This is a genomic window from Streptomyces sp. NPDC006385, assembly GCF_040612485.1.
In the GTDB taxonomy this organism is placed as follows: Bacteria; Actinomycetota; Actinomycetes; order Streptomycetales; family Streptomycetaceae; genus Streptomyces.
In genome coordinates this window covers 1-57033 of the sequence record NZ_JBEXQG010000004.1, presented here as the reverse complement: position 1 = coordinate 57033, position 57033 = coordinate 1, and the positions used below count along the sequence as shown (strand labels likewise).

Annotated in this window: 54 protein-coding genes and 2 tRNA genes (1 of these 56 only partly in view); 26 read left to right on the top strand and 30 right to left on the bottom strand. The window is 68.4% G+C overall.

All coding sequences use genetic code 11. The features are described 5' to 3' along the window. On the bottom strand, nt 1-207 hold the 5' end (the start) of the coding sequence (locus ABZ078_RS04135; RefSeq protein WP_356571400.1) for a penicillin acylase family protein. It extends 2568 nt beyond the left edge of the window; only the first 207 of its 2775 coding nucleotides appear in the window; the start codon lies at nt 205-207; its stop codon lies beyond the left edge, outside the window. Nucleotides 208-447: 240 nt separating this feature from the next. On the opposite strand from ABZ078_RS04135, the gene ABZ078_RS04130 reads away from it, so the two are divergent. The 6 genes from ABZ078_RS04130 to mscL all read left to right on the top strand — a co-directional run bounded on the left by ABZ078_RS04130 (nt 448) and on the right by mscL (nt 6183). After that, nucleotides 448-1974, top strand: a complete 1527-nt coding sequence (locus ABZ078_RS04130) for a potassium/proton antiporter (protein WP_356571695.1) — start codon at nt 448-450, stop codon at nt 1972-1974. 333 nt (nt 1975-2307) lie between these two features. Continuing rightward, nucleotides 2308-3600: an MFS transporter gene (locus ABZ078_RS04125; protein ID WP_356571398.1), complete on the top strand. Its 1293-nt coding sequence runs from the start codon at nt 2308-2310 to the stop codon at nt 3598-3600. 67 nt (nt 3601-3667) lie between these two features. Further along, a complete protein-coding gene (locus ABZ078_RS04120; RefSeq protein WP_356571396.1) occupies nt 3668-3985 on the top strand; it encodes an FmdB family zinc ribbon protein in 318 nt (105 codons plus the stop codon). A 98-nt stretch (nt 3986-4083) separates the two neighbouring features. Continuing rightward, the gene (locus ABZ078_RS04115; RefSeq protein ID WP_356571394.1) at nt 4084-4926 is read left to right on the top strand and encodes an S-methyl-5'-thioadenosine phosphorylase; all 843 of its coding nucleotides are present in this window, start codon (nt 4084-4086) and stop codon (nt 4924-4926) included. Between the two features lie 156 nt (nt 4927-5082). Then, nucleotides 5083-5637, top strand: a complete 555-nt coding sequence (locus tag ABZ078_RS04110; protein WP_356571392.1) for a hypothetical protein — start codon at nt 5083-5085, stop codon at nt 5635-5637. Nucleotides 5638-5724: 87 nt separating this feature from the next. Beyond that, entirely contained in the window at nt 5725-6183 is a 459-nt protein-coding gene (gene mscL, locus ABZ078_RS04105; RefSeq protein ID WP_356571390.1) for a large conductance mechanosensitive channel protein MscL, read from the top strand. A 4-nt stretch (nt 6184-6187) separates the two neighbouring features. On the opposite strand, the gene ABZ078_RS04100 is transcribed toward mscL, so the two are convergent. Further along, nucleotides 6188-6370 carry a hypothetical protein gene (locus ABZ078_RS04100; protein WP_356571388.1) on the bottom strand — a complete coding sequence of 61 codons (183 nt, stop codon included), beginning with the start codon at nt 6368-6370 and terminating at the stop codon, nt 6188-6190. 115 nt (nt 6371-6485) lie between these two features. Here ABZ078_RS04100 and ABZ078_RS04095 point away from each other — a divergent pair, with 115 nt between their 5' ends. From ABZ078_RS04095 to ABZ078_RS04080, 4 genes are all read left to right on the top strand, one after another. After that, nucleotides 6486-7724: a low temperature requirement protein A gene (locus tag ABZ078_RS04095; protein ID WP_356571386.1), complete on the top strand. Its 1239-nt coding sequence runs from the start codon at nt 6486-6488 to the stop codon at nt 7722-7724. Nucleotides 7725-7838: 114 nt separating this feature from the next. Then, nucleotides 7839-8879, top strand: coding sequence for a P1 family peptidase (locus ABZ078_RS04090; protein WP_356571384.1), 1041 nt, complete (start codon nt 7839-7841; stop codon nt 8877-8879). A 204-nt stretch (nt 8880-9083) separates the two neighbouring features. Further along, nucleotides 9084-10304 carry an Ig-like domain-containing protein gene (locus ABZ078_RS04085; RefSeq protein WP_356571382.1) on the top strand — a complete coding sequence of 407 codons (1221 nt, stop codon included), beginning with the start codon at nt 9084-9086 and terminating at the stop codon, nt 10302-10304. Between the two features lie 178 nt (nt 10305-10482). Continuing rightward, on the top strand, nt 10483-11229 hold the full coding sequence (locus ABZ078_RS04080; protein WP_356571380.1) for a DUF6227 family protein: 747 nt from the start codon (nt 10483-10485) through the stop codon (nt 11227-11229). 122 nt (nt 11230-11351) lie between these two features. Here ABZ078_RS04080 and ABZ078_RS04075 read toward each other — a convergent pair whose 3' ends face one another. The 5 genes from ABZ078_RS04075 to ABZ078_RS04055 form a co-directional block, all read right to left on the bottom strand. Then, a complete protein-coding gene (locus ABZ078_RS04075; RefSeq protein WP_356571378.1) occupies nt 11352-11606 on the bottom strand; it encodes a hypothetical protein in 255 nt (84 codons plus the stop codon). A gap of 113 nt (nt 11607-11719) precedes the next feature. Continuing rightward, nucleotides 11720-13858: a fructose-specific PTS transporter subunit EIIC gene (locus ABZ078_RS04070; protein WP_356571377.1), complete on the bottom strand. Its 2139-nt coding sequence runs from the start codon at nt 13856-13858 to the stop codon at nt 11720-11722. A gap of 292 nt (nt 13859-14150) precedes the next feature. After that, nucleotides 14151-15098, bottom strand: a complete 948-nt coding sequence (gene pfkB / locus ABZ078_RS04065) for a 1-phosphofructokinase (protein WP_356571375.1) — start codon at nt 15096-15098, stop codon at nt 14151-14153. Then, complete coding sequence (locus tag ABZ078_RS04060) at nt 15095-15856, bottom strand: DeoR/GlpR family DNA-binding transcription regulator (protein WP_356571373.1); 762 nt, start codon at nt 15854-15856, stop codon at nt 15095-15097. Before ABZ078_RS04060 ends, pfkB begins: the two co-directional genes overlap by 4 nt. A gap of 235 nt (nt 15857-16091) precedes the next feature. Then, nucleotides 16092-17549 (bottom strand): MFS transporter, encoded by a 1458-nt coding sequence (locus ABZ078_RS04055; protein ID WP_356571694.1) that lies wholly within the window; start codon nt 17547-17549, stop codon nt 16092-16094. A gap of 245 nt (nt 17550-17794) precedes the next feature. On the opposite strand from ABZ078_RS04055, the gene ABZ078_RS04050 reads away from it, so the two are divergent. Continuing rightward, nucleotides 17795-18760: a YafY family protein gene (locus ABZ078_RS04050; RefSeq protein ID WP_356571371.1), complete on the top strand. Its 966-nt coding sequence runs from the start codon at nt 17795-17797 to the stop codon at nt 18758-18760. 142 nt (nt 18761-18902) lie between these two features. Here the strand turns inward: ABZ078_RS04050 and ABZ078_RS04045 are convergent, their stop codons facing one another. The 3 genes from ABZ078_RS04045 to ABZ078_RS04035 all read right to left on the bottom strand — a co-directional run bounded on the left by ABZ078_RS04045 (nt 18903) and on the right by ABZ078_RS04035 (nt 22165). Beyond that, nucleotides 18903-19616 carry a TetR family transcriptional regulator gene (locus ABZ078_RS04045; protein ID WP_356571369.1) on the bottom strand — a complete coding sequence of 238 codons (714 nt, stop codon included), beginning with the start codon at nt 19614-19616 and terminating at the stop codon, nt 18903-18905. Nucleotides 19617-19983: 367 nt separating this feature from the next. After that, complete coding sequence (locus tag ABZ078_RS04040; protein WP_356571367.1) at nt 19984-20982, bottom strand: sigma-70 family RNA polymerase sigma factor; 999 nt, start codon at nt 20980-20982, stop codon at nt 19984-19986. Nucleotides 20983-21379: 397 nt separating this feature from the next. Further along, nucleotides 21380-22165 (bottom strand): class III extradiol ring-cleavage dioxygenase, encoded by a 786-nt coding sequence (locus tag ABZ078_RS04035; RefSeq protein ID WP_356571366.1) that lies wholly within the window; start codon nt 22163-22165, stop codon nt 21380-21382. Between the two features lie 121 nt (nt 22166-22286). Here ABZ078_RS04035 and ABZ078_RS04030 point away from each other — a divergent pair, with 121 nt between their 5' ends. Then, nucleotides 22287-22829: a MarR family transcriptional regulator gene (locus tag ABZ078_RS04030; RefSeq protein ID WP_356571365.1), complete on the top strand. Its 543-nt coding sequence runs from the start codon at nt 22287-22289 to the stop codon at nt 22827-22829. 234 nt (nt 22830-23063) lie between these two features. Here the strand turns inward: ABZ078_RS04030 and ABZ078_RS04025 are convergent, their stop codons facing one another. Beyond that, entirely contained in the window at nt 23064-24605 is a 1542-nt protein-coding gene (locus tag ABZ078_RS04025) for an MFS transporter (RefSeq protein WP_356571364.1), read from the bottom strand. 263 nt (nt 24606-24868) lie between these two features. After that, nucleotides 24869-25513, bottom strand: coding sequence for a helix-turn-helix domain-containing protein (locus tag ABZ078_RS04020; RefSeq protein WP_356571363.1), 645 nt, complete (start codon nt 25511-25513; stop codon nt 24869-24871). 296 nt (nt 25514-25809) lie between these two features. On the opposite strand from ABZ078_RS04020, the gene ABZ078_RS04015 reads away from it, so the two are divergent. Both ABZ078_RS04015 and ABZ078_RS04010 read left to right on the top strand, forming a co-directional pair. Beyond that, nucleotides 25810-27090, top strand: a complete 1281-nt coding sequence (locus ABZ078_RS04015) for a M6 family metalloprotease domain-containing protein (RefSeq protein WP_356571361.1) — start codon at nt 25810-25812, stop codon at nt 27088-27090. A 165-nt stretch (nt 27091-27255) separates the two neighbouring features. After that, entirely contained in the window at nt 27256-29001 is a 1746-nt protein-coding gene (locus ABZ078_RS04010; RefSeq protein WP_356571359.1) for an IclR family transcriptional regulator C-terminal domain-containing protein, read from the top strand. A gap of 48 nt (nt 29002-29049) precedes the next feature. Here the strand turns inward: ABZ078_RS04010 and ABZ078_RS04005 are convergent, their stop codons facing one another. After that, nucleotides 29050-29616 carry an NAD(P)H-dependent oxidoreductase gene (locus tag ABZ078_RS04005; protein ID WP_356571692.1) on the bottom strand — a complete coding sequence of 189 codons (567 nt, stop codon included), beginning with the start codon at nt 29614-29616 and terminating at the stop codon, nt 29050-29052. A 375-nt stretch (nt 29617-29991) separates the two neighbouring features. On the opposite strand from ABZ078_RS04005, the gene ABZ078_RS04000 reads away from it, so the two are divergent. Continuing rightward, nucleotides 29992-30064 (top strand) — tRNA-Arg (locus ABZ078_RS04000). A gap of 101 nt (nt 30065-30165) precedes the next feature. Here the strand turns inward: ABZ078_RS04000 and ABZ078_RS03995 are convergent. From ABZ078_RS03995 to ABZ078_RS03945, 11 genes are all read right to left on the bottom strand, one after another. Next, entirely contained in the window at nt 30166-31302 is a 1137-nt protein-coding gene (locus ABZ078_RS03995; protein WP_356571357.1) for a tyrosine-type recombinase/integrase, read from the bottom strand. Beyond that, the gene (locus ABZ078_RS03990) at nt 31302-31514 is read right to left on the bottom strand and encodes a helix-turn-helix domain-containing protein (RefSeq protein ID WP_356571355.1); all 213 of its coding nucleotides are present in this window, start codon (nt 31512-31514) and stop codon (nt 31302-31304) included. The genes ABZ078_RS03995 and ABZ078_RS03990 overlap by 1 nt, the downstream gene beginning before the upstream one ends. Beyond that, nucleotides 31507-32793 (bottom strand): replication initiator, encoded by a 1287-nt coding sequence (locus tag ABZ078_RS03985; RefSeq protein ID WP_356571690.1) that lies wholly within the window; start codon nt 32791-32793, stop codon nt 31507-31509. The genes ABZ078_RS03990 and ABZ078_RS03985 overlap by 8 nt, the downstream gene beginning before the upstream one ends. Before the next feature lie 158 nt (nt 32794-32951). Beyond that, a complete protein-coding gene (locus tag ABZ078_RS03980; protein WP_356571688.1) occupies nt 32952-33197 on the bottom strand; it encodes a SpdD protein in 246 nt (81 codons plus the stop codon). 25 nt (nt 33198-33222) lie between these two features. Next, nucleotides 33223-33417, bottom strand: coding sequence for a hypothetical protein (locus ABZ078_RS03975; RefSeq protein WP_099963512.1), 195 nt, complete (start codon nt 33415-33417; stop codon nt 33223-33225). A gap of 24 nt (nt 33418-33441) precedes the next feature. Further along, the gene (locus ABZ078_RS03970) at nt 33442-33627 is read right to left on the bottom strand and encodes a mobile element transfer protein (RefSeq protein WP_356571353.1); all 186 of its coding nucleotides are present in this window, start codon (nt 33625-33627) and stop codon (nt 33442-33444) included. Then, a complete protein-coding gene (locus ABZ078_RS03965) occupies nt 33627-33809 on the bottom strand; it encodes a hypothetical protein (RefSeq protein WP_356571351.1) in 183 nt (60 codons plus the stop codon). Before ABZ078_RS03965 ends, ABZ078_RS03970 begins: the two co-directional genes overlap by 1 nt. Nucleotides 33810-33829: 20 nt before the next feature. After that, on the bottom strand, nt 33830-34495 hold the full coding sequence (locus tag ABZ078_RS03960; RefSeq protein ID WP_356571350.1) for a DUF2637 domain-containing protein: 666 nt from the start codon (nt 34493-34495) through the stop codon (nt 33830-33832). Between the two features lie 83 nt (nt 34496-34578). Further along, nucleotides 34579-35955, bottom strand: a complete 1377-nt coding sequence (locus ABZ078_RS03955; protein ID WP_356571348.1) for an FtsK/SpoIIIE domain-containing protein — start codon at nt 35953-35955, stop codon at nt 34579-34581. Further along, nucleotides 35955-36311, bottom strand: a complete 357-nt coding sequence (locus ABZ078_RS03950; RefSeq protein WP_055711324.1) for a hypothetical protein — start codon at nt 36309-36311, stop codon at nt 35955-35957. Before ABZ078_RS03950 ends, ABZ078_RS03955 begins: the two co-directional genes overlap by 1 nt. A gap of 169 nt (nt 36312-36480) precedes the next feature. Continuing rightward, complete coding sequence (locus ABZ078_RS03945) at nt 36481-37269, bottom strand: GntR family transcriptional regulator (protein ID WP_349349231.1); 789 nt, start codon at nt 37267-37269, stop codon at nt 36481-36483. 107 nt (nt 37270-37376) lie between these two features. On the opposite strand from ABZ078_RS03945, the gene ABZ078_RS03940 reads away from it, so the two are divergent. The 5 genes from ABZ078_RS03940 (at nt 37377) to ABZ078_RS03920 (ending at nt 41041) form a co-directional block, all read left to right on the top strand. After that, entirely contained in the window at nt 37377-37784 is a 408-nt protein-coding gene (locus ABZ078_RS03940) for an NUDIX hydrolase (RefSeq protein ID WP_356571686.1), read from the top strand. Between the two features lie 46 nt (nt 37785-37830). Next, entirely contained in the window at nt 37831-38259 is a 429-nt protein-coding gene (locus tag ABZ078_RS03935; RefSeq protein WP_356571346.1) for an ATP-binding protein, read from the top strand. Then, nucleotides 38253-38645, top strand: a complete 393-nt coding sequence (locus ABZ078_RS03930; RefSeq protein WP_356571344.1) for a hypothetical protein — start codon at nt 38253-38255, stop codon at nt 38643-38645. The genes ABZ078_RS03935 and ABZ078_RS03930 overlap by 7 nt, the downstream gene beginning before the upstream one ends. 384 nt (nt 38646-39029) lie before the next feature. Next, nucleotides 39030-40097 carry a DUF262 domain-containing protein gene (locus ABZ078_RS03925; protein WP_356571342.1) on the top strand — a complete coding sequence of 356 codons (1068 nt, stop codon included), beginning with the start codon at nt 39030-39032 and terminating at the stop codon, nt 40095-40097. An 11-nt stretch (nt 40098-40108) separates the two neighbouring features. Continuing rightward, nucleotides 40109-41041: a HEPN domain-containing protein gene (locus ABZ078_RS03920; protein WP_356571341.1), complete on the top strand. Its 933-nt coding sequence runs from the start codon at nt 40109-40111 to the stop codon at nt 41039-41041. Nucleotides 41042-41126: 85 nt separating this feature from the next. Here the strand turns inward: ABZ078_RS03920 and ABZ078_RS03915 are convergent, their stop codons facing one another. Then, complete coding sequence (locus tag ABZ078_RS03915; RefSeq protein WP_356571339.1) at nt 41127-41672, bottom strand: hypothetical protein; 546 nt, start codon at nt 41670-41672, stop codon at nt 41127-41129. Between the two features lie 388 nt (nt 41673-42060). Between ABZ078_RS03915 and ABZ078_RS03910 the strand changes: the two genes are divergently transcribed. The 3 genes from ABZ078_RS03910 to ABZ078_RS03900 all read left to right on the top strand — a co-directional run bounded on the left by ABZ078_RS03910 (nt 42061) and on the right by ABZ078_RS03900 (nt 45514). Beyond that, nucleotides 42061-42127: transfer RNA gene (locus tag ABZ078_RS03910), tRNA-Arg, on the top strand. Nucleotides 42128-43161: 1034 nt separating this feature from the next. Further along, nucleotides 43162-43563: a hypothetical protein gene (locus tag ABZ078_RS03905; protein WP_356571337.1), complete on the top strand. Its 402-nt coding sequence runs from the start codon at nt 43162-43164 to the stop codon at nt 43561-43563. Further along, entirely contained in the window at nt 43553-45514 is a 1962-nt protein-coding gene (locus ABZ078_RS03900) for a hypothetical protein (RefSeq protein WP_356571335.1), read from the top strand. Before ABZ078_RS03905 ends, ABZ078_RS03900 begins: the two co-directional genes overlap by 11 nt. A 111-nt stretch (nt 45515-45625) precedes the next feature. Here the strand turns inward: ABZ078_RS03900 and ABZ078_RS03895 are convergent, their stop codons facing one another. Continuing rightward, entirely contained in the window at nt 45626-46264 is a 639-nt protein-coding gene (locus ABZ078_RS03895) for a tyrosine-type recombinase/integrase (RefSeq protein ID WP_356571684.1), read from the bottom strand. Nucleotides 46265-46401: 137 nt separating this feature from the next. On the opposite strand from ABZ078_RS03895, the gene ABZ078_RS03890 reads away from it, so the two are divergent. The 3 genes from ABZ078_RS03890 (at nt 46402) to ABZ078_RS03880 (ending at nt 52020) form a co-directional block, all read left to right on the top strand. Continuing rightward, nucleotides 46402-46941 (top strand): GNAT family N-acetyltransferase, encoded by a 540-nt coding sequence (locus tag ABZ078_RS03890; RefSeq protein ID WP_356571333.1) that lies wholly within the window; start codon nt 46402-46404, stop codon nt 46939-46941. Between the two features lie 272 nt (nt 46942-47213). Continuing rightward, nucleotides 47214-51002, top strand: a complete 3789-nt coding sequence (locus ABZ078_RS03885) for a hypothetical protein (RefSeq protein ID WP_356571331.1) — start codon at nt 47214-47216, stop codon at nt 51000-51002. A 169-nt stretch (nt 51003-51171) separates the two neighbouring features. Next, complete coding sequence (locus tag ABZ078_RS03880) at nt 51172-52020, top strand: DUF4365 domain-containing protein (protein ID WP_356571329.1); 849 nt, start codon at nt 51172-51174, stop codon at nt 52018-52020. Between the two features lie 354 nt (nt 52021-52374). Here ABZ078_RS03880 and ABZ078_RS03875 read toward each other — a convergent pair whose 3' ends face one another. The 4 genes from ABZ078_RS03875 to ABZ078_RS03860 all read right to left on the bottom strand — a co-directional run. Further along, a complete protein-coding gene (locus ABZ078_RS03875; RefSeq protein WP_356571327.1) occupies nt 52375-54114 on the bottom strand; it encodes an ADP-ribosylglycohydrolase family protein in 1740 nt (579 codons plus the stop codon). A gap of 4 nt (nt 54115-54118) precedes the next feature. Next, nucleotides 54119-54817: a DarT ssDNA thymidine ADP-ribosyltransferase family protein gene (locus ABZ078_RS03870; RefSeq protein ID WP_356571325.1), complete on the bottom strand. Its 699-nt coding sequence runs from the start codon at nt 54815-54817 to the stop codon at nt 54119-54121. Next, on the bottom strand, nt 54814-56214 hold the full coding sequence (locus ABZ078_RS03865; protein WP_356571323.1) for a UvrD-helicase domain-containing protein: 1401 nt from the start codon (nt 56212-56214) through the stop codon (nt 54814-54816). The genes ABZ078_RS03870 and ABZ078_RS03865 overlap by 4 nt, the downstream gene beginning before the upstream one ends. Nucleotides 56215-56626: 412 nt before the next feature. Further along, nucleotides 56627-57033, bottom strand: a 407-nt coding sequence (locus tag ABZ078_RS03860) for a transposase (RefSeq protein WP_356571321.1), incomplete at its 5' end; no start/stop codon positions are given.

Below are 57033 nucleotides of genomic sequence, written 5' to 3'. Positions count from 1 at the left end.
GGGCCCGGACAGGCCGTCGAGCGTGATGGAGCCCTTGGTCTGCGGGAAGGAGGCGCGGACGGTGCTGATGGACCAGTACGCCCCGCCGGTGACACCTGCCACGACGGCCAGAACCAGCACGAGCACCATCAGACGGGCTCTGCGCCCCTTCTTCCTGCCGGACTTGCCGGGCTGCTGACCCGTGGAGGCGGTGGTGTTGGGGGGCATCGCTGTCCTTGCTGTCCTAACGCGAGCGGCGGCAAAGCGGGCTGTCCTTTTGAATGAGCGCTGGAGCAACCATAGGCGCAGGGCCCGGTCGGCCTTGACGCGGACTGGGGAACCAGCGCGGACGGGCGTTCGATCATGCACCGACAAGCGTCAAGAAATCGTCAAGAGTTAGGTAAGGTAACGAAGTAGTTGGGTACGAAGGACCGCCACTTCGTGTCCTATGTACGTGAGCCCACGCGCGTGTGCGCGGGCCAGGGAAGGGAACGGCCGCTGACTGTCCACGACCTCAACCAGCTCCTGCTCGTCTGCTCGCTCGTCCTGCTCGTCGCCGTCGCAGCGGTCCGGATCTCCTCGCGCAGCGGGCTCCCCAGCCTGCTCGTGTACCTGGGCATCGGCATGCTCATGGGCCAGGACGGAATCGGCGGCATCCGTTTCGACGACGCCGAGCTGACGCAGGTCATCGGCTATGCGGCACTGGTCGTGATCCTGGCCGAAGGTGGTCTCGGCACGAAGTGGAAAGAGGTCAGGCCGGCCCTTCCGGCCGCCTCGGCGCTGGCGCTGGCCGGGGTCACGGTGAGCGTCTCGGTCACGGCGGCGGCCGCGCACTACCTGGTCGGACTCGAGTGGCGACAGGCGCTCATCATCGGGGCGGTCGTCTCCTCCACCGACGCCGCCGCGGTCTTCTCCGTGCTGCGGAAGATCCCCCTGCCGGCGCGCGTGACGGGCACCTTGGAGGCCGAGTCCGGCTTCAACGACGCCCCCGTGGTCATCCTGGTGGTCGCCTTCTCCGCGCACGGGCCGATCGAGCACTGGTACGTGCTGCTGGGCGACATAACCCTGGAGCTGGCCATCGGCGCCGCCATCGGCATCGCGGTGGGCTGGCTGGGCGCCTGGGGCCTGCGGCACGTGGCGCTGCCCGCCTCCGGCCTCTACCCGATCGCCGTCATGGCCATCGCCGTCACCGCGTACGCGGCGGGCGCGATGGCGCACGGCAGCGGATTCCTGGCCGTGTACCTCGCCTCGATGGTGATGGGCAACGCGAAGCTGCCGCACTGGCCCGCCACGCGCGGGTTCGCCGACGGGGTCGGCTGGATCGCCCAGATCGGCATGTTCGTCCTGCTCGGCCTCCTGGTCACCCCGCACGAGCTGGGCGACGACATCCTGCCCGCACTCGTCATCGGGCTGGTGCTGACCATGGTGGCGCGCCCGCTGAGCGTCGTCGTGTGCCTGACGCCGTTCCGCGTCGCCTGGCGCGAGCAGGCACTGATGTCGTGGGCCGGGCTGCGCGGCGCCGTGCCCATCATCCTGGCGACGATCCCCATGGTGGGCGGCGTCGAGGACAGCCGCCGCATCTTCAACATCGTCTTCGTCCTGGTCGTCGTCTACACCCTGATCCAGGGGCCGACCCTGCCGTGGCTCGCCCGCAAGCTGCACCTCGGCCAGGACGCCGAGGCCACCGACCTCGGCATCGAGTCGGCGCCCCTGGAGCGGCTGCAGGGGCACCTGCTGTCCTTCGCCATCCCGGAGGGCTCGAAGATGCACGGCGTCGAGATCAACGAGCTGCGGCTGCCCCCGGGAGCCGCCGTCACCCTCGTCGTACGCGACGACAAGTCCTTCGTCCCGCTGCCCACGACGGTGCTGCGGCGCGGGGACGAGCTGCTCGTGGTCGCCACGGACCCGGTGCGGGACGCCGCGGAGCGCCGACTGCGCGCCGTGGGCGCCGGCGGCAAGCTCGCCGGGTGGCTGGGGACGAACGGGGCGACCTGACGGGGCGACCTGACGGGGCGACGTGACGGGGCAGCCTGACGGGGCCACCTGATGGGCTGCCGAAGGGCTGCTGGGGGCCGGCTCAATCGCAGGTGGAGCGCCGGGCAGTGCTCCTTTTCACAGGATCAACCGGCGCCGCTCCCTGTACTATGCAGGCGTTACCCAGATCAAACCAACTCTGCCTGACGCAGAGCTGGCGCGACCGTATGGCGGCCGCGACGCCCTTCCTCCATGGGCGCCGGCATCTACCGCAGTTTTGCGCAAGAGGACAGCTCTCGGCGCCGCCCCCCACCCGTAGGGGCCGCGCTACCAGGCGGCAGAAAGGCACGGGCCGTGGCATCCACGGTCACCAACGAGCCGTCGAAGGACTCGTCGGCCTCCTCTCGTCCGGGATACGGGCAACTGCTGCGCACCCGCGGCGCCTGGACGTTCCTGATCCCCGGTTTCGCCGCGCGCCAGCCGTTCGCGATGCTGACCATCTCCATCGTGCTGCTGGTGCAGCACACCACCGGCTCGTACGGCGCGGCGGGCGCCGCCGCGGCCGTCACCGGCGTCTCCATGGCGCTGTTCGCGCCCTACAGCGGCCGCCTCGCCGACCGCTACGGACAGCGCGCCGTCCTGATCCCCGGCGTGCTGATCCACACGCTGTCGGGTCTGACGCTGACGGCGCTCGCCCTGTCCCACGCGCCGCTGTGGGCGCTGTTCGCGGCCGCCGTGCCGACCGGTGCCTCGGTGCCGCAGGTCGGGCCCATGGTGCGGGCCCGCTGGGGCGTGAAGCTCCAGGGCTCGCCCCTGATGACGACCGCCGCGGCCTTCGAGTCGGTCACGGACGAGCTGACCTTCGTCGTCGGCCCGCTGCTGGCCACCGCCCTGTGCACGGCCGTCGACCCGGCCGCGGGCCTGGTCACGGAGGCCGGCCTCACCCTTCTGGGCGGTCTGCTGTTCGCCGCGCAGAAGGGCACGCAGCCCACGGTCACCGTCGGCGCCCACGCGCGCGTGGAGCACGCTTCCGCGCTGCGCGTCCCCGGCGTGCGCGTGCTGATCGTGACCTTCCTGGGCATCGGCTCCGTCTTCGGCGGCATGCAGGTCTCCCTCGCCGCCTTCACCGAGTCGATCGGCGAGCCCGGCCTGAACGGCGTCCTGTACGGCACCTTCGCGGCGGGCAACATGCTCTCCGGCCTCGTCTGCGGCGCCCTCGCCTGGAAGGTCGCCCCGCAGCGCCGCCTCGTCATCGGGTACGCCGCCCTGGCCCTGGCCGCGTCCGGACTGTGGGCCGCGCAGTCGGTGCTCGTGCTGGCGGGCCTCGGCCTGGTCGTCGGCATGTGCATCGCGCCCGCGCTGATCACCGGGTACACGCTGGTCGAGGGCCTGGTTCCGGCCGGCGCCCGCACCGAGGCGTTCACCTGGCTGACCGGCGCGGTGGCACTCGGCCAGGCAGCCGCCGTCACGGTCGCCGGACAGCTGGAGGACCGCTTCTGGGGCGGCGCCGGGTTCCTGGTGCCGATGGGCGGGACGCTGCTCGCCCTGGCGACCCTGGTGGCACTGCGCTCGCGGCTGGCGGTGCGGCCCCAGGGCCGTACGGTCGCACGTGGCGTGGGTCACCGGGTGCCGGTAGCAGTGGACTGAACGGCTGGAATACGTCACTATGGACCGTCGTTAGCACTCATCGAGTGAGAGTGCCAGGAGGAAGACAGTGCCCACCTATCAGTACCAGTGCACCGAGTGCGGCGAGGGCCTCGAGGCGGTGCAGAAGTTCACCGACGACGCCCTGACGGAGTGCCCCAGCTGCCAGGGCCGCCTCAAGAAGGTGTTCTCCGCGGTCGGCATCGTCTTCAAGGGCTCCGGCTTCTACCGCAACGACAGCCGCGGCTCCTCGTCGAGCAGCTCACCGGCGTCGTCGAAGCCGTCGACGTCCGACTCGTCCTCTTCCTCCTCCTCTTCGTCTTCGTCGTCCTCGGACTCGAAGTCGTCGAGCACCGGCACCTCCTCCAGCAGCAGCTCCGCCGCGTAAGCGCCGCTTACGCGCGCGTAGGACGCGTTTCTTACGGGACCCTGTCGTCACCCGGCGACGGGGTCCTCGGTGTTTCCCGGTGCGGTTAGGGTGCGGACATGGCGAACAAGGCGAACGTCGAACTCGGCGTGATCGGCGGCTCCGGCTTCTACTCCTTCCTCGACGACGTGACCGAGGTACAGGTGGACACCCCCTACGGGCCGCCCAGCGACTCCCTCTTCCTCGGTGAGATAGCCGGCCGGCGGGTCGCCTTCCTGCCCCGGCACGGCCGCGGGCACCATCTGCCGCCGCACCGGATCAACTACCGGGCCAACCTGTGGGCGCTGCGCTCGCTCGGCGCGCGCCAGGTCCTCGGCCCGTGCGCGGTGGGCGGACTGCGGCCCGAGTACGGGCCGGGCACGCTGCTCGTACCGGACCAGCTGGTCGACCGCACGAAGTCCAGGGTGGGGACGTACTTCGACGGACTGCCGCTGCCCGACGGCACGGTGCCGAACGTGGTGCACGTCTCCCTGGCCGACCCCTACTGCCCCACCGGACGCGCGGCCGCGCTGAAGGCGGCGCACGGGCGGGAGTGGGAGCCGGTGGACGGCGGCACGCTGGTGGTCGTGGAGGGGCCGCGCTTCTCGACCCGAGCCGAATCGTTGTGGCACCAGGCTCAGGGCTGGTCGGTGGTGGGCATGACCGGCCACCCCGAGGCGGCGCTCGCCCGCGAACTGGAGCTCTGTTACACCTCGTTGACGCTGGTCACCGACCTCGACGCGGGCGCCGAGACCGGCGAGGGCGTCTCGCACGACGAGGTGCTGCGGGTGTTCGCGGCGAATGTGGACCGGCTGCGGGGCGTGCTGTTCGACGCGGTGGCCGCGCTGCCGGCGAACGAGGAGCGGGACTGCCTGTGCGCCAAGGCGTTGGGCGGGATGGATCCGGGGTTCGAGCTGCCGTAGTGGTGGCGGGGGGCTGGGCGGCGTGGATGTGGAACGCCTCGTTCGGGTGAGGGAGTTGTCCACAACCGGCGGGTAGTCCACCGGCTTCGGCGGGCGGCGGCGCGATGGCGGATCGTGGGCTCGCAAGCCGTTCCGTCGTCGTAGGTGGTGGTCCCCATGTCCCTTGCTCCGTCGTCCTCTTCCTCTCCTGTTGCCCCGCTCCCCCTGGGCACCGACGCTCCGGCCACGTGCGAGGTGCCGCACTTCGCCCCCGTGCGGGTGCGGGGCGGGCGGTATCGGCTGCGCCGGCTCGTACGGCATCGGAGGCGGGCCGTGGCGGCCGGGCTCGCCGTCACCGCGGCGGCGCTCGTGGCGGCGGGTCCGCGGGAGGCGGGTCGGGAGGCCGACGGGGCGCGCGGGCATCCGGTGGCGGAGCCGGTACGCCAGCACCGGGCAGTCGAGAGGGTGTCCGCGCCGGTGCGGATCGCCGACGGGGCCACCGTGCGGCTGCTGCGGCCAGGTGACCGGGTCGACGTGATCGCCGCGGAGGAGACCTCGGCGGGCGGTGGCGCCCAGGTGGTCGCGCGCGGGGCGCGGGTGTCGAAGGTGCCGGAGCCGCTGGAGGCCGCGCCCGAGAGCGGGGCGCTGGTCGTGCTCTCGGTGCCGCGTGCCACCGCGGCGCGGCTGGCGGGGGCGAGCGCTACGGCTCGGTTGGCGGTGACGCTGTGCTGAGCCGCGATTGGACAGGATGGCGTAGCCCTGACGTAGGTTGCGGAGCGGTCTGTTCCACAACGTGTGCGTCCAAGGGGTGGCTCCGGAGTGAGCGAGAAGAAGGAACCGAGCGTCTGGCAGGGCTTCAAGGCCTTCCTGATGCGGGGGAATGTCGTCGATCTGGCCGTGGCGGTGGTCATCGGTGCCGCCTTCACCAACATCGTGAACGCGGTGGTGAAGGGGGTCATCAACCCGCTGGTCGGAGCGATCGGGACCAAGAACCTCGATCACTACAGCTCATGTCTGAGCGCGACGTGCGAGGGCGAGCAGGGGATCCGGATCCTGTGGGGCTCGGTCCTCGGCGCCACCCTCAGCTTCGTGATCACCGCGGCCGTCGTCTACTTCCTGATGGTCCTGCCCATGGCCAAGTACCTGGCCCGCGTGGAGGCCCGCCGCAAGGAGAAGGAGGGCGCCCAGGAGGTCATCGAGGTGACCGAGTTGGAGGTGCTCAAGGAGATCCGCGACGCGCTGGTCGCCCAGCGCGGCTCGGGGCACGACGAGCGCTGACGGCTCAGAGGTGGTGGGGCGGCTTCTCGTCGAGGAAGCGCTTCAGGTCGGCCGCGCTGTCGCCGCCCGGCCGCTCGCCCCATCCACGGTCCGTGTCGTCCGAGGACTGCTGGTCCAGCGGGTCGTCGAAGATCAGTGCGGGCTTCGGCTCGCGCGGCTCGGAGGCGGGGTCGGGGGCGGTGCTCATGCGTCCAGAGTACGGCCCCCGGGGCGCCAGTCCTCCGGACGGCAGCCCGGGGTCCTTGCGCACTTGTGAATCCCTGCGCAAGAAATTCCCCGCCCCTTCTGCTGTGCTTGATCCCATGATGCCCAGTTCCACCCCCGCGCCGGACTCCTCCCGCGCACACGAAAGCCACCGCCCGCTGCGCAGGCTCACGGCCCGTGGTCGTGGTGAGGCGCACCGGACCGCCACCCCGCTGGAGCTCCTGTTCGACCTGTGTTTCGTCGTGGCCGTAGCCCAGGCGGGCATCCAGCTGGTGCACGCCGTCGCCGAGGGACACGCGGGCGAGGGGATCCTCGACTACGCGATGGTCTTCTTCGCCATCTGGTGGGCCTGGATGAACTTCACCTGGTTCGCCTCGGCGTACGACAACGACGACGTCCTCTACCGGGCCGCCACCCTGATCCAGATCGCCGGCGTGCTGGTCCTGGCCGCCGGGATCTCCCGGGCGTTCGAGGACCACGAGTTCCTGGCCGTCTGGCTGGGCTATGCGATCATGCGGGTCGCCCTCGCGGCCCAGTGGCTGCGCGCGGCGCTGTCGAGTGAGGGCGCGGAGAGAACGACGGCGCTGCGGTACGCCGGCGGAGTGCTGTTGTGCCAGATCGGCTGGCTGGGCCTGGTGGTCCTGCCCGAGGGCGCCAGGCCCTGGGTGTTCCTGGTGATGGTCGTCGTCGAGATGTGCGTGCCGCCGTACGCGGAGAAGGACCGTCCCACGTCCTGGCATCCGCGTCATATCGCCGAGCGGTACGGACTGTTCACCATCATCGTGCTCGGCGAGACCATCGCCGCGGCCACGATCGCCGTGAAGACCGGCATCGACGAGAGCGACGAACTGGGCGAGCTGCTGCCGATCGCCACGGGCGGGCTGCTGATCATCTTCGCGGCGTGGTGGATCTACTTCGCGGTGCCGATCCACGGCCATCTGCGCTCCAACAGACAGGCGTTCCTGTGGGGTTACGGCCACTACCTGGTCTTCGCCTCGGCGGCCGCGATCGGCGCGGGCCTGGAGGTCGCGGTCGAGCAGGCCATCGGCAAGGCGCACATATCGACGCTGGCCGCGTCGGCCGCGGTGACCCTGCCGACGGCGCTCTATCTGCTCACCGTCTGGGCGCTGCACTCCCGTCACTACAAGATCGGCATCGCCCAGCAGCTGGTGCTGCCGACGGCGGCCCTGCTGGTGATCTGCTGCACGTTCCTGGGCGGCTGGGCGGTGCTCGCGGCCGGCCTCGTCTCGACGTTGACGGTGGCGGTCGGGGTGACGCTGACAGCGCGTACGACGGGCCATGAGGACAGGCAGCCGGTGCGGGCGCCGGTCGCCTAGGGTCGGCCGGTCGCCCGGGGTCAGCCGGTCGCCCAGGGGCATCCGGTCGCCCGAGGTCGGCCGATCACCCGGAGAGGGCATGGACGGCGCCGGTCGCTGGACGAGACTGGGCACATGACAGTTGACGCTCTGACAGACGTCGCGGGGCTGCGGGTGGGCCACGCGACCCGCACCGGCGACGGTTGGCTCACCGGCACCACGGTCGTCCTCGCGCCCGAGGGCGGGGCCGTGGCCGCCGTGGACGTACGCGGCGGGGGCCCCGGCACCAAGGAGACCGACGCGCTCGATCCGCGCAACGTCGTGCAGAAGGTCGAGGCGATCGTGCTGACCGGAGGCAGCGCGTACGGGCTCGACGCGGCGTCCGGGGTGATGGCCTGGCTGGAGGAGCGGGGCCGGGGGGTGCCGGTGGGGGTGGACCCGGCGCATGTCGTGCCGGTGGTTCCCGCGGCGTGCGTCTTCGACCTCGGGCGGGGCGGCGACTTCCGGGCGCGGCCGGACGCGGCCACGGGGCGGGCGGCGGTCGAGGCGGCCGCGGCGAGCGAACCCGGCTCACCGGTGCCGGAGGGCTGCGTGGGCGCCGGTACGGGAGCCACGGTCGGGCCGGTCAAGGGCGGCATCGGCACGGCGAGCACCGTCCTGGACTCGGGGATCACGGTGGCCGCGCTGGTGGTGGCCAACGCGGCGGGGTCGGCCGTGGATCCCGAAACCGGGGTCCTGTACGGGGAGTTGTTCCAGGGGCGCGTGGACTACCCGGAGACGACCGTCCACGAGGCCGCGCGCCGGCATCTCGCCGAGACGGCGGCGAAGAACGCACCGCCGCCGCTGAACACCACACTCGCGGTGGTCGCGACCGACGCGCAGTTGTCCAAGGCGCAGGCGCAGAAGCTGGCCGGGACGGCGCACGACGGCATCGCGCGCGCCGTGCGGCCGGTGCATCTGCTGAACGACGGGGACACGGTGTTCGCGCTGGCCACCGGGGAACGCCCGCTGGACGCCCGGCATCCCCTCGCCCTGAACGAGCTCCTCGCGGCGGGCGCGGACGCGGTGACGCGCGCGATCGTGCGTGCCGTGCGCGCGGCCGAGTCGGTGGACGGGCCGGGTGGAGTGTGGCCTTCGTACCGGGAGTTGTACGGGGATGCCCACGGCGGGCGCTGACGAGGCGCGCTGACGGAGCGCGCTGACGGAGGGCGCGGACGGAGGGCGCGGACGCGACGGTGTCCGGTGCCGCGCGGGCGATTGTCGCGGTTCTGTCACGTGATGGCGTTCACGGCGCACGCGGGGAACCCGCTCCGGTGACGGTGAGCTCTACCACCGTAGAACGGAACGGATCCCGCAGACCGCACGAAGATGGAGCAGCTCGTGACAACGCCGGACATAACAGCGCGGCGCGCGCTGGGTGCCTGTGCCGCCCTGATGATCGGCGCCCTGACCCTCACCGCGTGCAGCGGGAGCGCCGGCGCCGGCACGGAGGACGGCAAGGGCGGCAAGGACTCGCCCAGGACGTCCGCCGCGAAGATAGTGATCTCGGCGAAGAACGGCTCGACAGGAGCGTCGATCAACACGACCGGCGTGAAGGTCAGCGACGGCGAACTGACCGACGTGAAGATGACGGTGGCGGGGACCGGGCAGGACGTGCCGGGGTCCCTGTCCACCGACGGGGGCAGCTGGAAGCCGAAGGAGCAGCTGGAACGAGGGACGAAGTACCGGATATCGGCCACCGCGAAGGACGGGGACGGACGCAGGGCCGCCGCCGACTCGACCTTCACCACGGTCACTCCGGCCAACAGCTTCGTCGGCACGTACACGCCCGACGGCGGCACGAAGGTCGGCGTCGGCATGCCGGTGTCCTTCACCTTCGACAAGGCGATCAGCGACAAGAAGGCCGTGCAGTCGCACATCGAGGTCAGCTCCAGCAGCGGGCAGAAGGTGGTCGGGCACTGGTTCGGGACGCAGCGGCTCGACTTCAGGCCCGAGCAGTACTGGAAGGCCGGTTCCAAGGTCACGATGAAGATCGACCTGGACGGCGTCGAGGGCGCCGACGGCGTCTACGGCGTACAGAAGAAGACCGTCACCTTCACCGTCGGGCGCTCGCAGGTGTCGACGGTCGACGTCGACACGCAGACCATGACGGTGGTGCGGGACGGCCGGACGATCAAGTCGGTGCCGATCTCGGCGGGCAGTTCGGAGTTCTCCACCTACAACGGGCAGATGGTGATCTCCGAGAAGTTCAAGAAGGTGCACATGGACAGCCGCACCGTGAACCTCGCGGACGCGTACGACATCAAGGACGTGCCGAACGCGATGCGGCTGACGACGTCCGGGACCTTCATCCACGGCAACTACTGGTACAACAAGGGCAACCCGCCCTTCGGCCGTCAGGGCACCAGCCACGGCTGCGTCGGCCTGCGGGACGCGCAGGGCGGACAGGGGGACACACCCGCCAGGTGGTTCTACGACAACTCGCTCCTCGGGGACGTGGTGATCGTCAAGAACTCCCCCGACAAGACGGTGGCGCCCGACAACGGGCTCAACGGCTGGAACATGGCGTGGAGCCAGTGGGTGGCGGGCAGTGCCGTCTGATCCACCGAAGTGCCCTCCGGACAGGGTTTCTTGACACTTCGTCGGGCCGCGCGGGAACTTCTCGCGTGGCCCGCGCGTTTTACCGGACGTACGTTTTCTCGGTTCCCGGACATGATGTCCGACCGAGGGGCTACGGTATGCACCCACAAGGTGACATGCAGCAACGCCGGGAGAAACCTTGAGTGTTCCGTACGAGACGGCAGCGTACGAACCACCCGAGTCTCCGGAGTCTCCGGAGGAGCACCTCGCGCGACTCCTCGGACGCGCCCTGAACTCCTTCGAGTTGCCCGACGAGGCGATACGACGGCTCGACTGTGCGCTGGCGCACGACAGCTCACTGCACTCCGCGCACCACAGCGCGGGGCTGCACCGTGAGACGTACCGGCACACCTGGCTGCTCGCCGACGGCTCGGCGCTCACCCTGTGGGAGCTCGTGCACAACACGGCACGGGATCGGGCGCCGCAGCACGAGGTGTACGTCGACGAGGAGGAGCTGCGCGCCGCGACCGCGCGGCTGCCGCTGCCGCCGGACGCGCCGGACTTCGAACTGCCGGTGACGGTGCAGCTGTCGCCGATCCCCTCGCCGCGGCACGCGTACGCGCCGGACGACTCGGCGGACCACGCGCGCCGGCTCCTGCGCCGGGCGGAGAACGCCGACCGGCCGGACGCGGAGACGGCCGCGCTGCTGGCCACGGCGTGCGCGCACCAGATCACGCAGGCGTTCGGGCGCCCGTGCCGCGTGGGACGCGCCGGACTGTGCTTCTCGCTCTACGAGCACGCCTTCCTGCTGCGCGACGGCACGGAGGTCTCCCTCTGGGAGGTCGAGCACACGGCGACACCGGACGGGCGGCACATGTGCGAGGTGTACGTCGACGAGGACGCGGCACGGGACGCGATGGAGCGGCGGGCAGCGCAGGTGTCGTGAGCCCGGCGTCGCCGTTCGGCACGGGCGCCGCAAAGCCGGACTCGCCGGTCGGCGCGGGCGCCGTGGTGCCGTGCAGCCGGCTGGGCCGCTCCGTGCGGGTGGCGTGGCGTCGGCTGCTGCCGTCAGCGGCCGTCGCTGAGCTGTCGTACCAGTCCGGCGAAGGCGTCCCGTTCCGCCGGGGTGAGTTCCACTGCCTCCCGCTCGGGCGGGGTCTGTCGCTGGTGCGGGAGTGCGGAGAGCGCCGAGTTCGCGCGCCCCGGCGACGCGTTCGGGCGGCTGCCGCGAAGGAGGCGGACCAGCCCGATCACCCACAGCACGGCCGCCAGGGCGAGGACGACCGGGCCCAGCATCTGGAGGAACGAGACGTGCTCAGGCATGCGTTCCAGTAGACACCACGGTCCGGACCCAAAGGCCCGGACCGTGACGTATCTCGCAGGTGCCGCGAACAACTCACAGCACCCCAAAGGGACAAGTGGCGCCGGTGGGAAGGTTACGCGGCCACCGGCTGCTTCGCCTGCCCGGCCTCAGCCGCCGGGGACCCGGTGGCCGCGGCGGGCTCCGGGGCCGTCCTGCGCATCCCCTTCAGCAGGATGACCAGGCCGGCCGTGACCGCCGTACCGGCCGCGATGGCCAGCAGGTAGAGGAACGGCTTGCCGATGAGGAAGGTGACCCAGATGCCGCCGTGCGGGGCGCGCAGGGTCGAGCCGAAGGCCATGGTCAGCGCCCCGGTGACCGCGCCGCCCGCCATGGAGGCGGGGATCACGCGCAGCGGGTCGGCCGCGGCGAACGGGATCGCGCCCTCGGAGATGAAGGAGGCGCCCAGCACCCAGGCCGCCTTGCCGTTCTCGCGCTCGGCCGTGGTGAACAGCTTCTTGCGGATCGTGGTGGCCAGGGCCATGCCCAGCGGCGGGACCATGCCCGCGGCCATCACGGCGGCCATCACCTTCATCGCGGAGTCGCTCGGGTCCTGCACCGTGATGCCGGCCGTGGCGAAGGCGTACGCGACCTTGTTGACCGGGCCGCCCAGGTCGAAGCACATCATCAGGCCGAGCAGGATGCCGAGCAGGACGGCGTTGGTGCCGGAGAGGCCGCCCAGCCAGTCCGTCATGGCCTTCTGGGCCTCGGCGATGGGCTTGCCGATCACGACCAGCATCAGGAAGCCGACGACCATCGAGGAGAACAGCGGGATCACGACCACCGGCATGATGCCGCGCAGCACGGGCGGGATCTTGATCCGCTGGATGCCGAGGACGACGGCGCCGGCGATCAGACCGGCGGCCAGACCGCCGAGGAAGCCCGCGTTGATGTTGGCGGCGATCATGCCGCCCACGAAGCCGGGGACGAGACCGGGCCGGTCCGCCATGCCGTAGGCGATGTAGCCGGCGAGGACGGGGATCAGGAAGCCGAAGGCGACACCGCCGATCTGGAACAGCAGCGCCGCCCAGCTGTCGACCTGGAGCCAGTCGAAGTGCTCGGTGACCGGCACGGCCTTGTTGATCTCCCAGCCGCCGATCGCGAAGCCGAGGGCGATCAGCAGGCCGCCCGCCGCGACGAACGGGACCATGTAGCTCACGCCGGACATCAGCCACTTGCGCAGCTTGGTGCCATAGCCCTCGCCGGGCTCGCCCGCGCGTTCGACGGGGGTGCCGGGCCGGGCCGCCGCCGTGACCTCACCGCGGGCCGCCTTCTCACGCACCTCGGCGATGAGCTCGGCGGGACGGTTGATGCCCGCCTTCACGCCGGTGTCCACGGTCGGCTTGCCGGCGAACCGGTCCTTCTCCCGTACGGCCACGTCGTGGGCGAAGATCACGCCGTCCGCCGCCGCGATGACGGCCGGGTCGAGGCGGGTGAATCCGGCCGAGCCCTGCGTCTCGACGACGAGTTCGACGCCGGCCTCACGGCCCGCGTTCTCCAGCGACTCGGCCGCCATGTACGTGTGGGCGATGCCGGTCGGGCAGGAGGTGACGGCGACGATACGGAAGGGGCGCTCGGCCTCGGCGGCGGGGGCGCCCGGCGCCGAGGCCGTGGTGCCCGTGGTGCCCGTGGCGGCGTCGGCGGAGGCCGCCGCCGACGACGCCACGGAGTCTGTGGAGGCGCTCTGCGCGGCGCTCGCGCTGCCCTGCGCGCCCTCGGTTGCGGCACTCGCGCCTTCGGAAGCACCCTGCGCCGGGTCGGTGGCCGCGGGAGCCTCGTCCCCACGGATCAGCGCCGCCGCCGACGCCGCGTCGCCCGCCGACCGCAGCGCGTCCGTGAACTCGGCGTTCATCAGCTGCCGGGCCAGCGACGACAGGATCGTCAGATGGGCGTCGTCCGCGCCGGCCGGAGCGGCGATCAGGAAGATCAGGTCCGCGGGGCCGTCCGCCGCGCCGAAGTCGATGCCGGCGGCGCTGCGCCCGAAGGCGAGCGTCGGCTCGGTGACGTGCTCGCTGCGGCAGTGCGGGATGCCGATGCCACCGTCGAGGCCGGTCGGCATCTGTGCCTCGCGGGCGGCCACGTCGGCGAGGAAGCCCTCCAGGTCGGTCACCCGGCCCAGGGCCACCATGCGCTCGGCGAGGGCGCGCGCCGCCGCTTCCTTGGTGTCGGCGGACAGGTCGAGATCGACCAGGTCCGCGGTGATCATGTTGCTCATCGCGGGCTCCTTAGCACGCGTATCGCCCGGGGAGTCTGGTGGGCGGGGAGGGGGACGGGGGTGTGGAGGAGGGTGGCGGGAAGGCCGTGGGGGGCGCCAGGGGTGGAGGAGGAGACGGGAGAGGAGGAGACGGAGGAGGAGGGGGTGGGGAAGGCGGGGCCGGGGAAACCCCGCCTCCCCCGGGCGGCAGAGCGGCTCAGGAGGCCCTGCCGTCCGTCGGCGGCCGTGAGTAAGGGTGAGCTTCGCCGCTCACGACGCAGATCCGCAAGAACTGTGACAATCACGACATTCGTCATGGCGCCGGCTCCTTCAGTACGCGGTCCACCGGCACCTCGGCCGTGACCGTCACCGCCGCCAGGTCCAGGTCGCCCGGGGACGGCATAACGCTGCCGGGCAGCTGTACGGCCGCCGCGCCATGGGCGACCGCCGAGGCGAGGGCCTCCGGGCCGCTGCCGCCGGCGATCAGGAAGCCGGCGAGAGAGGAGTCGCCGGCGCCGACATTGCTGCGTACGACGTCGACGCGCGCGCTGCCGAACCAGGCGCCCGAGCCGTCGACCAGGAGCTGTCCGTCGGCGCCCAGGCTCGCGAGCACGGCGTGCGCACCCATCTCGCGCAACTCCTCGGCCGCCTTCATGGCGTCGCCCACGGTGGTCAGGGGGCGCCCGACGGCCTCCGCGAGCTCCTCGGCGTTCGGCTTCACCACGTCCGGACGGGCCCGCAGCGCTTCGAGGAGGGCGCGTCCGGAGGTGTCCAGCGCGATCCGCGCACCCCCCGAGTGCGCCCGCGCGACCACATCGGCGTACCAGGACGGCGCGAGCCCTCGGGGCAGGCTGCCGCAGCACGCGATCCAGCCCGCGTCGTGCGACTGCTCGCGCACCGTCTCCAGGAGCCGCTCCTGCTCGGCCGCGGACAGTTCGGGACCGGGCGCGTTGATCTTCGTCAGTACCCCGTCCGACTCCGCGAGCGCGATGTTCGAGCGGGTGGCTCCGGCGACCGGCACCGGCGCGACCTCGATGCCCTGCGCGTCGAGCAGGTCGGCGACCAGCGCGCCGGGGGCACCGCCCAAGGGCAGGACCGCGATCGTGCGCCGGCCCGCGGCCGCGACCGCCCGCGAGACGTTCACGCCCTTGCCGCCCGGGTCCATGCGCTCGCCGGTGGCGCGGATGACCTCGCCACGGTCGAGGGACGGAACCTCGTAGGTGCGGTCCAGAGACGGGTTCGGGGTGACCGTGAGGATCATGCGCGTACTACTTCCGTGCCGCCGCGCTCGATGGCGGTGGCGTCTTCGGGGCTCAGCCCGCTGTCGGTGATCAGCAGGTCCACGTCGCTCAGGTCGCCGAAGCGGGCGAAGTGCTCCTGGCCGTGCTTGGAGGAGTCGGCGAGCAGCACCACGCGGCGGGCCGCGGCCACGGCCGCGCGCTTGACCGCCGCCTCCGCGAGGTCCGGGGTGGTCAGACCGTGCTCGGCCGAGAAGCCGTTGGCCGCGACGAAGAGGACATCGGCCCGGATCTCGCCGTACGCGCGCAGCGCCCAGGCGTCCACGGCGGCGCGGGTACGGTGCCGTACGCGCCCCCCGATGAGGTGGAGCTGGATGCCGGGGTGGTCCGCGAGCCGGGCCGCGATGGGCAGGCTGTGCGTGACCACGGTGAGGGACGCCTCCAGCGGCAGGGCGGCGGCGAGGCGGGCCACCGTCGTACCGGCGTCGAGGATCATCGTGCCCTCGGTGGGCAGCTCGGCGAGGGCCGCCTTGGCGATCCGGTCCTTCTCGTCGGCCGCCGTCGACTCGCGCTCGGCGAGGTCCGGCTCGAAGTCCAGGCGCCCGGCCGGGATCGCGCCACCGTGCACACGGCGCACGAGCCCGGCCCGGTCGAGGGCCTTCAGGTCGCGGCGGATCGTCTCCGCCGTCACCTGGAACTCCTCGGCCAGCGACAGGACGTCGACGCGGCCGCCGTCACGAGCCAGTCGGAGGATCTCCTGCTGCCGCTCCGGTGCGTACATGTCCGCTCACCTCCGAACTGTGCCCGAACTTGTGGTTTCGCTGGGAGGCTACGCCCGGATTTCCGGAAAGTAAACAGGTTCGGGCTCAATCGGGCATGATCGGGCTTCCCGCCAGGTCAGAGCAGGCAGGATCAGGCAGGAACGGCGGGAGCGGAGACGACGAGGGCCCGGCACCGAAGTGCCGGGCCACTCCCCCGCCGTAGGACGCCGACGCCCTACAGGAATCCGACGTCCCTCAGGACACCAACGCGGGCTCCTTCTCCGTCATCGGCGACGGGTCCTCGGTCGCTCCGGCTCCCTCGACATGCTGTGCCGGACGCCTGGGCAGCGCGAACATCAGCAGGAAGATGACGCCCATCACCGCGGCCACCCAGCCCAGCGCGTGCTGGAAGCCGTCCACGAAGGCCGCGCCCGCCGCCGGGCCCCGGGCGCCCTCGGTCAGCCGGTCGTCGACGACGCCGAAGAAGACCACCGAGACCAGGCCCAGACCCAGCGCGTTGCCCATCTGCTGGACGGTGTTGATGAGGCCGGACGCCGAGCCCGAGTGCTCGCGCGGCACCTCCGAGAGGATCGCGTCCGTCAGCGGGGCCACGATCAGGCCCATGCCGACGCCCATGACGACCAGCGGCAGTGCCATCTGCCAGGGGGCGATGGCCAGGCCGTGGCGAGCGGACTCCCAGATGTAGAGCAGGACGCCGATCGCCAGCACCAGCGCGCCCGCCTGGAGCACCTTGCGGCCGAAGCGCGGGACCAGCTTCTGGACGGACAGGCCGGCCGCCGTCGAGACGGCGATCGAGAACGGAATCCCGGTCAGACCGGCCTTCAGCGGGCGCCAGCCCAGGCCGAACTGCATGTACAGCGTCCACACCAGGAAGAAGATGCCGAGCGCCACGCCGAAGACGGTCTGGACCGCGATGCCGGCCGCGAAACTCTTCACCTTGAACAGCGACAGTTCGACGAGCGGGGAGCCGTCACGTGCGGCCTTGCGCCTCTCGTACGCCACCAGCGCCGCGAGGACGACGAGTGCGCCCGCCATCGACACGTACCCCCACAGCGGCCAGCCCAGCTCGCGGCCGCGGATCAGCGGGTACAGCAGCATCAGCAGGCCGAGCGTGACCAGGGCGACGCCGACGAGGTCCAGCTTCAGGGCCTTCGGCGCCTTGGACTCGGTGATGAAACGGCTGCCGAGGATCAGTCCCGCGATGCCGACCGGGAGGTTGATGAGGAAGATCGGGCGCCACTCGAGGCCGAAGAGGTTCCACTGCGTCAGCAGTGCGCCGAGGAGCGGACCGGTGACCGCGCCGAGGCCGACGACCGCGCCGAACAGGCCGAAGACCTTGCCGCGTTCGTGCGCCGGGAAGGTGGCGTGCACGATCGACAGGACCTGAGGGACCATCAGCGCGGCCATGGCGCCCTGGAGGATGCGGGAGGCGACCAGCATCTCCGGGTTCACGGCGAAGCCGCACAGGGCCGAGGCGAGGGTGAAGCCGCCGATGCCGATGAGGAACAGCCGCTTGCGGCCGTGTATGTCGCCGAGCCGGCCGCCGGTGATCAGGCCGGCGGCGAAGGCGAGGGCGTAGCCGGCGGTGATCCACTGGATCTGGCCGAAGGTGGCGCCCGCGTCCCGCTGGATCGACGGGATCGCGATGTTGACGATCGTGACGTCGACGAGGTCCATGAAGGCCGCGGTCATCACGATCGCGAGGGCGAACCAGCGCCGGCGGTCGCCTGCGACGGGCGGTGCGGCGGAGGTCGCGACGCGGGTCGTGTCGGGGGTCGTGTCGGAGGTCGTGTCGGAGGTCGCGTCGGGAGTCGCCTGTTCTGTCACGCGGTCTTTCGGGGGAGCCGTCTCGGGCGCTGTCTCGCTTGAGGTCATGGAGGAAAGCTATGAGGCCAGTAGGTCAGATCCCGTCCTAGATGTGCGGCATCCTCGGATCCATGACGACGGATACTCCGGCACGGCTGCTGACCCTTCTCTCCCTTCTTCAGACGCCCCGCGAGTGGCCCGGCGGTGAGCTCGCCGACCGGCTCGGGGTGTCGCGGCGCACGGTGCGGCGGGACATCGACCGGCTGCGGGAGTTGGGGTATCCCGTGCAGGCGACCAAAGGGGCCGACGGTGGCTACCGGCTCGTCGCGGGCAAGGCGATGCCGCCGCTCGTCCTCGACGACGAGGAGGCCGTGGCGATCGCGGTCGGGCTGCGGGCCGGGGCCGGGCACGCGGTCGAGGGGGTGGAGGAGGCGTCGGTGCGGGCGCTGGCGAAGCTGGAGCAGGTGCTGCCGGCGCGGCTGCGGCATCGGGTGTCCACGCTTCAGGCGGCGACGATGCCGCTGACCAGTGGGGACGGGGCGAGTATCGCGCCGGAGACGCTGACGGTGATGGCGTCGAGTGTGGCGGGGCGGGAGCGGTTGCGGTTCGCGTACCGGGCGGGTGACGGGACGGAGTCGCGTCGCTCGACGGAGCCGTATCGGTTGGTGTCGACGGGGCGGCGCTGGTACCTCGTCGCGTATGACCTCGACCGGGACGACTGGCGGACGTTTCGGGTCGACCGGGTGAGTGAGCCGTTCGCCACGGGAGCGCGGTTCGCTCCGCGGGAGTTGCCGACGGGGAGTGCGGCGGAGTATCTGCGGCAGTCGATGTGGCGGCGGCAGGAGACGTACGACTTCTCGGTGACGTTCGGTGCGCCCGCGGAGTTCGTCGCTGCCCGGTTGCCGGGGTGGTTGGGGGCGCCGGAGCCGATCGACGGGGGGCGGCGGTGTCGGCTGCGGGGGGCGGCGGGGGACTCGGTGGAGTGGATGGCGGTGCGGTTGGCGATGGTGGACTGCGAGTTCGTGGTGGAGTCGCCGGAGGAACTCGTGCGGTGTGTGCGGGAGTTGGGTGGGCGGTTGAGTCGGGCGGCCGGGTGAGGTGGGGCGTGCGTCGATGCCTGCGGCGCCTGTGCGGGTTCGTTCGGTGGGGGTGTGCGTAGCGCCTGCGGGTGGGGGCGCGGGGCGGGGCCGTGGGCGACTGCGGGCCCGCGGGGGTACGCGCGGCCTCTCGGTGGCTTCTTTACGCCGGAGGGTCCGTCAAGTTCTGCCACGGGAAGTCCCTCAGGGCCTCCAGGTTGCGCATCGCCAGTGCGGCGGGGCCCTGGGGGCCCTGTGCGGGGGCGGTTCCGTCGGCCCAGGTTTCCACCGCCACGCGTACCGTCGCCGCGGCCACCGCGGCTGCGAAGCGGAGGGCCGGGGACGGGGCCGGGGACGGGGCCGGGGACGAGGGCCGCGCCGGCTCGGCAACGTTGTCGTCCCCGGTTCCGGTGACTCTCTCCGCCAGCACCACCGCCAGAGTCGCCTCCGCCTCGCGGCAGACCTCGGCCCATACCTTTCGCAGGGCCGGGCTGGAGTTGGCCAGGTTGACCAGGGTGCGGACCCACTCCCAGGAGGCCGCGGAGACCGCGGCGCCGGGTGTCAGGGTGTGATGGATCGCGTGTTCCAGGGCCTGGGGGACGGTGAGGTGGGACGGGGCGGTGCGGACGGCCTCGGACCAGCGGTCGGCGCCGGCCGCGTACAGCGGGGCCACCGCCTCCTCCTTCGTGGCGAAGTAGCGGTAGAAGGTACGCGGCGCGACTCCGGCGGCCTGGGCGATGTCCTCGGCTCGGGTGGCCCGCAGGCCCTGCTTCACGAAGAGGCCGGCCGCGGCGCGGGCGATCTCCATACGGGTGGCTGCCTTGCGTCGCTCCGTCAGGGAGAGGGCGGCGGCGGAGGGGCGTGCGGGACTGCTCACGTTCGGCACGGTATGCCTATGTGGCACAATCTGCCATCCGGGTGGGCCACCCCGTGGTTCAGGTACGGGGTGGCCCACCCTTTGGGAAGAAGCTGGAGCCGGGCCCCGGCACCCAGGGGGGATGGGCGCCGAAGCCCGGCTCGGGGGAAGTCCCGGCGCCGGGGGGAGTGCGTCGGGACCTGGTCTGTGGGTTGGTGGTCTCGGGACTCGAACTCGCTTGCCCTGAGGTCTTGTTCCCGGGGTCCTGCCGCTTGAAGCGGCGTTACATCGCCATGTTTGCGCGGTCTTTCGCCACCCGGCGTACGCGGACGGAGCCGATCGCACGCCCCCGGGCGGGCAGCCCTCGCGGGCCGCCCGGGGCCCAAGGTCACGCCGCCGCGTCGAAACCGGTGCTGCGGGCCAGCTTCTTCAGTTCCAGCAGGGCGTGCTTCTCGATCTGGCGGATGCGCTCGCGCGTCAGACCGTGCTCCTTGCCCACCTCGGTCAGGGTGCGCTCGCGGCCGTCCTCGATGCCGTACCGCATCTTGATGATGGACGCCGTGCGCTGGTCGAGGCGGCCGATCAGGTCGTCCAGTTCCTCGCTGCGCAGGAGGGTGAGGACCGACTGCTCCGGGGAGACCGCCGACGTGTCCTCCAGGAGGTCGCCGAACTGGGTCTCGCCCTCGTCGTCCACCGACATGTTGAGGGAGACCGGGTCGCGGGCCCAGTCCAGGACGTCCGAGACGCGCTCCGGGGTCGAGCCGAGCTCGGCGGCGATCTCGGCGGGCTCCGGGTCCCGGCCGTTCTCGCGGTTGAACTCGCGCTGCACGCGGCGGATGCGGCCCAGCTCCTCCACCAGGTGGACGGGGAGCCGGATGGTGCGGGACTGGTCGGCTATCGAGCGGGTGATGGCCTGGCGGATCCACCAGGTCGCGTACGTCGAGAACTTGAAGCCCTTGCGGTAGTCGAACTTCTCCACCGCGCGCACCAGGCCGGCGTTGCCCTCCTGGATGAGGTCGAGGAGGGGCAGGCCGCTGCGCGGGTAGCGGCGGGCCACCGCGACGACCAGGCGGAGGTTGGAGCGGATGAAGACGTCCTTGGCCCGCTCGCCCTCGGCGACCAGGGCTTCCAGTTCCTCGCGGGTGGCGTCCGCCTTGGCCTCCTCGTAACCGTCGAGGACCTGCCTTGCGAACACACCCGCCTCGATGATCTGCGACAGCTCGACCTCTTTGGCGGCGTCGAGAAGCGGCGTACGCGCGATCTCGTCGAGGTACATGCCGACCAGGTCGCGGTCGGCGATCTCGCCGCCATGGGCGCGAACACTGCTTGCCGCGTCGACGGCCTCGCCGGTGGCGGACTGACGACGGGCGACGGCACGGGTTGCCATGCGTGCTCCCTTGCGGTGGGGGTCCCCCACGCCTTCAAGGCAGTGGGGGAGGGCTGGCGGGTGGTTCTTGAACGCTTGGGACTCTTGTCGAGTGCCCGGCATCCGATGGAAACAACGACTGGAATCAGGACAGAATTCCCAACCCGCACCCCTATTTTTCTGATCTTGCAGTACCCTGTCGGACCACACGACGGGCCACGCGTCGTCCGTCACCCAGAGGTGCAGGTCAGACCGGGAGTCGACAGTGACCTCAAGGTCCTCAACGACCTCTGCATCCACGTACGTGAGACACCCGTCACATGCGATGCCGTGGCCTTCGCGCCGGAAAGCGCCGTCCTTGGCCGCCCTCCTACCCGGAAGACGGCCCGCGCCGGCCGATGGTTGCCCGCGAGACCCCTCAGCCGAACTGCACCGACCGCTTCGCCAGTCCCATCCAGAACCCGTCGATCACGGACTTCTGGGCGTCCAGCTCGCCGGCCGCGTCCGCCGCGCCCATGGCCACGAACAGCGGGGCGAAGTGCTCGGTGCGCGGATGGGCGTAGCGGCCGGCCGGGGCCTTGTGGAGGAAGTCCAGCAGTCCGTCCCAGTCGCGGTTCTCCAGCGCCCGGCGGCCCCAGTCGTCGAACTCCACCGACCAGGCGGGGATGCCGCCCTGCCGCAGGGCGGCGAGGTTGTGGGTGAAGAAGCCGGAGCCGACGATCAGCACGCCCTCGTCGCGCAGCGGCGCGAGCTTGCGGCCGATGCCCATGAGCCGCACCGGGTCGAGGGTCGGCATGGAGATCTGCAGGACGGGGATGTCGGCCCCGGGGTACATCTCGACGAGCGGGACGTAGGCGCCGTGGTCGAGGCCGCGGTCCGGGATGTCCTGGACGGGCGTACCGGGGGCGCGCAGCAGCTTGCGTACGGACTCGGCGAGCTCGGGGGCGCCGGGCGCCTCGTACGCCACCTGGTAGTAGTGCTCGGGGAATCCCCAGAAGTCGTAGACGAGAGGGACGGTCTCGGTGGCGCCGATGGCGAGCGGGGCCTCCTCCCAGTGGGCGGAGACCATGAGGATCGCCTTCGGGCGCGGCAGACCGGCGGACCATGCGGCGAGCTCACCGGGCCAGACCGGATCGTCCGCGAGCGGCGGGGCGCCGTGGCTGAGATACAGAGCGGGCATGCGCTCCTGCGTGACGGCGGACATGGCGGTGACTCCCTCCGGAGGGGCGAAGCTCCACTTGCTTCAAATCTAAAGCTTCTTCTGAGTCACGACGGTACGACCAAGTAGTTAAAACTTCAAGGAGAGCTCTCGTACAGTGGAGTACATGAATATGCCATCGACCTCCGGGCCACGCGCGTCCGCGCCCTCGTCCGCAGCGGCCGAGGAACCGCGCTGGCTCACCGCCGAGGAGCAGGGCGTCTGGCGCTCCTACATCGACGCGACCACCCTGCTGGAGGACTATCTGGACCGTCAGCTCCAGCGGGACGCGGGCATGCCGCATGTCTACTACGGCCTCCTGGCCAGGCTGGCCGACGCCCCGCGCCGCCGGCTGCGGATGACCGAGCTGGCGATGTTCGCGAAGATCACCCGCTCCCGCCTCTCGCACGCCGTCGCCCGGCTGGAGAAGAACGGCTGGGTGCGGCGCGAGGACTGCCCCGACGACAAGCGGGGCCAGTTCGCGGTGCTGACCGACGCTGGCATCGAGGTGCTGAAACAGACCGCGCCGGGCCATGTGGAGGCGGTCCGCCAGGCGATCTTCGACCGGCTCACCCCCGAACAGCAGGAGGCCCTCGGCGAGATCATGCGGATCGTCGCCGAGGGCCTGCAGCCGAGCGAAGCGGGTGCGGACCTGCCCTGGCTCCGCTGAACCACTCGTTCAGGGAGCCGGGGCAGGTCCTGAGGCCGTACGTACGGAGCGTCCCCATCCCCGTACGTACGCCTGGTCCCAGGGGGTCCCAGGTCCGAAGGAGGCCCGAGGAGCCCGAGGAGGCCGAGGAGGCCCATGGAGGCCCATGGAGGCCCATGGAGTCTCAAGGGGTCGTCCCAAGGGGCCCCAAGAGGTCGTCCCAAGAGGTACGGCCGGAAGGCCGTCGTCGCCGTCTCAGTGCGCGACGACCGGCACCGGCAGCTCGTCCTCGGCACCCTCCTCGGAAGACGCCACCGTCGCACCGCCCGGGCGTCCGGCGTTGACGAAGGTCAGGGCGATGGCCGCGGCGACCACGAGGATGCCGACGGCGAACCAGATGGCGCTGGTGTAGCCCTGCACCATGCCCTCCAGCTGGACCAGCTGCTGCTGGGACCGGCTGCCGGCACCGGCGATGTGGTCGGCGATGTACGACGTGGTGGCCGAGGCGGCGATCGTGTTCAGCAGGGCCGTACCGATCGCGCCGCCCACCTGCTGCGAGGTGTTGACCATCGCGGAGGCGACACCGGCGTCCTGCGGCTTGACGCCCTGCGTGGACAGGGACATCGCCGGCATGAACGCGGTACCCATGCCCAGGCCGAGCAGCAGCATCGCCGGCAGCAGCAGGGCGGCGTACGAGGAGCCGATCTCCAGCTGGGTCAGCATCAGCATGCCGACGGCGGCCACCAGGAAGCCCGGGCCCATCAGCAGCCGGGGCGCGACCCGGGTCATCAGACGGGTGCCGATCTGGGTGGAACCGGTGATCATGCCCGCGATCATCGGGAGGAAGGCGAAGCCCGTCCTCACCGGCGAGTAGCCCTTCACGATCTGCAGGTAGTAGGTCAGGAACAGGAACAGGCCGAACATCGCGATGATCGCCAGGCCGAGCGAGAGGTACACACCGCCGCGGTTGCGTTCGGTGACCACGCGCAGCGGCAGCAGCGGCGCCTTGACCTTCGACTCGACGAACACGAAGGCCGCGAGCAGGACGGCCGAGGCGACGAACATGGCGACGGTCACGGTGTCGCTCCAGCCGTCGGACTCGGCGCGGGTGAAGCCGTAGACCAGCGCGACCAGGCCGAGGGTGGACAGGATGACACCCGGGATGTCGAGCGAGGAGCGGTTGCGGCCGCCCTCCGGCTCACGGATGACGAGCCAGGCACCGGCCGCGGCGAGCACGGCGAACGGGATGTTGACGAAGAACGTCCAGCGCCAGTCCAGGTACTCGGTGAGGAAGCCACCGAGGATCAGGCCGACGGCGCCGCCACCACCGGCGATCGCGCCGTAGATGCCGAACGCCTTGGCGCGCTCCTTGGCGTCCGTGAACATCACGGCGAGCAGGGAGAGCGCGGCCGGGGCGAGCAGCGCGCCGAAGGCGCCCTGGAGGGCGCGGGCGCCGAACATCATGGCCTCGTTGGTGGCCGCGCCGCCCAGCGCGGAGGCGGCGGCGAAGCCGCCCAGGCCGATGACGAAGGCCCGCTTGCGGCCCCACAGGTCGGCTATCCGGCCGCCGAACAGCAGCAGACCACCGAAGGCGAGGGCGTAGGCCGTGACGACCCATTGGCGGTTGCCGTCCGAGATGCCCAGGTCCTGCTGGGCGGAGGGCAGGGCGATGTTCACGATGGTCGCGTCGAGGACGACCATGAGCTGGGCCAGCGCGATGAAGACGAGCGCTTTCCAGCGGTTGGGGTCGACAGCACCGAGGGTGCTTCTTGCAGCCTTTGCGGCCGTTTCGGACATGGGGGTACCCACTTCGGGACTTCGTGACGGAAAAAGTGAAAGGAAAAGGGACGGCTCGACCGGTGGTGACGGTCGGTGAGTCGAAGAGTCGGTGAGTCTGTGAGTCGGTGAGTCGGTGAGTCGGTGAGTCGGTGAGTCGGTGAGTCGGTGAGTCTGTGAGTCGGTGACTGTTGGGTTACTGACTGCCGTGGTGCTCTGAACTGATCGGTCAGGCGGTCAGGCAGTTGGGGGTCAGGCAGTTGGGCGGTCAGGCAGTTGGGCGGTCAGGCCTGGCGCAGGTCCTCCATGGTCATCGCCGTGCCCGGCAGGGCGGAACGGGCCGGGGCCCGCAGTCCGTCCAGGAACAGCTGGAGATGGCGGTGGACGTAGCGGTCGGCGATGTGGCACCCGGTCCCGGCCGGCGGCCGGCTGAGCTGGGCCGCGGCGAGCAAGACGTCACCGACGTCCACGTCGGGGCGGAGCTGGCCGGCCGCCTTGGCACGGCCCATGATCTCCCCGACGAGTTGCTCGACCCGCTCGCGCGCCGCTTCCAGATCCGGGTGGTGCTTGTCGAACGTGCTCTGGACCATCGGGCACAGCGCGCTGATCCGCTCGTCGGCGGCGGTGTGCACGAAGCGCTCCAGGGCTCCGAAGGCATCCCCGGTCTCCGCGAGCGCGAGTTCGGCCGCCGCCACCGTACGGTCCATGACGGAGCAGACGACCTCGCGGACCAACGCGTCGCGGTCGGGGAAGTTGCGGTACACCGTGGCGTTGCCGACGCCGGCCCGGCGGGCGATGTCGTCCAGCGGCACGTCGGGGCCGAACTCGACGAACAACTCCCGGGCGGCGGTGACGATCCGCTCCCGGTTGCGCAGGGCGTCGGCGCGCGGCCGGGTCGCCTTGCGCGGTATGGGGGTCGCGGTCTGCACGGCGTACTCCTGAGTTCTGGTGAGAGCGATTGAGCTCTGATGAGAGCCATTGAGTTCTGGTGAGGGCGATCCGGGGAAAGTCTCCCCGTTTCGCTCGGACACAGGGCTAAACGGGGAAGGCATCCCCGGTTATTTCCCGCCGCGGCAAAGACCCCATGTGACCCCGGTCACCATCCCCCGCCGAACAACCCACGTTCGGTCTCCTCCAGCGCGCGCCCGCGCATCCCTCGACACAGGGTGATCGAAAGGGTGCAGCGCGCAGTCCGGCGGGCTGCCATGGACTGAGGGGCCCATGCATGCAGCCGAGCCGTCGGATACGCACCCGCCGTGTGGCCGCCCTCGCCTCCGTGACCGCCCTGACCCTGGCGGCCAGCACCTCGGCAGGCACCGGCAGCCACACGGCGGGCATCCCGACGGCGACGGGAGCGGGATCGGCCGCGCTGGCCCGCTCCTCCCCTCTCGGCCCCTGCATGATCAGCGGCCGGCCGGCGGTCCAGATGTCGGAGGGCATACCGACGGTGCGCGGCTACTCCCGGTCCACCGGCACCGTCCGCGCCCTCACCCTGATGGTCGACTTCCCCGACGCGCCGGGCGCCGGCCCCGCGCTCGACCGTTTCGCGGAGTTCTTCCCGCAGACCCAGGAGTGGTTCCGCACCAGCTCCTACGGCCGCCTCGACTACCGCCCCCTGACTCCGATCCGCGACTGGCTGCGCATGCCGAAATCCTTCCGGGCGTACGGCATAGAGCGCGGCGCCCCTTTCGACCCCGGGTACCGGCAGCTGGTCCAGGACATCGTGGCCGCGGCCGATCCCCGGGTGGACTTCCGGTCGTACGACTTCCTGAACGTGCTGGTGACGCCGAACGCCGGCCCGTCGGCCCTGGACACGGTCCTGTCGGTGTCCTTCGCGGGCAACACCGAGGCCCCCGTCGCCGACGGCGTCTCCGTCGCCAACGCGTCCTTCGTCTACTCCCGCCAGGACGACGGCTCCGGCTCCTACCACCGCACCGGCTACCGGGTCCTCCCCCACGAGAACGGCCACGTCTTCGGTCTGCCCGACCTGTACACCGCGGAGGGCGGAGGCGCGGTCGGCCACTGGGACATCATGAGCGAGGACTGGGGGGCCAACAACGACCTGCTCGGCTGGCACAAGTGGAAACTGGGCTGGCTGGACACGGCACAGGTACGGTGCGCGGCCGCGCCCGGGACGTCCGAGTACGCCCTGACACCGCTGGCCCGCGAGGGCGGCCCGAAGCTGGTGTTCATACCGCTGGACCGCCGCAGCGGCTACGCCGTCGAACTGCGCACCCGCGAGGGCAACGACGAGGCCGTGTGCCGTCCCGGCGTCCTGATCTACAAGGTCGACGCCGGGGTGGACACCGGGATGGGCCCGATACGGGTCCACGACGCCCGCCAGGACAGCGGCGGCTGCACCCGCAGCGCGAACGTCCACGCCGAACTCTCGGACGCGACCTTCGCACCGGGCGAGGAGTTCCGGGATGCCAAGCGGGGCGTACGGGTGGCGGTGGTGGGGGTGGATCTGACGGGGGCTTATCGGGTGCGGGTTACTCGGGGGTAGCGGGTGGGGTGGGCGTGGGTGTGGGTGTGGGTGTGGGTCAGTGAGCAGGTGGGCGTGGACACCTGGGGCGTCGGGGGTCGTACGCGCGCGTGGGGCGGCGTCGGCGTGCGCGCACCGTGGGGCGGATTACCGTTAGGGCTGCTGCGACGCCGTACCGGAGAGCCGATGCCCGCGAAGACGACCCTGGACGACCGTGCCGTGCCGGCGGAGGCGGTGACTCCGTTGATCCGGGGCGTCGCGGTGCTGTGGCGGCTGACGGAGGCCGGCGGGACGCTGAGCGCGAGCGGGCTGGAGCGGGCCACCGGACTCGCGCGCTCCACGGTGGACCGGATCGCGTCGACGCTCGCCCGCATGGGATACGTCCGTCTCGACGGCCGCGACGTGGTGCTCGCACCCCGGGTGATGCGACTGGGCAACGCCTACCTGGCCGCCCTGGGCCTGCCCGACCTGCTCTCCTCCCACGCGGACGCGCTCGCCGACGAGTTGGACGAGTCGGTGTCGCTGGCGGTCGGCGACCTCGACGGCATCCGCTTCATCCACCAGGCGACCCGCCGCCGCGCGATGTCCCTCAGCTTCCGCATCGGTGACCTGCTCCCGGCCGAACGCACCGCGCCGGGACCGCTGTTCGCGACGGAGTGGACGCAGGCGCAGTGGCACGCCTGGCGCGAGCGCCGGGCGGCGGACCCGCAGGACCGTGGCTTTCCCGCCGTACCGCCCCGCGAGCACACGTCCCCCGACACGGACGCGGACGGGTGCACGGACGCCGATGCCGATTTCGAGCACCGGGTGGCGCGGGCGCGGACGGACGGCTGGGCGCTGGACGACCAGTTGATCGAGCCGGGCCTGGTCGCCGTGTCCGCGCCCGTCCGGGACCCTCGTGCGGGCGGCCGTATCGCCTGTGTGGCGAGCGTGGTGAGCCACACCAGCCGCCACACCGCCGCGCACCTGCGCGACACGCTCCTCCCCCGCCTGCGCTCGGCGGTGGCCGAGATGGAACGCGAGCTGCGCCAGGCGCCGCAGCCGCGGCCCGGGCCGGCACCGGAGGGCCTGGCGATCTGGACGGGCGCCTCCAAGCAGGAACTGGGCCGGGAGTTCGTCGAGTCGCTGGCGCGCGGACTGACCGTACTGACCGCCTTCGGCGCGGGACGGACCGAGCTGACGCTCACGGATGTGGCACGGGCGACAGGGCTGTCACGCGCCACGGCACGCAGGGCGCTCATCACGTACGAGCATCTGGGCCTGGTACGGCAGTCGGGCAGCCGGGGCTTCGTGCTGACCCCGCGCGTCCTGTCACTGGGCTTCCCACCCCTGTCCCGTACGTCCCTGGCCCAGATCGCCGCCCCGCACCTGGCCGAACTGGCCGACCGCGTCCACGAGTCGGCGGCCCTGGCGGTGCTGACCCCGTCGCGCGAGGAGATCCAGTACACGGCCCGGGCCGCCACCAGCCGCGTGATGAGCGTCAACGTCACGGTGGGCACGCGACTGCCGGCGTACGCGACGTCGATGGGGCGGGTGCTGCTGGCGGATCTCCTGACCGGGGAGGGGCGGTCGGGGACGGAGGGGCGGTCGAGAACGGAAGGCCAGTCGGGTGCGCCGACGGGCCACCTGCGCCCGCTGACCCCTCGTACGACCACGGACCCCACGACTCTGAGGGACGTGCTGGAGGACGTCCGCGTGCGCGGGTACGCCCTGGTGGACGAGGAGTTGGAGGAAGGACTGCGCTCGGTGGCGGTGCCGGTGCGGGACCGGACGGGCCGGGTGGTCGCTGCGGTGAACGTGGCGATGCACGCGGCTCGGCGGTCCGTGGAGGAGTGCGTACGGGACGTGCTGCCGGAGCTGATGGAGACGGCGGGGCGGGTGGAGGGGGATCTGCGGGTGGCGGGGCGGTTCGCGCGGGTCGCGATGTCCTGAGGCTGCCGGGGAGACCGCCGGCGTTCACGGGTCCACGGGCGGGCCGGTTCACCCGTCGTACGGCCGGACGGCACGTCCCTCGCGCAGGGTCAGCCCCCACCAGGCGAGCTGGTCCAGCAGCACGGCGGCGGCCTTGGCGGTGCCGTCCTGGTCGTTCGGGCGGCCCTCGTCGTCGAACTGCTCCCAGGCCATGTGGAAACTGACCGTGTCCCGCAGGGTGACGGCGTGCAGCTCGGCGAAGACCTGCCGGAGCTGCTCCACTGCCCGCTGCCCTCCGGCCATGCCGCCGTAGGAGACGAACCCCACCGGCTTGGCCCGCCACTCCCGGTAGACGTAGTCGATGGCCAGCTTCAGGGCGGCGGGGTAGCCGTGGTTGTACTCGGGCGTGACGACGACGAACCCGTCGAGCCCACCGATGCGCTCGGCCAGGGCCGGCGCGTCGCCCGGGGCGTCGGACGGCTCGAGGGTGAGCTTGAGCTCGTCGACGAGGGCGGGTTCGGACAGGTCGATGACATGCGTCTGCATGTCGTCCCGCCGCCCGATCTCCGCCAAGAACCACCGAGCCACCTTGTCGGCAAACCGCCCCGGCCGCACACTGCCGACGAGGAGGCCGATCTTGAGCGGGGGGTGGGGGTCCTGAGAGTTGTGGGGGTCCTGAGAGTCATGGGGGTTCTGGGGGTCCTGAGAGTCCTGGGGTGTCTGGGGGGCGGGGGTTACGAGGGTGCGCGGGGTCTGGGGCATGGGTGAGCCTCGATTCGGGGTTGAGTGGTGCGCGCTTGGCTTCGCGGTTCGCGTTTCGCCGCTCGCGGTCCGCCCGTGGGCGGGGTCCGCGCAAGCAACGTAAAATCTCAAGTCAACTTGAGGTCAAGGCGCCATCCGAGGACACAGGAACCCGGGGCCGACCGGGCAGGGCCACCAAGGCACGTCCCGATCACCGACAACCGGGGCGAACGACGAGAGACGAATCCGCTACGCTGTCAGGGCACCTTTGCCTTCGTAGCTCAGGGGATAGAGCACCGCTCTCCTAAAGCGGGTGTCGCAGGTTCGAATCCTGCCGGGGGCACAGCAAAAGGGCCAGCTCAGGAGGGTTTCCTCCCAGGCTGGCCCTTCGTCGTATTCGAGGGCGTGCCACACGCGTGCCACTAATGCCACGCGGATGCCACATCACTCCTGACCGGTGGCCTCTCCCCCGCTCTCGCGAATCATGGTCCCGAGCCGATCGGCGATGGCCCGGTCACGGTCACTGGTCATGTGCTGGTAGATCAGCGCGGCCCGTGAGCTGCTGTGGCCCATGCGGGTCATCAGCTCACGGGTGCTGGCCCCGGCCGTCGAGGCCAGCGTGTTGCCCGTGTGCCGCAGATCATGGAAGTGCAGCTCGGCCGTGACGCCCGCAGCCGTCCGGGCCTTGACCCAGTCATCGCGGAAGTTGCTCCGTCGCAGTTGCCCGCCCTGCGGCCCAACGAAGACGTGCCCGTCACGGCCGGGACCGGCGAAGTGCTCCAGGTGGTGCGTGACGGCGTCGAGCAGTTCGGCCGGGAAGGAGACGGTACGCACCCCGGCTGCAGACTTCGGTGCCTTGTCGAAAAGGCGACCGCTCTGCAACTCAGCCTGAGCGCGGCGAACAGTGAGGGCCAGCCCCTCCAAGTCGATGTCCCGACGCCGTAGGGCCGCCAGCTCCCCGAACCGCAGCGTGGTGAAGGCCGCCAGGAGCACGAGCAGCCGGTAGCGCGGCGCGATGGAGTCGGCGACGGCGAAGACCTCAGGGACGGTGAGGACCGGCCGCTCGGGTACGTCGTAGCGATCCGCCCCCTTGACGCGGCACGGATTGCGCCGGATCAGCTCATCATCCACGGCGGTGTTCATCAGGGCCCGCAGCAGTTGGTAAGCCTTGACGACCGTCGGCTCCCCGACGCCGGCCGCCAGGAGCCTGCCGCGCCAGCTGCGTACCCGAGTCGTCGTCACGTCGGCCACGGATCCGGCCCCGAAGGTAGGCAGGATGTGCAGCCGCATCACCGACTCGTTCCGCTCTCGGGTGCGGTCGGCGAGTCTCCGGTCCCGAAGCCATGCGGTGGCGTACTCCTCGAAGTTGACCGTTCCGGCGTTCGGGTCTGCCCACTGCCCGCGCGTGATGTCGGACTCGATGTGCGTGAGGGCGACTTGGGCGTCACTCTTGGTCGGATACGTCTTCTCGGCCGGGCGAAGTTGGCCCGTCTCAGGGTCGCGGTAGCGTACCTGCCAGCGGCCGGACGGAAGCTGCCGGACCGACCCGAAGCTTCTACGCCTCCCCTTCTTGTTGGCCATCAGGCGACCCTCCTCAGCGAGCCACGCCGGTCTCCGATGGGCTGCACTGTGTGAGCCTCGATGAAGGCGCTCAGTGCGCTCTCAGGTATGCGGACGTGTCGGCCGACCTTGACGAACTTGATGCGCCGCTCAGCGATCAGTCGGCGCGGGAAGCGTTCCGTGGTGCCGAGGTAGTCAGCCACCTGCGCCACTGTGAGGTAGCGGTCAACCACGGGTGGGCTCTCCTTCCGTTCCGGGGGCGGGTTCGAGGGATGTGGCAAGCCAGGCTTCGGTGTCGGTCAGGCCGGTTCCGGCGAAGACCCAGTGCGTGAGGACGTACGTCGTGGCGTTCTCGCGCTCAGGCTGGGTGGCAGCGGCTTGGGCGCGGCGCCATTGGGCGCGGGCGTCGCGGAGGGCGCCGAGGGTGGTTGAGTAGCGGCGGGACTTGGTCGAGAAGTGGCCGCGGAAGCCGAGCATGTGAGCCCAGGCACGCAGGCGGAGGTGTTCGAGGTCCTTGCGGGCGCCGAGGGTCCAGGCGGTCCGGATGAGGCTGCGGGCGTGGTCGCTGATGTCGAGCTGGGCCAGCTCGGCAGCGAACTTCAACGGCCGGTCGAGAGCTCCCGTCGCGGTCTCAGCGCCCTTGGTGGCGTACTTGGCGATGTACGCGGCGACAGCGCGCTCGGTCAGTTCCTGACCGTCGTTGAAGTCGGCGGATCGGATGGTGCGGACGTCGAGTTGGCGGCCGAAGACGAAGGTGTGGGCGTGGCCGTCGATGACCGGGCCGTCCACGCGGACCTTGGCGGCAGCCGCCTCGATGGCGTCGGTCAGCAGCTCTGCCGTAGCCCAGGCGGGCGGTGGGGTGTCGCCGCCGGTGGGGCCGTCGAGGCGGATGACGGCGTGGAAGTGGACGGCGCCGCGCTTTTGGTACTCGGCGACCTTGGCGAAGGACACGCGGGCGTGGTCGCGGAAGCGGCGTTGTGACAGGCCGGCGCGCTTGGCGACTTCCCGGCGGAGGTAGGTGGAGAAGCGCCGCCACAAGGGTCCGGCGTGGGCGTTCCAGAGGACGGCGGCTTCGTAGTCGTAGGTGTCGGGGTCGAGTGGGGTGCCGAGGGTCTCGTCGTCCTGGTCGTGGTGGGTGCCGCAGCGGCAGGGGCGTCCGCTGGAGGGGCGGTTGTGGACCGGGCCGAAGCTCGGGGCGGTGAAGGTGGCGAAGACGCGCGGGTGGGCGCCGACGTGTTCGGGGGTGCCCTTGCCGCCGCGCAGGCCCGAGGTGATCAGGTGGAAGGTGTCGCGGCGGTAGACCTCTGCGCAGGCCGGGCAGCGGGTGGTGCGGCGGTTGTTGCAGCGGACGAGGAGGTTCCCGGCCGGGAGGTCGGTGGAGTCGAGGTGCTGAAGGACGCGGCCGAACTCGCCGGTGGTGGTGTCGATGTCGTACTCGGTGCGGTGGCCGTCGAGGCGGATCGGGTGGGTGCAGCCGCCGAGGCCGGAGAGCTGGCGGAGGATACCGGGCAGAGTGCCGTGCTCGGCGAGCTTCGTGAGTTCCGGGAGCGGGGGCGGGGTGGTGCGGGTGAAGATGGCGACTCTCCTTCTGACTGGCTCGGTCAGGAGTTGTGGCCCCGGGGGCGGCAGATGCTTGGTCGTGTGTGCCGCCCCAGGTGCTCGGCGTGCTGTCAGCGCCGGCTGTGCTCGCGGAGCAGGGAGCGCAGGACCACGGCCGCGATGGCCACGGAGATGGCCGAGACGGCGACGGCGGCCAGGAGCGCGGTGAGGACGACACCGCCCACGACCACGGCCGCCACCACGGCGGGGCTGACGTGAAGCGCTGGGACCGTGCGATGTACCGGCGCCGGGTCGGCCGGCGTGTGGATGTGCGCGGGCGGCGGCGTGGGGTTGTGGGGGTACTTGGGCAGGAACACGGTCACGATCTCCTCATCTACTCGTCTAGGCATGTGAGCCGTTTATGACGTCCACGCCGGTACGCGTGCCGGACTCGATGGCGGGGGCGAGGAAGGTCTGCGAGAGCCAGAAGCCGAAGAGGGCGATCAGGACGACGACCCAGGTGCGGACGCCGAGGAACTTGACCGCGCCCCAGGCGAAGAGGCCGAGGACGACGACGAGCGGCAGGCTGACGGTCACGGTGTACGGGGTCCTTTCGGCGGATCAGCGGACGGGGCAGCGGTGGGTGCGTGCGGCCAGCTCGGCGGCGGCGCGGCTGTCGTAGTCGGCGGAGAAGCCGCAGCGCGGGGCCGTACAGACGGCGGTGTGCTTCTCGCGGCCCCGGCTGTCGTAGGAGCTGGCGACCTGGACGGGGCCGATGCGGGTGACGTTGCGGAAGCGGCGGGACATCAGCGGGCGTCCTCTCCGGTGAAGTCGTGGGCGTGGTCGGTGAGCCACTGTTCGATCTCTCGGTGTTCGTTGGGGGTGGCCCGCTTGATTGCGGCTTCGGCGAGGGCCACGGCGTCCACGAGCCGGTTGTCGCGGGTCAGCTCGGCGGAGCGCTCCAGGGCCGACTGGATAGAGGGGCGCATGGTGTTGGTCTCCTCGTCTGTCAGGTGAGTTGGGCGGCGATGGCTTCGGCCATGGGTGTGGGGACGCCGAGGCGGGCGCGGAGGGTGGGGGTGTCGATGGGTGTTCCGGTGCGGGTGTGGTGTTCGGCGGCGACCTTGCGGGCGTGTTCGACGAGGGCGGCCGGGACGGCGACGGCGGGGCGCTCGGGCGGCGGTGGCTCGATGGCCGGTGGTGTCGGCGACAGCTCCGGCGGTTCCTCCGAGTCGAGTTCGGGCGTTGGTTCGGCGGCGTCCTCCTGGTCCACCGCGTCGTCTGTGTCTTCGGCGTTCTCGTTGGCCGGTGTCGGTGCGGTGTGGGCAAGGAGGGTTCCGCCGAGGAAGGCGACGGCGGGCCAGCCCGCGACGAGGATGCGCAGCCAGGCCGGTACGTCGTTCATGTCGAGGAGGCCGGCGGTGGCGACGTTGGCGCCGAGGGAGGCGGCGAGGGCGATGACGAACCAGCACCACCCGGCCGTTTTCGCCTCACCGGAGCGCAGTCGGCGCCAGGCGGCGACGAGCAGCAGGTCGACCGAGACGGGGTAGGCCCACGCTTTCCATCCGTTCTGTCCGGCCGCAGAGGCGATGTCGTGCAGGTGGGCGAAGGACAGCGCGGCGGCGATGAGCGCCTGGACGAGCACCGCGTCGACACGGGCCAGTTGGGCGCGCATGGAGCGGCTCCTTTTCGGGTTCAGGCATGGCAGGGGTAGGGAATTGGCGCGAGACGGTCATGCCGACCGCAGTGAGGCGAGGCTCAGTCGGTCACCGGGCGCGGCTGCACCACCGGGGTCGGGGACTCGACGGGCCGTGCAGGTACGTAGGGCCGGAACGGCTTGAGCGCGGGCAGGTCAGGTACCAGGTGGGCCGAGTCCCGGCAGATCCCAGCGGCGTCGCCGAGGGACAGGTACGGCGTGCGAATGCGCGACCAGCCGCCCGAGGTGTCACCGGCCACGGCCAGGCCCGGCAGCTCGGGAGCGATGGTGCAGGCAGCGAGGACCGCTTCGGGGGCGATGTCGCCGAGGGCCATCTTCGCGGAGGCTTCGTCGTTGACTCGGTGGCAGACCCGGCCGGTGAGCTGGGCGCGGAGCATGGTGGCGCCCTTGCCCAGTTCGGCGCCGAAGCGCTGCCCGCACACTTCCAGGTAGATGCCGGCGGCGCGGCCGAGTTGGGCGAGGCGGATGAGTTGGGTGACCATCTCGTCCCGGCGTTCCTCGTCCTTCTTGGTGGCGATGAGGAAGAGTTCGGCCACCTCGTCGACGAACAGCACGATCGGTACGGGGCGTTCGCTCTCGGGCAGGCCCCAGACGTCTGACGTGATCTCCTCGTCCGGGGTGTCCGGGGCGATGCCTTGCCGGGCCTTGATCAGGTCGTAGCGGTCCTCCATTTCCTTGACGAGCACGGGCAGCAGTTCGGCCGCCTGCTCGGGATCGGTGGCGAGGGCGGAGAGCCGGGAGGCGAACGGCGCCAGCTCCACACCCCGCTTGCAGTCGATGCCGACCAGCGCGACGGGTTGCCGGGCGAGCCCGGTGATCAGGTGACGCAGGTACATGGACTTCCCCGACAGCGTGGCGCCGAGGGTGAGCTGATGGGGAATGGTGCGGTAGTCGCGGACGAACGGGGTCGCGTCCTCCCGCAGTGCCACAGGGATCTTGAGGAACTCGGCGGCGGTCTTGCGGGGCATCCGCACGTTGCGCAGCACGTCGAAGCCGACGAGCCGCAGTTCGACCACGCCCGGCTTGACCGTCGTCACGTACACGGCGTGAACGCCCCAGGCATGCCGCAGCCGCTCGGCGGAGGCGGCGACGTCCGCCGGTTCCTGGCCCGGAGCGAGTCGGAGGCGAAGTCGCAGCCCGGTCGAGGTGGGCCGGATGATCCCCCGGCGAGGCGGTACCGGCCGGACCTCCCTGCGGGTGGTGGCTTTGACGGCGAGGACCCGCAGCCGGGACGGCGCCACGGTCAGCCCGCATGCCTCCATGACCGAGCTGTAGGAGCCGAGGAGTCGGGCGGTGGATATGGGCAGGCCGACCGTGGGCCAGTACACGCGGGGGTGCTTGGCTCGGGCGTAGGCGGCCCCGCCGCCGAGTACGGCGACAGGACCACCCACCTCCAGAAGTGTCACCAGGTCGCTCATCAGGCGGTGGCTCCCATGGCGGCCGGGAAGGCGGCAGGAGTCACGGCGGCGGCGCGGAAGGCGATGCCGTGACGCTGCTGCCCGTTGAACACCGACTCCCACGGCCGGGCGACCAGCCCCGGCAGCGCGACCGGCGCCCCCAGCGCCAGCCCTTCTGCCACACCGCCCTCGGGCACGGTGACCTTGATCAGCGACGACTCGCCGTCCTCGATGTAGACGACGCCGATCGTCATCAGCGCCTCACCGCTGACGGCGTCCTTGGCGATCTCGCCCGTCTGCCGGTCCCGGACCTTGGGCTCGGGAGCCTCGGTCAGCAGGATCGTGGCGGCAGAGGTCTCAACACGGATGGTGCGCAAGGCAACTTCCCCTATCTACTCGTCTAGACAAGATGCGTCCGGCGAACCCGATCTCCGGGATCACGCGAACGACTCTGCCACACCACTTGCCCACTCGTCTATACGAGTATGCCTGTTGGGGTGTACGAGTCGGAGACGCGTCCCCCGCGCACCACCGCAAACCACCCGATTACGTCGCCGGAAGTTGGTACGACAGCACGTACGCATCCGCCGCCATCACCGTGTCGCAGACCTCAACGGCCCGCCCCTCGGTGTCGAAGGCAGTGCGGATCAGGTGGATGACCGGCACACCGGAGGCCAGCCGCAGCGTCTTCACCTCGGCAGGCGAGGGCATCCGGGCCCGGATCTCCTCCTCGAAGTGGTCAAGACGATGACCCAGCTCCTCAAGACGGGCGTAGATGCCGCCGGGGCCGGGGTTGGGCTCGGCGATCGGCGTCCCGCGCGCGATGTCGAGGGGGAGATAGGACGTGGCGAACTCGACCGGACGGCCGTCGAGCAGATACCGCCGCCGCCGAGCCAGCACCCGACGCACGGACCCGAGCCGGGCCGAGACGTCCTGACTGGCCTTCTCTTCCTTGACCTCAAGACTGTCGACCTGGGGGTGACTGCCGGCGGCGTTCGCTTCGACGATGAAGGCAGACTTGCCCTGCTCGCGGTGGCGCCGGGCGAACCGGTCGGAGGCGAGACGCCGCACAGGTGGCCGTGGTCGCACGAAGACGCCCTTGCCGTGCTCGGCGTGCACGAGCCCTTCGCCCTGGAGGACGGAGAAGGAGTTGCGGACCGTCATCCGGGATACCCCGTAGTGATCGACAAGTTCCGCTTCAGAGGGCAGCTTCTCGCCCTCCTTGAACCGCCCACGGTCGATGGCCTCGCGCAGCTGGTCGGCGATCTGCCGAAAGACCGCACGATCGCTCGTGGGGTCGAGATCGCCGAGGAGGCCGGAAGGAAGAGAGGGCACGTGTACTCCTTTAGATATCTAGACGAGTGGGCGTTTGTTGTTGCTACGGTGGAGAGCCTAGCCAGCCGAGAGGGCCGAGGAACGTGAGCACCGACCGTCCGCACTCCGTGAGCGTCGCCGGAGTCATCGTCGACGACCAGGGCCGTGCCCTCTTGATCAAGCGCCGCGACAACGGCCACTGGGAGCCGCCGGGCGGAGTCCTCGAACGCGAGGAAACCATCCCGGAAGCCCTCCAGCGCGAGGTCCTCGAAGAGACCGGCATCAAGATCGCGCTTCCCGCGACCCTGACCGGTGTCTACAAGAACATGACCGGGTTGATCGTCTCGCTGGTCTTCCGATGTGAGGCGGCCGACGGCACGCCGACCACCGGAGACGAGACCCGCGCACTGCGCTGGGCCACCCGCGAAGAAGTCACCGAGCTTGCCGACGAGGCATACGCGATCCGCGTCCTGGACGCACTCGACCCAGCATCCCCGCCGGCCATCCGCGCCCACGACGGCGTGAAACTCGTCTAGCCCGAACCCGCTGCACATGGCGGCCTACCAGCACGAAGGAACTTGTATGCACGAGTATACGAGCACCGCCCGCGTCTGGGGACTCACTTGCCCAGGTTTTCCCGAAGAGGTGAGCCGGGCCCGCCGCTGGACACGCGACATCCTGCGCGGATCTCCCTTGGCAGACGACGCCGAGCTGATCGTGAGCGAGCTGAGCGCGAACGCGATCCTCCACACGGCCAGCGGCCTGGAGACGGGCAGCTTCCACCTGGCCCTAGCGGTGACCCGGAACGTGATCGCCTTGTCAGTGACGGACGGAGGAGGCACCGGTACGGCCCCGAAGGTTGAGCACCAGGACGACGAGGCCGAACACGGCCGGGGCCTGGGCATGGTCACCGCACTCGCCCACCGAGTCGCCATCCACGGCAGCAAGACCGGATACACGGTCACCGCGGAACTGTTCACCGGGAGCCGACCGGGAGACCGCCTGTGCTGAAGGACGAGGCCCGCCGCGGCTACTGGTGCGAGTGCTGGACCGAAGACCTCAACGGAGAGGGCGGGCTGGAGCTCCGGGGGTCGTTCGACGCCTACTCGGCTCCACAGGCGGACAGATGGGTGGCCGTCGCGCTCCGCACGATCTCACCGGCATTCGACCCGGACACATCCACCCAGGCGTGGGAGTGGCTGCACGACGGCCGCATAGAGACCCGCCGAGCCCTCCTGCGCTGCGAGCCCTGCACGGTGTCCATCACCCACGCCACGACCCGCATCACCTGGACGATCCGACCGGTGATCTTCCTGCCCCTCGCACACCGCCAAGGCAGGGAACTGCCGTCCTGCGCGTACGACTTCAAGCCCCGACCGCAACAGCAGACCGACTGAGTTACAACTTTCTTTACTGGTTCAAGGCGGCTCGCTCCGCTCACCGCGCGCGGCCCGGCCCCCGGCCGGGCCTGCGCTCCTGCCTCCGTCCCGCTCCAGCCCGGCCGACGCCCGCGCCGCGCTCAGAGCAATCAGCCAATTGCCCTCTAAGAGCAGTGCCTCCGGTGGGGGCGCTCTGACTCCGGGATGGAGAGAGTGCCGCAAGCGATTGCCGGCCGAGCGTGGTGAGGCGCACCAGCCGGACGCGAAGGCGTGAGGAGGCGCCATGCGCCTCGAGCGCAGAGCAGACCGTCGAATCGGCAGACACGTGTCCTATCAGTGAGGCATGATCGAGGAACGTGTCCATCATGGGCGCGTGCGCACTACGACCTATTGGAAGAGGTAATGAGTACCGAGTCAGAGATCGTCGAGAAGTTCAAGAGCGCACAGAACGCGCTCGTGATCCAGGCATCGGACCTTTCCCTCGAGACTATTGCAACTATGGCAGATAGCGGAGCAATTGACGTTGCTCCGCTTTTTCAGCGTCGAGAGCGCTGGGATGTGCGGCGTCAGTCTGCGTTGATTGAGTCGTTCCTTTTGAACGTTCCTGTACCTCCCGTATACCTATCCGAAGATGATTACGGCAGCTACTCCGTGATCGACGGAAAACAGCGCATCACAGCCGTACGCGATTTCATGTCCGGGACGTTCGCACTGAGCTCCCTCACACGCTTTCCCGAGATCAACGGCCTGAGATTTGCCGAACTTCCTGGGCAGTTGCAGAATTCCCTAAAGGTCCGACCTTACATCCGAGCCATCACCATCCTGAGGCAGTCGGACCGGGGGACGAAGTATGAAGTGTTCCATCGCCTGAATTCCGGCGGCGAACCTCTTAATGCACAAGAAATCAGGAACGTCATTTACCGGGGTCCACTGAACGACCTAATCATGGAATTGGCGAATTCCGCATTTCTTCGTAAGCAACTGAAGATCCGGGACGAAAAGTCTTCAGCATATAATCTGATGGCAGATGCCGAGTTTGTACTCAGGTACTTCATGTTGCTTGAGGCTTGGCGATCGTTCTCCGGAGATTATCGAATCTCCATGGATAAATACATGGAGAAGCACGGCCAAGCGAAGCAAGGCGAGATTGATACACTTCGCAATTCATTTGAGCGCTCACTGCTCGCATGCCAAAAAATTTGGGGCGAATACGCCTTCAAGCGACCTGAGGGTGCAAGCTGGCGAGACCAGATGCTGGCAGGAATGTACGACGCTCAGATGATTGCCGTGAGCATGGCAGACGATAAGAGGATCGCAACCCTCGTTGCCCGCAGAGAGGACGTAATCCAGGGCACTCGCGACTTGTTCAACGATTCCGAATTCGAGACGGCAGTCAGAGTGGCAACTAATACTGCATCTCGAGTAGTGCATCGAGTTGAATCTGTGTGGAATCTGATCTCATCGTTCTAGAGGGAGAATCGATGTCTTCCCGCGACTCCTTCATCGAACGCATTGAGACAATTCGAAGCGCATCAAATGACGCGTATCTCGTGGACCGCATTCTGACAGATACAGAGCACAATGCTCGCGCGCGCCTACTCAGAAACGGCCTGATGGTCGTGGCCTTTACGTCTCTCGAAGACTTCATTCGCGCACGGACGAAAGACTTGTTGGACTTCATCAGTCGGACAGTTATCCCTTTCCCCAAGCTGCCTCAGGGTCTCAAAGAGGCTGCCACCATGGGCGCGATGAAGGCGGCTAGAGACAGAGCGCAGATGGCAAAAAGCGCCGGCGACGACCATCTGGCGCTACTGCAAGAGGCAGCTTCTCAGATTGCAAGCACCGCCGGCGGTTCTCTACAGATCAGCAGATTCAGCTTGGGGTACTCTGGTTCGAATGTCAGCAGCGCCGAAATTTCAGGAATTCTTACTGCGCTCAACGTTCAAGACGCCTGGAACGAAATCAGCATAATTGCACGGCGGTGTGGTGCGGGGAGTATGCCTCTAAAGCCAGCATACGATCAAGCTATGCGCCTTAGGCACGAAGCCGCGCATAAGCCCGACGCAAATATTCAGCCACTCGATCTTCAGGAGTTCTGTTCCCAAGCTCTGGCCATTGCTCTAGGGTTCGATATTGTGGCCAGCAGAGCTGCTAAGTTGATTCGCGACGGCGACCAAGACATCCTGCTAGGAAAGATCAAGGTATCTCAAAATTGCACAATCAGGTTCCTCGACGCTGAAACGAGAGGCTACGTAGAACGCCGAGAACATGCGGGTCGCGCCGTGAAGGTGACGAAAGAGGAAGACGCAGCCTTGGTCGCTGCTGTAGCCAATGCGACTCGGGCGGGGGAACCTCTTGTTCGACGTGACCTTAGTTCACTTCCAGTGCAGTGGTTGATTACAGACGGAACCTAAATACCGCCCGGGAACCGTCGGGCCGCAGCGGGCCTGCGGTTCGAAGTTTGCGGCCGTGACATCGACACTGCATCAGGCGCCCACGTCAACTCAATTCCATGTTGAGTATTGTAGAAGCGCGTCCCCCGAATCTGGAGATGACGCCACCTGATTCAGCGCGAGCTTGCTTGTACTCTTCCTCGTCTTCTTCCTCCCATCTGAACGCAATCCCAGCCTTAGTTAGAACCTGCCATTCTTCGTCCAAGGCCTGAATCACGGGACTCGTCAGAATCGCTAGCTCAAGCGGACCCGCCAGCATCAGATCAGTGGACTGAACCTGTAGATCTTTCAAACGATCACTGAGGGCGGTACTTTCTTCGAAAGCCTCAAGCCACGTCTCAGGACTCGCCTGATCTAGTTTGAGCTTGACCAGCTTGAGCATGAAAAGGTCGAGATCTCGCTCGATCTCTGAAATATGCCACAAAAAGTCCCGATACGCTTGCCTGCGTTCTGATCGGACTGTCTTTCTATGCTCCAGTTTCGCCTGATCGCGTATTTGGTGCCGGGCCGCGAAATATGCCAAAAAGCCAGTACCCAGCGTTCCGGCAACACCTACACATGCTCCGAGCACCGCAGCAGTCCCCTGATCCACTCATGCATCGTGCCCGTGTAGGCGACTCACACGCCATCAGTTGGCGGAATATGGCTTGTCTCCATGGCCTGGCCGACGGGACTGCTCCCGTCGACAGCTACACCATGGCTGAAGTCGGTGGGGGTACAGCGAGGCATACGCGTGCGTGGTCGGCCGACGCACCCGCCGTCGTGGCTTGCTCTCGTCGACGGCACTAGCAGCGTGGTGAAGGCCGGTGGGGGTGCAGCGAGACATACGCGCGCCTGGTCGGTCGACGTACCCGCCGTCGTGGCTGGCTGTCGTCGGCTGAGGTTCGTGCCACTACCGTGCCAGATGCAGCGGTCAGCCACGGTCAACAAGAGTGCCTGAAGGTTGAGTTGCTGGGCAACTCAACAGTCCTCGAAGTCCCAGGTCACCGGTATGACAGCCCAGCCTCTCTCCTAAAGCGGGTGTCGCAGGTTCGAATCCTGCCGGGGGCACAACGCATTACCGCTCTGACCTGGGGTTTCTGCCCCGGGGAGGGGCTCTACTCGGCCTCGGACTCCTCGTCCGGGGCCCATTGCGTGAGCGGTGCGTGAGCGGACGGATCGCCACCTCCCTGCCCTTCTCCGCATCGATCAGCACCACCTAGCACAGGCTCTACCTCGCATTCTTGGGCGCCGCCGGGCTCCGATTTGGCTTCGGTGCCTTCGGCGTCCCTTGCCGGACGCGATGAGGGACGAGACACGCAGCAGCCTCGGCAATCACCAGATCAGTCTCCGGCAACAGGCTCGTATAGGTGTCCTCCATGATGCCTTCCAGGCCGACCTCGGCCAGGTGCGCCAGCGCCGCGGCACCGCATCGCAGAGCCCGACAGGGCGGTGATGCTTACCGACGCGGCGAAGCCAGCACCAGCTCCCTTCCCCAAGCCAGCCCCTGCTGACCAGACACGTTCGCCTGTCTCGCGGCGCTGCCCCGCCCTGCCAGCCAGCCACCGGCACAGTCCTTGCCCACCCGCAACCCGAGGATGAACCCTCGGCCGCATCGACGACCAGACCGCGGCACCGCATCACATCACGAACGCCAGCCCTTCGCCGCCATCGGCGGGTCCCGCAGTTGCCCATGCTCTCGGCGGCAGTCCGACTGATAGAGAGTCACATTAGTTACAGCATCAACTCGTTGCACACAATGTAGCCGCCTCGCTACCCTTGGCACCGAGCGACTTGTTCGATGACTTCGCGCTATGACGGATCAGCTTCCTCGGCTTGTGCTTGACCGGGTCGAGCAGCGGAACCGTCTTACTGTGCTCCCTCGGGTATGAGGTTCATGTCCACCTCCCCCCTCGGGCCGGATGGTGCGTGGCTCGGACGGCACCAGAGGCCCCGGTGGCAACTGTTCCGCGGGCCGACACGGGTGGAGGTCGGCGGTCGACATGTCCGCGCTCTCGCTCTGCCGGGCGCACCCGCGACTTGGCAGCACGACGCCGACATGCCGGTGCCTGAATCGGCCGACCTTCACGGAGAGCTGTTCCGTGTCCGACATCATCACTTTCTCCATCCCCTTGGACCAGGGCGAGGTTGGCCTCGTCGCAGCTGTTCTCCAGCGGGCAGCCGACGAGTGCCGCGCCACCCCCTCACCCGAACCCCCAAGTGATCAAGGATCCGAGATCACGCTCGGCCGCCTGGCATCGCACTGGGCCGGGATCGCAGAGCAAGAACTGCACTGCGGCATCGTCAATCTGCATGGCGAGCGGTTGTATATGGTCACCCTGTCTCCTGAAGGGTGGTACCAGGTTCGTGCGGCACTCAGCGAGCGCGCCGCGCGGCTTTCACTGACTCCGGTAGACACGCCAGCAGGTCGTGAGGATCGAAAGCAGGCGCGCAGAGCACTCCTCCTTGTGGATCGGATTACGGGAGCAAGCAGTGACCGATGAGTCCGTCGGCCATCCCTTCGACACGGGCGAAGGTTGGCAGCCAACGCAGTGGACGCTTCCCCGAGGCGCTGCCGTCGACAACCTTGCCTCCTCGCTGTTCGGGCAAGGTTTTACCGATGGAATTGTCCGGGTTCTCTCACGCGCTGCAGTACGTCCCGACGAAATGCGCCGGAAACTGACCGAGTCGGTCGAACTGCGTGTACAGGGTGCCACTTTGTTGATTGTCGAGACCAGGTTGTGGTCCGCATCAGTGGTGCCGCATCCGGCTAACCCGCGGGAGTACGGGCGCCGGACTTACGCACTGGGCGGAACCGGTACAACATTGCCCGAGCCAAGGTCGGCACCGAGCAAAGGCGCGGAGCTGGAGATCCATGTGGAGGATCCGAGCGCACTCGCGCAGCGGCTGGAAGATGCCAAGGGCCGTTTGACGAAGGAGAACCCCCTCAGCGAGGACATTGCGGTGGAGGGAGTACTCCAACCGCTTACTGTTGTGCCACTGACTGTGAATCACCACAATGGTCATCCAGCTGCCTCGCTCTTGATTGCCGCCGACGGCTCCAGCCGCATCAGTGCGGTGCACGATCTACTCGGATATTCCCCGTCGAAAGTTGCATACGAGTGGGGTGGAGACGACCGCAAATTTCGTCAGGAAGTCAACCGTTGGATCCGGCTAGTCCGGAAGCAGGGCTGGGAGAACCTTAGCGAGGAGGAGCAGGCAAAGGCGCGCGCCCTCACCATCCCCGCGCGTGTTGTCGTCGGGTTCCGCTCTGATGCTCGAGCAAACCAACTCTTCCATACGGCGGTACGCAACTTCATTGGCTTGACGCATATCCGGCCGCCCAAGCCGTACGGCCCTGCCGTGGAGAACGAGGCCAAGGCAGACGCTGTTCTCGACGTCCTAGCACAACCCACAACCACGCGGCCTGCCCGTATCTCTGCATCAGAAAAGCAGTGGTTCGCTGGGGTGATCACTGAGCATGACGCCTTGGCCGAGGGGTTCAGCCGACACCGCGATGTCCGGGCTGCAGAGATCGTCCGAGCTGTTCTGGGCGGGGGAATCGGCACAGCCCGTCGCGTCAACGACGGGATTCGCTCGTTGACAGCGAAGCAGCGGCCAAAGCGAGAAGATCGTGTGGATATTGCAGTTGAGCTAATTCTTCGCCCGGTTCGCACCGAGAAGAGTGATGCGCTCCAGTTCGTTCGACCGCGCCGCGCGGTGCTGCAACGCGCCTACCGAATGCCCGAGATCGAGGCACTTCCTTCCGACTCGCCCCTGGAAGGGACCGCAGAGGACCCACGATCGCTTGAGGACCTGCGTGATGAAGCCCTAGAGGAGGTGGAGCATGGCCTCGGCGACAGCGGGCGTCTAGGCATCGCCCAGACAGAACTCGCGGTCAAAGCCGCTTACTACATGGCGATTGCGGAACCTATGGCTTTGCAGCGCGAAGTTTTCGGCGGATCCGGTGACGAGGACGATCGCACTCTGCCTGTCGTGGTACGCGCCATGCTCTCGCGCCGTCGGGGCGTATTCCAGGCATACGAAATCGTGCGAGCAGGCCGACTTGGCCAAAAGCTGTACGAGGTCGACGAAGCCGGGATGCTGGTGCTCACAGTCGGAGGCGAAGCCCGCGAGTTGACTGACTCGCTAGTGCGCCACACATACAACGGCGAGGCACTGGCAGAAGTCGCGAGCGGGTTCAAGGCTGCAAGTCTGCGCTGGGCCGACGTGACCACGACTGTCGAGGCCCTCAAAAAGGCCGTTGCCAGCATGACGAGGGTCCCCATCCACGCGGGCGGGGCCAGCCTCGTGGAGCGGGACGGATGGGATTCAGCCCAGGTCTCGTCCCTTCGCCAGAGGCTCGACCGTATCGACCGCACCCTGGCCAATTGGGCCGACCGGTATGACGACCTGGACGAGTCCGGCGCCCGGGAGTCAGAGGAACACGCTTAGTCGACGAATGACTACTCCGAGAGGTCGCCCCCTTCTCCAATCTTGAAGGCATCCGTATGTTCAACTGACGCCAGGGCTGAAATTACCAATGCATTGCTCCGGAAAGGCATTTCACTCGGCCCCAGACTCCTCGTCCGGAGCCGTTTGCGTGAGCGGTGCGTGAGCCGGGACGCCGTGCCCCAGTCTTTCTCCGGATCGCTCAGCGCCATCCGGCACAGGCTCCGGGCTGGACCCCTCCGACTTGCCGGGCTCGGGCTCCCCTTCGGGGGCGGCCTCTTTGAAGTCGGGGCGGGCGCGAGGTACGAGCCGGGCTGCGGCCTCGGCGATCGCCAGATCCGCCTCGGGAAGCAGGCTCGTGTACGTGTCGGCCGTGATGGTGATCGAGGAGTGGCCGAGCATCTCCTGGATGTCCTTCAGGTCGGCCCCGGCCGCGTGTGCCAGCGTTGCGGCGCCGTGGCGGAGGTCGTGGAGCCGGATCGGTGGGAGGCCGATCTCCTCGTACAGCTCGATGAACCGCCGTGTGACGTTGGCGGGATGGAGTATCTCGCCGTTCTCCTTGGTGAAGACGCGTCCGGTCTCCACCCAGGCGCTCCCCCACTCCTCGCGGTCCTTGTCCTGCTGGGCGCGGTGCCGCCTGAGGGCCTGGACCGTGTCGGAGTCCAGCGCGATCGTCCGTGCGCCGGCGTCGGTCTTGGGGTCGTCCTCGTACACCTCCCAGCCATCGACGACGAGTTGCTTGGCGACGGTGATGAGTCCGGCATCGAGGTTGGTGTCGGTCCACTTCTGCCCGCACGCCTCGCCCCGTCGGCTGCGCTGCGCGCCACCGCGCCGGGCAGCTCCAGCGTGCAGACCTGGACCGACCACACCGCCGCCTGGAGGATGGCCGCATGACCACGGCGCCCGCCATCGAACTGCGCACCTTCACCACCCTCGACACCGTCCGCGGCGACCTCCTCGATGTGTACGCCGATGTGCGCGCCCCGCTCCTCCACCTGCCGAACTACGCGGTCACCGCGTTCGGCGAGCGCCTGGACCGACACGGCACCGAGCCGGGGTTCACGGCCGTCCTCGCGTACGCGGACGACCATCCGGTCGGCTACGCCTATGGCAACACCATCGAGCACGGCGACCGGTACTGGCAGCGCACCAGCCCGGCGCCGGCGGAGAAGTACACCGAGCGGCCGGCTGTGGCCCTGAAGGAGATCGGCGTCCGGCCGACCTGGCGGAAGACCGGCACTGCACGGCGCATCCATGACGCGCTCCTCGCCACCCGCGACGAGCCGTTCGTCAGGCTCATGGTCAACCCGGCCGCCGGGGACGGAAAGGTACACGCGCTCTACAAGGCGTGGGGGTACGCAGACATCGGGCTGAGTCAGCCGTCACCAGCCTCGCCGATCCTCACCGTAATGATCCGCGCCATCAGCTGATCGACGCCTGCGGCGCCCCGCTGTCTTCGAACGGCGCAACCGCTCGAAGGGGACGGCCCGCGACGACAGCCAGTGTCGACCGGTCTCTACAGGTGAGTCGAGGCGCTCATGGTGGTCCCACCCTGTCCGCACGCGTCAAACCTCAGATTCCGGCCTCCAGGCCGCCGAATCATTTCAAACCCCGGGCTTCGGGTGAGCACGACGCGGGCGGTGAGGGCGTCGACGGAGTTGAATCCGAAATGAGTGTCAGTGGGTGGCAGTACCGTCGAGGCATGACTGCATGGCCGCCAATTGATCGTGACGATCTCCGCAGGGCACGCGGTGACGCGGGCTTCGATACCGTGCTCCCGCTGCTCGTCAGGCGCTTGATAGCCGAGACCGCAAGCGGGTTGGAATCCTTGGACATGCCAGGAGGCTCCGGCACCGCGGTCGGAGGTTTCGACGGCATCGTCACAGCGTCGGGACCGTCGGCGTTCGTGCCTGAGGGAACTTCGGTGTGGGAGTTGTCTGTTGGCGGCGGCAACAGCAAGGCCGAGGGAGACTACGAGAAGAGGGTCAAAGGACCGAACGGACTCGCGACCCAAGACGTCGCCTACGTGGAAGTCGTCCTTGACACGTGGAGAGATGCCCGAACCTGGTCTGCGCGCCACACCGAGGACGGTCGGTGGCGGGAGGTGCGCGGGTACAACCTCGACATGATCGACCTCTGGCTGGAACAGGCGCCCGCCACTACGGCATGGCTTGCTGCCCGACTGGGGAAGGCACAGCCGGGCGTGCGGTCTCTGGAATCGTGGTGGACAGACAGTTGGCTCCGATCGACGCACTTCCCACTGGACCGGGCGGTGGTGCTGGCAGGAAGAGAGAAGGCAGCCGCCGACTTCAGTGCCATACTCGCCACCGGGCAGTCGGTGATCACGCTAGGCGGTGATCTACGCCCCGACGAAGTCTGCGCCTTCGTTGCCGCTGCCCTAGAACAGGAAGGCATCCTGGGGGCCACTCAGGTGGGGGCGCGGATACTGTTCGTTTCCGACAAGAATGGTATCGAGCAACTAGTCACGCACCGCCAGTCTTTGATCTTGGTCCTCGCAGACCCGGCGCTCGCACGGGACATTCCACAACAGCACCCTCACCAGCTCGTGTGGGCGGCGATGCCCGGCGGCCCGTGCGACGTGAACGTGCCCAGGCTCCACAGCCAGGTCATCGAGTCCCTGCTGCGCTCCGACGGCATGCCGAGCGAGCGAGCGGCCCGACTCGGCGCGCTCGGTCGCCGCAGCCTGCTCGCGCTGCGGCGGGCCCTGGCCCACCACCCGGAGCCACTCACACCGGAACGGGCCTCGACGCTCGATGTGGTCCGCCGACGGCTGCTCCTGCTGAATTCCTGGAACGGGGACAATCAGGAAGACCGCCGTGTGGTTGGACAGTGCTCGGGACTTGAATACGAAGACTTGCAGGAACGGGCTCGGGAGCTCGCCGCCGGGACCGACATCCCCTTCCTCGGCCGCCAGGAAGAGATCTGGCACGTGCTCGCTGCCGAGGATGCCTGGACCTTGCTCGGTACCTCCCTCACCAGCGACGATCTCCAGTTCTTCCGAACGGCAGTCTTGGAGGTACTGACTGAAACGGACCCGACCCTCAACCTAGACCCGGGCGAGCGGTGGAGGGCCGGGGTGATGGGCGTGAGACGGGGCTTCTCAGACACCCTTCGCGCAGGGCTCGCCCAGTCGCTCTCCCTCCTGGGCACCCTGGGCGCGGACCTACGGGGCCCCGGAGGCGTCACAGGGGATCGATGGGCACGGCTGCTGGTTCGTGATCTGCTAAAGCAGGCCAACGCTGATGACACGTACAGCCTGTGGCGTTCCCTGGGCGATGTGCTCACCTTGCTGGCTGAAGCCGCCCCGGAGGAGTTCATAGAGGCGATGCACGAGGGCCTCAGCGGCACCACACCTCTTCACACCGCCATGTTCACCGACAACCAGCCTGACAACATGGGGCTGGGATCCAGCTCTCCTCATACAAGTTTTCTGTGGTCCTTGGAGATCCTGGCATGGTCTCCGGAGTACCTCGATGACGCAGTTGACGTACTGACCGCGCTGGCCGTCGTGGACCCGGGCGGCCGGCTCTCGAATCGTCCCCTCGCCAGTCTGGTGGGGATTCTCAGCGCGTGGGCTCCCAACACGACCGCCCACGCCGAGGACCGCATCAGAGTGATCCAACGCCTGGCGCGGAGGCAGCCGGTAGTCGGCCGCAAGTTGCTCCTCCAGCTCATTCCTGACAGTCACGCGGTGCAGTTGAGTCATCCTGGTCCGCGTTTCCGTGGCTGGAAGGGGGACGCCGTCGTCACCCCGCGTGATCGATGGAGTGTTATTACCGCTGTTGTCGACCTGCTCCTCGACGAGCTCATTGCCGCGCCCGAGCTGTATGTCGACCTGATCGGCAAAATCGACGTTCTCCCTCCCAAGCACCGCGCTGAGGTCGCGCAACGGCTGACCGAGCTGGCCGACGACCTGGAAGATGACGCTCAGCGTGCGGTTCTCCACCACGCACTGCGCGATCAGGTCTCCCGGCACCAGGAGTATGCGGACGCCGCGTGGGCCCTTCCCGCAGACGAGCTTCGCCCCCTCCAAGCCGCGTGCGATGCGCTGGAGCCTCGGAATCCGGTGAAGCGGTACGCCTGGTTGTTCCAATCCGGCTGGATCACGCTTGGCGACATCAGGCGTCGTGACAACTACGCCGCCTACGACGCGGAAATCCTCGCCCGGCGGGCCGCAGCGGTCGGGGAGACAGTCGCGAACGGAGGGCTGGCGGCCCTCGTCGAGCTGGCCTCCGCAACGGAGTTCGCGGACCTGGTGGGCATCGCTCTGGCAGAGCACTCCGAGGACCATGACCAAGAGCTGCTGTCCTGGCTTGAGGAGGACGCCTCACCAGCCAAGGAGGTTGCGGCTGGGTACCTGCGTCGGCGCATGTGGGCCCAGGGGAATGATCTCCGTGACAGGCTTCTTTCTCTCACGGACGTTCCGCAGGTGCAGGCAGTGATCCTGCGGCTTGCCCCGGATACAGCCACCGCGTGGTCCAAGCTCGCTGAACTCAGTCCGGAAGTAGCAGGACACTATTGGCGCGAGTTCTCCTACTTCGGGCTCGGCTCCGACTTCCCGCGAGCGCTTGATGCGGCCCAGTCGCTGTTAAGCGCAGGGCGTCCCGCAGCGGCGCTGGACCTGATCCTTCTATACGACCGAGAAGGGGAGAGCGCAGAGGCCGCTGAGATCGTCGTCACCGGGCTTGAAGCCCTCATCGCAGCTAGGCTGAGCGATCCTGAGATCGGGCGACTCACTTCACGCTTCCAGGATCTATTTGCGCTGCTGGCCCGGCACCACGAGCACATCGGGCCCCAACGAATCCTCAATCTGGAGTGGCAACTATTCCCTGCGCTCGGGTTCGACGCTAAGGCCCCGACGCTCCACAAGACGCTGGTTGAGGACCCTGAGGCGTTCGCGGATTTGGTGACGTGGTCCTTCCGTCCCAGCACCACTTCCGAGGAGGACGTAACAGACCCCGTCGAGCAGGAGAATAGACGCAATATCGCGAGCCGCGCCTATGGAGTCCTTCACGCTTTGCGTACATGTCCCGGACTTACGGCCGACGGGACCCTCGACCCGGTTGCACTGCGCACGTGGGTCATGACGGCACGGGCAGAATTGGCTGCAAGAGATCGTGCCAGGGTAGGTGACGTGCAGATCGGTCAGGTACTTGCTTTTGCCCCGCGCGACCCGGACGAATTGCATGTCCCGGAAGCTGTCCGAGACCTACTTGAAGAGATTAATAGCAGCGATCTCGAACGAGGTCTCAGTATTGGTATCTACAACAAACGAGGTGTGACCAGCCGGGGGCTACTGGATGGCGGAGTTCAGGAGTCGGAGCTGGCCCGGGCCTTCCGGGAGCAGGCCGAACGTGCACGCGCGTGGCCGCGAACCAGGAAGTTGCTCAAAGGGCTTGCGGAGTCGTACGAAGCTGACGCGCGGCGGGAGGACCAAGAGGCAGAACGACGGCACCAGGGCCTGGAGTAGGCCCTGGTGCCGTCGCTGGCACCTGATCGTCGGCCAGCCTTGGAGGCCAAGGCAGCGCCTTCACGCGTCCTTTGTTCCAGAACTACCCGGAGTCCCCAACAACGCCAACGACACGAAGAAGTGATCACAAGCTCAGGCGCCGCGCGGCCTGACTCATCGAGGAGAAGCAGTGCCTAAGCGGCCTCAGCAGCACCAAACTGCAGCAAAGGCAGAAAATGCCGTGCGCTCCCTCTGGGTGAACGGAGGGCATGCAGTCGACACGATCAGAGAGGATTACGGGGAAGATCTCTTAGTGCAGACGTGCCTTAGAGAACGTGTCGATGCGTCGAGAATCTGGGTGCAGGTAAAGGGGACGACAAAGGATTGTTCCGATGAACAGTCAGCCCTTCCTGTTCTGTACATCAATGCCGAGCAGGTCCTGCGATGGTCTCGGAGTAGCGATCTTGTGATCGTTACGCTTTGGGACGTAAATAACAATATGGGGTGGCATACGATTCCTGACGGGAGTTTCGACCACATAGCCCTCTTGGAAGCGGGAACCAGTACGGTCCCCATTACGTTCGAAAGATCCCGTCGATTCGACGAATCGGCTGTAGAGTACCTTTCTTGGTTCGCTCGCATCGATCACGCCGATCGCAGTGTTGGCTACTCGCTCTCAGTCCTTGCCGAAGCGGAAGAAGAAGCGGCAGGAGAAGCGGCAGAGCCTACCTATGTGAAGCATCATCAGGCCGCTATCGCGTCAGTCGTCCATCAACTCGCCACTGATATCGGCGTCTTCTCGCGTGACGGCAAGATGACGTCAGACTTCAAGTCGGCACTGTCCGAGGGCGTAAAGCAAATTGAGGGTGAAACCAGTGAGCAAATTTTGGGCCGGTCAATATTGTGGGCGCTTGCGAAAACGGCATACGCTAACTGTGCCAGAAATGGCCTACCCTCAACTCTACTTGTGGAATTGACAGAGAATATAAAGAATGTCGCTTTCGGTGACATCTTCCGTCGCGCAAGCGCCGCAGAGTGACATGCGCTGGGCCAATTAGGACCAGGTGATCGCCATGGCACGGGACGTGCGGAAGACCGCCGACCTGCACGGACGCAAGTACTCCATCGACGCTGTCCTGGCGGCCACGGCCGCGGCCGCACGGGAAGCGACACCGACGATCTGCATAAGCTCCTCACAGGTCACTCCGTGCGAGTCGAGAAGGTCTGACGAGACGCCGCCCGCACCTCACTCCGACGACTCGCGGCGCCCCGGGGCCCGCTGGCCGTACACCAACGGAAAACCCCACGCACCCTCTACAAGTCGCGGCGGTAGGAGGACACCCAGACCAACCGGCACCGGCCTCGCCGAGGATGTGGATAGTCGATCACGCCGTCACCCCGCAGGCGGCTCAGCATTGTTCACGGAGACGATCAGATACGGGTCGATCTGCAACCAGAAGGCATCGCCGCCCCGTTGGACCGCCCCGTCGAATCCCATGCCGCGCAGCCGCTCCCACACCGCAAGGGTGTCGGTGACCGCGATGCGCAGTTGGGCGCCCGGAACGTCCGTGGCCCGTTCCTTGCGGTACCACTGCCTGATGACCAGGTTCTCGAAGGAGACCCAGTCCTTGCCACGGCGGGACGTCGCCATCCCCAGAGCTGTGAGGGCTTCATTCACGCGGCCGATGTCGGTGACAGGCAAGTACGCCCCCTGCAGTCGGGGTTGTACAGCCGATCGGTTCACGACGTCCGCCGGTGCTTCCGCGCGAGGAACATCGTGGACATCTCCCGTTTCCACGCGCCGCACCCCTCGGATGAGGAAGAGGTTCTGACCGTCCACAGTGGTCAGACGGGTGCGATATGCCGACCAGTTGCCGGCCATCAGCGTTCCTCGACTCACGACGCGTGCCTCGCGGCGGTCCGGGAGCAGAAGGCTGGCTCCGATGTCGGCGGCGTCGAGCTCGTCGAGGAACCGCGACCGTGCCTGACCGGCTTCGTCCGGGGAGGGCGGAGCCAGTGGCTCGGGAACAGGCTGGAGCAGATTCTCAGCCAGCGCGTTCAGCAGAGGCGCGTCCTGAACGGACCGACCGTAAGAACCGAGCCATTCCTGCCCCAGACTCGCACCGAGGAGACCGGCTGTCATGGACGCCAACGTGTCTGTGTCCGCGCCCTCTTGGCGTGCCGGAACGCCGACGCCGCGCTCTGGGCTGGAAGCGGACCGCGCGGCAAGGTAGATGGCGGCCACCGCGCACAGGGTCCCTGAACCACGAGTCTTCGTCCGCATCAGGCCATGTGTCTCCAGATAGGCGGAGGGAGCACTGAGCGCGCCGCTCTCCAGCGAGGCTCGTGCGCTGCTGAGGAGTTCTTCCACCTCCTGCACAGTCTCATCCCACGCGCGTTCGTAGCCATCCGAGAACGCCTGGGACGCGGCGTCCAGCCAGCGCCGGTCCAAGCCCTGCCACACCGGTTCCCGCCAGTCCTTCAGCCCGTCCAGGACCGCTTCGACGAGCCAGCCGTAGGCAAGCGGAGCGGGCTGACGCAAGCTGACCCACAGCGCGTAGGCGTGCACCAGCGCACCCAGGAGTGCCCGGGGATGTCCGTGCGTCGTCGCTGCATCGTGGATCACGTCGTGGGCCAGGTCCCCGAAGGTGCCCTCGTGATGGGCGATGACGTGCGGCGCGATGCGCATGGCCGCACCATTGGCTCCAGCGGCGAAGTATTTGCCCTGATCGTCGGCCCGATTTCCCCAGGCAGCTCCCTGCTTCTCCCAAGCCCGGCAGGCACGCTTCACGCCAGCCCCGGCTCCGCGTTCGTAGTCGAGAAGGAAGGGCCACTCCACTCGTTGGAGCCAAGGAAGCCACTGATCTCCGGCAGTGAGACGAGCACGGGCCACGGCAATCAGCATCTGGGTGTCGTCGCTGTACTCGCCGGGCCCGATGTCCTCGACGATCGGACGGAAGCGGCTGCCAGCCATGCGCTGCCAGGCGAAGAACCGTCCGGAGACCTGACTCAGGGGCGGCACTGAGCGTGTGCGGTCCCGCCGCTCGTAGGGCCAGCCCATGGCGTCCCCGACGGCTGCCCCGACGAGCATGCCGCGGGCCCTGTCGGTCCATGGGTGCAGCTCAGCGTTCACGTGTTCACTCTGCCAGAGTCGCTCGTGGGATGTACGGAGTCTCCGGTGGCCGTATGCCCGAGCGTACGGACTTGCTCAGGACGTACTTGTCGAAGAGCATAGGCGCGACGACCAGGGGCGGTAGCAAGGCCGCCATGCCGAACCGCGTGAGCCTGAAGTACTCCAGGTCCGCTTGCTGCTCGTCCCGGACAATGACCGAGCGTACGGCGGACAGCGGGATGGTGCCGGGTATCTGTATCTCGGCCTGGTCGTCCGTAGGCCACCACGTCGGATGCGCGGATTCCCGCTTCCGTGTCGCATTGCCGGTCACGGTCGGCGCGAACAGGGCGTCGAAGGCATCGACGCCGGTCAGAGCGCCGGCACTCTCGTCCCGTGCCGAGTTGTACGGACAGAACCGCGTGCCCGGCGTAGCGAGCAGTTCGACGTCCAGGGTAAACACAACCCAGTCTCGGAAATGCGGGTCCCTGCCAGCAGCCTGGGACTGGTACCACGCGTTCGGGTACTCGACGCTCAGAAAGGTGCGGTCCGGTGCCCCGTCCAAGCGCTGGGTATCGGCCGGCCGATAGGCGTCTGCCGACTCCCGCAGGGTGGCCACCGGCCGAATCTCGCGGCTGTCGAGGATGTGGGACAAGTTGGCCGACTTGGTGCAGTGGCACAGTCGCGTGACACCGCGGGCCCTGGCGCGGGCGATGATGTCGTTCACGAGTCCACCCGGACGTACAGGTCCGACATTTCGTTGGGCAGCAGATCGGTGAGTTTGCCAGAGTGCAGAATGACGAGCTCCGTACGTGCCCGTGTAACCGCCACGTACAACTGCCGCCCTTCGCGTGCCTTCGCCTCGTCGGGGCCATGGGCCTCCACCTCGCTCGGTTTCGGCAGTTCGTCGGCGTCGCAAAACGGGAGGATCACCGAGTCGAACTCAAAGCCCTTCGCCGCGGAGTAGGTTCCGTAGAACACGCCGGGCTGGTCCGTCCAGCGTGGGAGATCACGGTGCAGTCGTTCGACGGGGACACGGCCGCCCGAAAGGAGAAGCTTGAGCTCGGCTTCGTGCTCCCGTGTGCGCATCAAGATGGCGACCTGACGATCGGCTCCCAGTGCCAGGGCCGTACGCGCGGCTTCCGCAAGTTGCCGCTCCTTACTCGGGCTTTCCAGGATGGTGGGCTTCGGGCCGTCGGCCGCCGGGCGGGTCGGCTGGACAAGGTCGACCTCGTCCTTGAAGTACGGCATCTCGGACATAACCTGGGCAAGTTGGGCAATCTGACGGCTGTTGCGGTAGTTGTGGGCGAACTCCACGATGCCTCTGGGTACATGAAGGCCGAGGGACCGCCAGGACATCCTGCTTCCGTAGATCTGCTGCGCGTAGTCCCCGAAGAACGTCAGTGAACCGTCCCCAGGGATAGCTGCCGCGAGGCTGCGGATCATCTCGGGTGTGAAGTCCTGGCCCTCGTCGACGATCACATGCCGGTAGTGCCGCTCGGCCGTATCGTCCTTGAGGAGTGCCAGAGCAGCAGACGCCATGTTGTCGAAGTCGTACTCGTGCCCGGCCTCTGCGCGCAGCTGCTCGTAGCGCCGATAGATCGCGAAGACGACTTCGCGATCGGACTGCTGGAGCGGCTTGCCCCGGCCGACTCGTCGAGTGCGGCCTTCCACATACGTGTGCCGATCGACGCCGTGCCCGACCAGCCAGTGCAACTCGTCCAGGAAGAACTCGAGCGGGCGCTTGACCAGCGCCCGGCCGGGAAGCCGCGCGCGGGCCTCCTCCAGTGCCCGCTCGACCAGTTTCTCCTTGAGCTTGTATATGCGCACCGACGCCCTAGTGCGGTGTGCGAGGTAGCCGCGTGCGAAGGTGTGGTACGTCTCGATCTGTAGATTAGGGGGCGCCGTGCCCATGCCCTTGAGGTAAGTAACGAGCGCCTTGTTGAAGGTGACCAGCAGAGTGCGGCCTCCGATACCCGGTGCCGTGGCCAGATAGTGAGCCCGGTGGACCGCCATCGTCGTCTTGCCGCTGCCCGCCGTACCGAGAACGACGCAGTGACCGCGTTCGTTCAGGAAAACGACGTCCCTCTGGTGACCCTTCGGTTCAGGTAACGAAAGCCCCATCACGTCAGTATGACGCGTCCATGGTCATTTGGCATAGACGAGAAAGCATCCTCTCCCGCAGGCCGTACACTCCACCGCCACAGCGCTTTCACCCCCAGCCGACGATCGGTAACTGCATATCGTGGGCCGTGCGACAGCACTTCCGCTAACGTCGCCAGCCCACCCTCGAAGGGAACGTCCAGGGAATGTGAGGCCCGGGGAAACGGCGCCAGCCGGGTACTGCAAGGAGCGCGTCTACCAGACGCCTGCACCCTCGCGATGCGTGCGCAATGCGTGAGCGGACTGTCTGGCACAGGATGGCCTGAGCAGGACCGAGTATGCTGCCGCATCGCGCTGACCGGTGAAAACAGCACCAAACGGTAGCGTCGAGCACCACCCGGCAAGGATCCAATCCCACTCCTAGGGGCTGTCTTCAGTTGTGATCGATGGGTTTCAGGAAACTGCTGATCCAGATGGTCGCTGCGCGGAGATGGAGTCCGGCGAGGTAGCTCTCGGGCTTCTTGTCGTAGCGGGTCGCGATGCCCCGCCAGTCCTTCATCCTGTTGATGGCCCGCTCGACCGTGTTGCGGTCGCGGTAGAGATCGGCGTCGTGGGTGACGGGCCTGCCGCCACGGCTGCCTTTCTTCCTGCGGTTGGCGGCTTGATCCTTCTTCTCCGGGATGACCGCCTGGATGCGGCGTTTGCGCAGGTGGGCGCGGTTGGCGCGGGAGGAGTAGGCCTTGTTGCCGGCCACGGCGGCCGGCCGGGTGCGGGGACGGCCGACGGGCAGGCGGACCCGCACCTTGTTCAGGACGGCGATGAACTGGGGGCTGTCGGCGG

Excerpts from the sequence above, each read along its gene's own strand:
- ABZ078_RS04035 (WP_356571366.1), bottom strand. The coding sequence starts at position 22,165 with ATGTCCGCCGTCACGCAGGAGCGCATGCCCGCTCTGTATCTCAGCCAC.
- ABZ078_RS04095 (WP_356571386.1), top strand. The coding sequence starts at position 6,486 with ATGATGCCCAGTTCCACCCCCGCGCCGGACTCCTCCCGCGCACACGAA.
- ABZ078_RS04015 (WP_356571361.1), top strand. The coding sequence starts at position 25,810 with ATGCAGCCGAGCCGTCGGATACGCACCCGCCGTGTGGCCGCCCTCGCC.
- ABZ078_RS03955 (WP_356571348.1), bottom strand. The coding sequence starts at position 35,955 with ATGAGCGACCTGGTGACACTTCTGGAGGTGGGTGGTCCTGTCGCCGTA.
- ABZ078_RS03890 (WP_356571333.1), top strand. The coding sequence starts at position 46,402 with ATGACCACGGCGCCCGCCATCGAACTGCGCACCTTCACCACCCTCGAC.
- ABZ078_RS03970 (WP_356571353.1), bottom strand. The coding sequence starts at position 33,627 with ATGTCCCGCCGCTTCCGCAACGTCACCCGCATCGGCCCCGTCCAGGTC.
- ABZ078_RS04055 (WP_356571694.1), bottom strand. The coding sequence starts at position 17,549 with ATGACCGCGGCCTTCATGGACCTCGTCGACGTCACGATCGTCAACATC.
- ABZ078_RS04025 (WP_356571364.1), bottom strand. The coding sequence starts at position 24,605 with ATGTCCGAAACGGCCGCAAAGGCTGCAAGAAGCACCCTCGGTGCTGTC.
- ABZ078_RS03995 (WP_356571357.1), bottom strand. The coding sequence starts at position 31,302 with ATGGCCAACAAGAAGGGGAGGCGTAGAAGCTTCGGGTCGGTCCGGCAG.
- ABZ078_RS04010 (WP_356571359.1), top strand. The coding sequence starts at position 27,256 with ATGCCCGCGAAGACGACCCTGGACGACCGTGCCGTGCCGGCGGAGGCG.
- ABZ078_RS04075 (WP_356571378.1), bottom strand. The coding sequence starts at position 11,606 with ATGCCTGAGCACGTCTCGTTCCTCCAGATGCTGGGCCCGGTCGTCCTC.
- ABZ078_RS03885 (WP_356571331.1), top strand. The coding sequence starts at position 47,214 with ATGACTGCATGGCCGCCAATTGATCGTGACGATCTCCGCAGGGCACGC.
- ABZ078_RS04090 (WP_356571384.1), top strand. The coding sequence starts at position 7,839 with ATGACAGTTGACGCTCTGACAGACGTCGCGGGGCTGCGGGTGGGCCAC.
- pfkB (WP_356571375.1), bottom strand. The coding sequence starts at position 15,098 with ATGATCCTCACGGTCACCCCGAACCCGTCTCTGGACCGCACCTACGAG.
- ABZ078_RS04070 (WP_356571377.1), bottom strand. The coding sequence starts at position 13,858 with ATGAGCAACATGATCACCGCGGACCTGGTCGATCTCGACCTGTCCGCC.
- ABZ078_RS04040 (WP_356571367.1), bottom strand. The coding sequence starts at position 20,982 with ATGGCAACCCGTGCCGTCGCCCGTCGTCAGTCCGCCACCGGCGAGGCC.
- ABZ078_RS04060 (WP_356571373.1), bottom strand. The coding sequence starts at position 15,856 with ATGTACGCACCGGAGCGGCAGCAGGAGATCCTCCGACTGGCTCGTGAC.
- ABZ078_RS04100 (WP_356571388.1), bottom strand. The coding sequence starts at position 6,370 with ATGAGCACCGCCCCCGACCCCGCCTCCGAGCCGCGCGAGCCGAAGCCC.
- ABZ078_RS04030 (WP_356571365.1), top strand. The coding sequence starts at position 22,287 with ATGAATATGCCATCGACCTCCGGGCCACGCGCGTCCGCGCCCTCGTCC.
- ABZ078_RS03935 (WP_356571346.1), top strand. The coding sequence starts at position 37,831 with ATGCACGAGTATACGAGCACCGCCCGCGTCTGGGGACTCACTTGCCCA.
- ABZ078_RS03960 (WP_356571350.1), bottom strand. The coding sequence starts at position 34,495 with ATGCGCGCCCAACTGGCCCGTGTCGACGCGGTGCTCGTCCAGGCGCTC.
- ABZ078_RS03865 (WP_356571323.1), bottom strand. The coding sequence starts at position 56,214 with ATGGGGCTTTCGTTACCTGAACCGAAGGGTCACCAGAGGGACGTCGTT.
- ABZ078_RS03925 (WP_356571342.1), top strand. The coding sequence starts at position 39,030 with ATGAGTACCGAGTCAGAGATCGTCGAGAAGTTCAAGAGCGCACAGAAC.
- ABZ078_RS04115 (WP_356571394.1), top strand. The coding sequence starts at position 4,084 with ATGGCGAACAAGGCGAACGTCGAACTCGGCGTGATCGGCGGCTCCGGC.
- ABZ078_RS03965 (WP_356571351.1), bottom strand. The coding sequence starts at position 33,809 with ATGCGCCCCTCTATCCAGTCGGCCCTGGAGCGCTCCGCCGAGCTGACC.
- ABZ078_RS04110 (WP_356571392.1), top strand. The coding sequence starts at position 5,083 with ATGTCCCTTGCTCCGTCGTCCTCTTCCTCTCCTGTTGCCCCGCTCCCC.
- ABZ078_RS04050 (WP_356571371.1), top strand. The coding sequence starts at position 17,795 with ATGACGACGGATACTCCGGCACGGCTGCTGACCCTTCTCTCCCTTCTT.
- ABZ078_RS03920 (WP_356571341.1), top strand. The coding sequence starts at position 40,109 with ATGTCTTCCCGCGACTCCTTCATCGAACGCATTGAGACAATTCGAAGC.